The organism is Kineococcus sp. GCM10028916 (assembly GCF_042674865.1).
In the GTDB taxonomy this organism is placed as follows: Bacteria; Actinomycetota; Actinomycetes; order Actinomycetales; family Kineococcaceae; genus Kineococcus.
Genome location: NZ_JBHTFM010000020.1, coordinates 1 through 55,734 on the forward strand (window position 1 = coordinate 1; position 55,734 = coordinate 55,734).

Genomic DNA, 55,734 nt, shown 5'->3' on the forward strand with positions numbered 1-55,734 from the left:
CGTCCTTGTAGGAGACACCGGCCTCGTCGGCGGCCAGCACCACACGCCACTGCAGATCAGTCATGTCCAGATTCTCCCTCGATGCTCGGCGGCGGTGGTCCGGGTGACCAGGGCCGGGGGCGGCTCCCGCGGCGTCGCAGCGGTGGAGGCCCCGCACGGGCGCGCAGTCCGCACTCACCGGGTTCAAGCGGATCGGGCGTCGTCTTGTTCCTCGCGTCCGCCCCCTCCGGAGCGATACTCTGCAACCGGTTGACCAATCGAGCTCCGGGGACCCGGGGCGCCCAAGGAGGCATCGTGGCCGTCGGAGTGTCCACCTACGCGTACAGCCACCGCTGGAACCCGGCTGCACCGCAGCCGATCTCCCTCGTGGAGATGCTGCACGAGATCGCCGATCTGGGCGGGCAGGTGTTCCAGGTCTGCGACCACCCCGACCTCGAGGCCCTCACCCCCGAGCTCGCGGCCACGCTGCGCACGGCCGCCGCGGAACGCGGTCTGATCCTCGAGACGGGCACCCGCGGAACCGGGGTCGAGCACCTGCGCACGCACCTCGCGCACGCCCTCGCCCTGGGGGTGCGGACGGTCCGCTCGATGGTCTACTCCGAGCACGGCGGGGTGAGCGACCGACCCACCGCCGGCGAGACCGTGGACCGCCTGCGCGAGGTCGTCCCGGAGTACGCGGCCGCCGGCGTCACGCTGGGCCTGGAGACCTACGAGCAGATCCCGACCACCGACCTGCTCGCGATCGTCGACGAGGTCGACTCCCCGCACCTGGGCATCGTGCTCGACCCGGCCAACTGCGTCGCCAACCTCGAGCACCCCCGCGACGTCGTGCGCCGACTCGCCCCCCGCGTGGTCAACATCCACGTGAAGGACTTCACGTTCACGCGGCGTGACGGGTGGGCGGGCTTCACCCTGGCCAGCTGCCCCCTCGGCGAGGGACAGCTCGACTTCCGCGACCTGCTCGCCGTCGTCCAGCCCGACCCGGCCACGGTCCACCAGGTCCTCGAGCACTGGCTGGTGCCGCAGGGTGACGCCGAGACGACGCGTGCGGTCGAGGCCGACTGGACCGCCCGATCGCTGACGACGCTGGCGAGCTACCAGACGGGCGACTGATGCGCACAACCGGTTGACCAATCTGCACGACGGTGCGACAGTTTCCTCGAGCCGACCGGTCCGACCACGACGGCGACCACGACGGCGACCACGACGGCGACCACGACCACCACCCGTGCAAGGGAGCACGCCTTCCCATGGACACCAGCACCTCCCCCACCGCCGGTAGCACCGCGCTGCGCAAGGCCGCGGTCCGGCTCATCCCCTTCGTCGCGGTGATGTTCTTCATCAACTACCTCGACCGGACGGCGATCGGTTTTGCCGAGCCCAACGGCATGGGCGACGACCTCGGCCTCACCGCGGCCCAGTTCGGGTTCGCGTCGGGGATCTTCTTCCTCGGGTACATCTTCCTCGAGGTCCCCAGCAACCTGGCCCTGCACCGCTTCGGGGCCCGCAAGTGGCTGGCCCGCATCATGATCACCTGGGGCATCGTCGCGACGCTGTTCACCTGGGTGCAGAACACCGAACAGCTCTACGCCCTGCGGTTCCTCCTCGGCGTCACCGAGGCGGGGTTCTTCCCCGGCGCCATCCTGTTCCTCACCCTGTGGTTCCCGCGCGAGTACCGCCGCAAGGCGCTCGCGGGTTTCTACCTGGCGCAGCCGCTGACCACGGTCATCGGCGCCCCGCTCGCAGGTCTGCTCATGCAGCAGGGTCACGGCGTCCTCGGTCTCGAGGGCTGGCGCTTCATGTTCCTCTGCGTCGGCATCCCCGCGATCGTCATGGGCATCGCGTGCTGGTTCTACCTCACCGACAAGCCCGAGGACGCGAAGTGGCTGAGCGCGACCGAGCGCACCTGGCTGCGCCGTGAACTCGACGCCGAGCAGACCGAGAGCGAGAACCGCGGGCACGTCCCCGCGCGCCGCATCCTCAGGGAGGGCCGCGTCTGGGCGCTGGCCCTGGCCTACTTCGGTCTCATCTACGGCCTGTACTCGCTGGCGTTCTTCCTGCCCACGATCATCTCCGGGTTCCAGGAGCGCTTCGGCACGACGTTCTCGGTCTTCGAGAAGGGCCTCGTCAACGCGGTCCCCTACGTCCCCGCGGCGATCGCCCTGTTCCTGTGGTCGCGCCACATCGCGAAGAACGGCTTCAAGAGCTGGCACATCGCGCTGCCGACCCTGGTCGCCGGCCTGAGCGTCCCGGTCGCGCTGTACATGAACTCGCCGTACCTGACGATCCTCGTCATCGCCGTCACGGCCTGCGGGATCTTCATGGCGCTGCCGAACTTCTGGTCGCTGCCGCCGCAGTTCCTCACCGGTGCCGCCGCCGCCGCGGGCATCGCCTTCATCAACACCCTGGGCAACGTCGGCGGGTTCTCCGCCCCTTACGTCACCGGGTGGCTGAAGGACCTCACGGGTGACGAGAAGATCCCTCTCATGATCACCGGCGGCTTCCTCGTGCTGTCGGCCGTCATCCTCCTCGTCATGTCCCGGCGCAGCCGGGCCGCGCTCGAGGAACCCTCCCCCCAGACCACCACCGCCTGAGAAACCCGAGGAGTCGAACACCATGACCGCAACGACCGAAGCCCCCACTATCACCGTCGCCGTCGTCGGCGCGGGCGGCAAGATGGGCATGCGGGTCTCCCGCAACCTCATGAAGTCCGGCCACACCCTGCGCTACGCCGAGAACTCCTCGGCCGGCAAGGAACGCATGGCCGCCGAGGGGCGCACCGCCGTGTCCACCGAGGAGGCCGTCGACGGCGCCGACGTCGTCATCCTCGCCGTCCCCGACACCGTGCTCGGCGTCGTCTCGAAGTCCGTCGTCCCGGCCATGAAGCCGGGCTCGATCCTGCTCACCCTCGACCCGGCCGCCGCCTACGCCAACCTCCTCGCCCAGCGCGAGGACGTCCTCCAGGCCGTCGCCCACCCCTGCCACCCGTCGGTGTTCCTCGAGCGCACCCGGCCCGAGGAGTACGCCGACAACTTCGGCGGGGAAGGCGCGCTGCAGAACGTCGTCGCCGCGTTCGAGAGCGACGACCTCAGCAAGCGCGACATCGCCGAGGACGTCATCCGGATCATGTACGGCCCCGTCGACACCGTGCACTGGGTCACCGTGAAGCAGCTCGCCGTCCTCGAACCGACCCTGGTCGAGACCATCGCCTGCATGATCGGCGCCCTGCTCAAGGAAGCCCTGCACGAGACCGTCCACACCGTGGGCGTCCCCGAGGAGGCCGCCAAGGCGATGCTCTTCGGTCACGTCCAGATCGCGCTGACCAACAGCCTGCGCGGGTCGAACCCGTTCTCCGACGCGTGCCTCATCGCCATGGACTACGGCCGGGAGTCGATCGTCAAGGACGACTGGAAGAAGATCTTCCGCGACGAGGAACTCGACAGCGTCATCACCAAGATGCTGAAGCTGGAGAAGATCGAGCGCTGAGCCCGTCACGCACGGCGAACGCCGGAGGGCCGGGACGGGGTCGTCCCGGCCCTCCGGCGTCGAGGTGAACAGCGGTCCGGACGTCTGCCGGGAGGGTCACAACCCCTGCCCGGCGGGCTTCACCGCCCAGGCCGCCGCGTAGTCGTCCCGGTGCTGCAGGTCCGAGGCGGCCGGCCCGTCGAGCAGGACCGTCACGTGCGGGTGCAGTTGCAGCACGGACGCCGGGCAGGACGCCGAGACGGGCCCCTCCACCATCGCCGCGACGGCCGGGGCCTTGGCCTCGCCGGTGGCGATCAGGACGAGGTGCCGCGCCCGCCGGATCGTGCCCAGCCCCTGGGTGAGGCAGAGCGACGGGACCTCCTCGGCGTTCCCGCCGAAGAACCGGGCGTTGTCCGACCGGGTCCGGCGGGTGAGGGCCTTGACGCGGGTGAGGGAGTTCAACGACGAACCCGGCTCGTTGAAGGCGATGTGCCCGTTGCCGCCGAGGCCGAGGACCTGCAGGTCGACACCCCCGGCCGACACGATCGCCTCCTCGTAGTCCCGTCCGGCCCGGGCGAGGTCCTCCGCGTGGCCGTCGGGTCCGGTGACCGCGCCCGCGGGGAAGTCGACGTGGTCCTCGAGTTCGCGCCGGATCACCTCCCGGTAGCTCTCGGCGTGCCCCCGGGGCAACCCCACGTACTCGTCCAGGGTGAACGCGCGGGCCCGCCCGAAACTCACCTGGCCGGCCCGGTGCCGGTCGATGAGGGCCCGGTAGAGGGCCAGCGGCGACGATCCGGTGGCCAGACCCAGGACCGACCGGGGATCGTCCTCCAGGAGGCGGCAGACCGCGTCCGCGGCCAGCTCGGCCGCGTGCCGGGGGGTGGGGGTGATGACGACTTCCATCGCGCGGGACTCCTGGCGAGGTTTCGAGGTTCGAGACACGGTCCGGCGACAGGACGCCGAGGAGATCACCCCTTGACGGCTCCGCCGAGCATCCCGGCGATGAAGCGACGCTGCAGGAACAGGTACACCACGACGATCGGCAGGGCCACGATGGTGGCGGCCGCGGCGAGCAGGGACTGCTCGGTCGCGTGCTGTCCCTGGAAGAACGCCAGCCCGAGCGGTGCCGTGCGCAGCCCCTCCCCGGAGATCATGATGAGCGGCAGCAGGAACTCGTTCCACGTCCACATGCCGATGAGCAGACCCATCGTCATGACCGCCGGTCCCGCGCTGGGGACGAGGACGCGCCACAGCAGGGCCCGGTCGCCGGCACCGTCCATGCGTCCCGCCTCCAGGACGCTGTCGGGGAAGCTGAGGAAGTAGTTCCGCATCCAGAAGACGCCGAAGGCCAGTGACTGCGCGGTCTGGGGCAGCAGCAGGGCCCAGTAGGTGTCGGTCAGTCCCACGCCGCGGAGGTCGTAGTAGAGCGGGATGACGAAGGACTCCACCGGCAGCATCAGCCCGAGCAGCATGACGTAGAACAGGACCGTCCGGCCGGGGAAGCGCATGGTCGCGAACGCGTACCCCGCCAGCACCGACAACAGGATCGTCAACGCGACGACGCCCACGGTCACCAGCACGCTGTTCACCATGTAGTCGCCGAAGTGCCCGCGCCGCCAGGCCTCGCCGAAGTTCTCCAGCGCGAACCGCGACGGCAGCTGGAAACCGGAGCGGGACTCGTCGACGGGGGTGAAGGCGGAGATCAGGACCCCCACGAGGGGGACCACCGCGAAGAGCGCGAAGACGCCCAGGAGGACGTAGTTCACGCTCGTCTCGAAGCGGCTGATGCGCATGTCAGGACTCCCGCGGCTGCAGCTTGGAGATGAGGACCGTGACGAGCACGATCACCACGGCGAGGGTGATGCCGACCGCGCAGGCGGACCCCACCTGGTTGGTCTGGAAGGCCCGTTCGTAGGCGAGGTAGGACGGCACCGTGGTGGAGTCCCCCGGTCCGCCGCGCGTCGTCACGTAGATCAGGTCGAAGCTCTTCAGGGCCGCGACGACGGTCAGGGTGAGGGCGACGGTGATCTGGCCGCGCAGTCCCGGGAGCGTGATGGCGAAGAACTCCCGGAACAGCCCCGCCCCGTCGAGTCGGGCCGCCTCGAAGAGTTCCGGGTCGATCTGGCCGACCCCGGACAGGAAGAGCACCAGGCACAACCCGATGCCCACCCAGCTGCCGACGAACCCGACGGCCGGCAGCGCGGTGGAGAAGTCCCCCAGCCAGGCGCGGGTGACCAGGCCCAGGCCGACGAGTCGCAGCAGCCGGTTGAGCAGGCCGTCGGGGGCGTAGATCGCCAGCCACGACGTCGCCACGACCACCGACGCGATGACCTGCGGCAGGAAGAGGACCACGCGGAAGAAGCCCAGTCCCCGCAGCCGGGGCGCCCGGGACATCACCGCGGTGAGGAACAGGGCGACCACGACGGGGAGGACGGCGAAGAAGAGCACGAGCACGAGCGCGTGACCGAACGCCGCGCGCAGCGCCGGGTCGGTGACGATGTCCACGTAGTTCTGCGGGCCCACCCAGGTCGCCGCGGACAGGCCGTTCCAGTCGTAGAGGGAGTACCACGCCCCCTGCGCCAGCGGCACGACGATGAAGGCGACGAGGACGACGAGAGCGGGGGCCAGGTAGAGGAATGCCTTCCACTGCCGCTCCGGCCGGCTGGAGGTCACGACCGGGGTGCCCGGGGCCGGGGCCGCCTCCTGGTCCGGACGACTGCTCCGGGGGGACACCGCGGGCATCAGCGGTCCTGGAGGAAGGCCGAGTAGTCCTTCTGGAGCGACTCGGTGAACTCCTCCGGGGTGAACTGCCCGCCGGTCAACTGCTGGACCCCGGCCGTGAGGGTGTCGTAGAACGTCGGGGTGGCGTAGTCGAGGTACGGGACGAGCCCGTTCTGCTGGCTCACGTCGTTCCACTGCCCGGCGATGTCGCCCGCGAGGGTGCCGGTGGCGGCCTGGTACCCCTCGGGGAGGACGACGGGCAGGTTCCCCGTGTCGACCAGGACCTGGCTGGCGGCGGCGTTGGTGATGAACTCGATGTAGGCCGCGGCCGCGTTGGCGTTGGACGCCTTCGAGGTGATCGCCCAGGCGAGCCCGACACCACCCAGGGTCTCGGCCTTGTCGTCGACGCCGGAGAGCGCGACGAAACCGACGTTGTCGCCCATGGCCTCCTGCAGCGTCGCCTGCTGCCAGGTCCCCGTGAAGAGGAACGTCCCCTTGCCCTGCCCGAAGTCGGTGACGGCCTGGTCCTTGCCGACGCCGTTGTGGCCTTCCGGCAGGTACTTCTTCGTGGACCACTCGGAGAGCTTCGTCGCCGCCTGGACGGAGGTGTCGTCGGTCCAGGCGCCCCCGCTGCCGGACACGAGGTCGCTGGCGGCCTTCACCCCGGCGACGGCCGAGAGGGTCGCACCGAAGAGGTGGATCCCGGGGCTCTTGTCCGCGTCGCCGTACTGCATCGGCTGCAGACCGGCGGCCTGCAGCACCGGCAGGGCCGCCTCGAAGTCCGCGAAGGTGACGGGCGCGGTCAGACCGGCCTGCGACAGTTGTTCCTTGTTGTAGTACAGCCCGACGATCTCCCCGGTCTGCGAGACGCCGTAGAGGTTCCCGTCGCGCCAGGTGGCACCGTCGGAGGAGAACTTGTTCAGGCTGAGCAGGTCCTCGGGGTAGCGGGTCGTCCAGCCGTAGACCTCCGCCCACGCGTCGACCGGCTGCAGCAGACCGGCCTGCACGAACGCCCCCATGTCCGGGTAGCCCTGGTTGGCCTGGACCACGTCGGGCGCGTCGTCACCGGAGAGGGCGAGCTTCAGGGTCGTCTTGAGGTCGGCGAACGACCGCGACACGCGTTCGACCTTGATGTTCGGGTAGGCGGCCGCGAACTGGTCGTTGAGCTTGGTCTGGGCGTCGTCGATGCCACCGTCGGTGTTCTGGTCCCAGACGGTGAGGGTCACGTTCCCCAGGGACGCGGCGTCGGTGGTGACGGGTTCGGAACTGGTGGGGGCGGCGTCGGAACCGGAACCGCCGGGTGCGCACGCCGCGGCCACCAGGGCCGTGGCGCTCAGCGCGAGGGCGAGAACGCCTCGGCGAGGGAGGGGAAAGTCTCGGGTCGTGTCCACGGGGTCTCCTACGGGTGGGTCGGGAAGGTGGTCGCGAACTGCGTGCGTGGTGGTCTCAGGACGTGGTGGTCTCAGGACGGGGTGGCCGGCTGCCGGGCGGCCCAGTCGAGGACGGTGGTCCAGTCCCCCTCGGGGCGTCGCGAGGCGAGGAACTCCGCGACCTCCGCGGGGCGGGGAGCACTGGCGGAACCCCCGAGCGAGCGGACCGAGAGGGTCGCGACGAGGCCGGCGAACGCGACGCGGGTCCGCAGGTCCCAGCCGAGGACGGAACCGGTCATCAGTCCGGCGGTGAACACGTCACCGGCCCCCGTGGGGTCGACGGCCCGGACGGGCACGGCGGGCACGTGGACCCAGGACCCGACACCCGCGGAGCCGGCGTCCACGGCGGTGACACCCTCCGCGCCCCGGGTGATGACGACCGAGCGGACGTGGCGGGTGAGCACCTCCGCGGCCGCTTCGACGGAGTCGGTGCGGGTGTAGCTGAGGGCCTCGACCTCGTTGAGGACGAAGACGTCCACCTCCTCCGCGCGGTGCAGGACCTCTTCGGACCAGAGCCCGGAACCGTCCCAGCCGACGCCGCCGAAGACCGTCGTCCCGGCCCGGCGCAGGTCCGCGATCCAGCCGGGGACGCCGAAGGCGATCCCGGTGTGGGCCGCCTTCACCACGGGCAGCGGCCCGGGCCACTGCCGCGGCACCTCCGCGCCGTCCTCCAGGTAGGTGATGAAACCCCGGTCGTGCTCGTTGGTCACGGCCACGGTGACGGGGGTCCGGTACCTGGAGGTGCGCTGCAGCCACCGCAGGTCGAGTCCCGGTTCACGCGCCAGGAGGTCGTGCAGGTGCTCGCCCAGGACGTCGGTCCCCAGCACGGCGAGGATCCCGGTGCGCATGCCCAGCCGTGCGGTCGCGACCGCGCGGTTCGCGGTACCGCCGGCCACCAGCGCGAACCCGTCGGCGAAGACCTCCTCACCCGGACCGGGCAACGGAGTGCCCGAGAGGACCAGGTCGCAGAAGACGGTGCCGCCGAACACGACGTCGGTCTCGACGACCGGTCCGGGCGACGCGGGGACGGTGGGAGGCACGGACGCTCCTCAGCGTGCGGTGGGGCTAGGGCGAGGGGACGAGGGCGGTAGCGCCCACGATCCGCCGAGTATGAGCATCGTGCGCAGAGTCACGCAAGAGACCGCACCGGTCCTGGGGTTACAGCTCGGTAAATTCGGCCGTCTCTGCTCGACTCTGGTCAACTCCGCGCGAAAGTCCTACTCTGGACCGGTGATCTCCGCTGAGCGGCGCCGACGCATCCTCCACGCGGTGCACCACGAGGGCGCGACGACCGTGCGGGACCTCGCCGAGCGGATGGAGGTGAGCGAGTCCACGATCCGCCGTGACCTGCAGGTGCTCGACAAGGACGGCGAACTCGTCCGCACCTACGGCGGCGCCATCGCCCTCGAGGACCGGACCGCGGGCGAGGCTCTGCGGGCGGAGGTCCTGCGGCCCCAGCCGGCGACCGGCGACGCGTCCTTCGAGGGGGGCAGCGAGAACCGCGAACGCCCCTTCGACCTCGTCGCCACGACCGACCGCCCCCTGAAGGAACGCGTCGCCACCGCGGCCGCGGCCTCCATCGACGACGGCGACGTCGTCATCCTCGACATCGGGACGACGACCCCACTGGTGGCCGAACTCCTCCGGGGGCGCGATCTCACCGTCATCACCTCCAACCTCGCCGTCTTCGACGTCCTGCGCGACGACGACGCCGTCCGGCTCGTCCTGCTCGGCGGCGTCGTGCGGCGCAACTACCAGAGCCTCGTCGGCTCGGTGACCGGCCAGGTGCTGAGCCACCTCAACGCGGACACCGTCCTCCTGAGTTGCACGGGAGTGCGCAACAACGGTCGCGTGGTGGACAACATGGCGGTCGAGGAGCCGATCAAACGCGCCATGATCGAGGCCGCCGAGAAGGTCGTCCTCCTGGCCACCGAGACCAAGTTCCCGGGCACCGGCTCCCTGCGGCTGTGCTCCGTCAGCGAGGTCGACGTCCTCATCACGACCGAGGGCGCCGACCCCGCCCCCCTCCAACTCTGCCGCGACGCCGGCGGAAAGGTGATCATCACGTGAAGCTCTGCATCCTCGGCGGCGGCGGGTTCCGAACCCCCTACGTCTACCAGGCCCTCCTGCGCGACCAGGGAACCCCGCGGGTGGAGGAGGTGGCCCTGTACGACACCGACCAGGACCGCCTCGACGGCATGGTCCTCGTCCTGTCCCAGTTCGCCCGGGAGTTCCCCGACGCGCCTCGACTGGTGCCGACGACCTCCCTGGACCAGGCGCTGGCGGGGAGCGACTTCATCTTCGCCGCAGTGCGTGTGGGCGGTCTCGCCGCCCGCTGCTGCGACGAGCGGGTCGCGTTGGACCTGAACGTCATCGGTCAGGAGACGACCGGTCCGGGCGGGTTGGCCTACGCCCTGCGGACCGTCCCGTTCATGGTCGACATCGCGCACAAGGTCCGCGAACTGGCTCCGAACGCCTACTTCCTGAACTTCACGAACCCGGCCGGGATCATCACGGAGGCCATGCAGGGCGTCCTGGGTGACCGGGTCCTCGGGATCTGCGACACCCCGTCGGGTCTGGGACGTCGCGTGGCGGGTGTCCTCGGCCTGGACCACCGCCGCGTCCAGATGGACTACGTCGGCCTGAACCACCTCGGGTGGATGCGCCGGGTCCTGTACGACGGGGTGGACGTGCTCCCGACCCTGCTCGCCGACGACGAGAAGCTCTCGGTCCTCGAGGAGGGCATCGTCTTCGGGCCGGAGTGGCTGCGCACCATGGGCCTCATCCCGAACGAGTACCTCTACTACTACTACTTCAACCGTGACGCGGTGCGGGCGATCGTCGACTCGGGCACGACCCGCGGGGAGTTCCTGCTCGAGACCCAGGACGACTTCTACCGCGAGGTCCGGTCCAAGGGCGCCGACGCCGCGGCGTTCTGGCGCGAGACCGTGACCGCGCGCAGCGCCAGCTACATGGCCGAGGCCAAGGGCGGCGAGCAGGGGAAACCCGCGCACACCGACCAGGTCGAGACCGACCCCTCGCACCAGGGCTACGCCGGCGTCGCGCTGGGCGTGATGGCCGCCATCACCCGCAACGAGCGCGCGACGATGATCCTCAACGTCCGCAACCGGGGAACCATCGCCGGGATGCCCGACGACGCGGTCGTCGAGGTCCCGACCACGGTCGACGCCAACGGGGTCCACCCGCTGACCACGTCCGCCCCCTCCCTGCACCAGCTGGGCCTCATGCAGCAGGTGAAGGCCGTCGAACGGCACACCATCGCGGCCGCCCTGACCGGCGACCGGAACGAAGCGCTGCAGGCGTTCGCCCTGCACCCGCTCGTGGACTCGGTGACGGTCGGGCGCAAGCTCCTCGACGGCTACGTCGACCGCATCCCCGAGGTGGCCGCGGTCCTCGGGGCGCACTGACGACGAGCGTGCGGGCCACCCGCCGGGGTGGCCCGCACGCTCTGCCGACGGGGTGCCGGTCGGGTATGGTCAGGCTGTCCTCAGTCGCATCCGCTGAGGTGGTCCCCCGATCGGAGCCTCCGTGCCGTCGCTGTCCCGCCGCACCCTGCTCGCCGGCACGTCCGTCGCGGGTCTCTCCGCCCTCGCCGCCTGCGGCTCGTCCGACGACGCGGGCGCCTCCGCGAACAGCTCCGGGGCGGCGTCCTCGACCACCTCGATCGACACCCTCTTCGGCACCGTGGAGGTGCCCGCGAACCCGAAGAACGTCGTCGCGCTCGGCTGGGGCGACATGGAGACCGTGCTGGCCCTGGGGGGTCAGGTCGTCGGCACCTCCGATTGGCTGGCCTTCGGGGGTGACGGCGTCGGTCCCTGGGCGAAGGACCTGGTGAAGCAGACCCCCGAGGTGCTGGGCACCACCGAACTCAGCTACGAGGCCGTCGCCGCGCTGACCCCCGACGTCATCCTCAACACCCGGCAGAGCAACGCCCAGGCCCAGCAGGACGAGCTGAAGCAGATCGCCCCCACGGTCGGTCCGCCGCCCGGCCAGAAGGTCACGTACGGCACCTCCTGGCAGGACCAGGTGGAACTCGTCTCCGCCGCCCTCGGCACGAGCGACGCGGGCGCGAAGTTGATCGCCGACCTCGAGGCGAAGTTCAAGGACGTCGCGGCGGCGAACCCCGGGTTCGCGGGCAGGACCGTCTCGGTCGCCGCGTTCTTCTCCGGTGCCTTCGGCGCCTACGTCACCGGCGACAGCCGCGTCGACTTCATGACCGAACTCGGGTTCACCCAGAGCCCGACGGTGCAGGCGCTCTCCACCGACGCCAGCTTCTACGTCTCGCTCTCCGACGAGCAGCTCGACCAGCTCGAGGCCGACCTCGTCGTCGTGTTCCCCATCGGCGCCACGGCGGCGGAGATCACCGCGAACCCGGGGATCCAGAACCTGCAGGCCACCCGGGACGGGCGCATCGTGGTGTTCGACGACACCACCCAGGCCAACGCGTTCTCCAGCGGGACCACCCTGGGCCTCGGCTACGCCCTCGACCACGCGGTGCCGCTGTTCGCGCAGGCCATCGCCTGACGTCCACCCCCGCCCGGATCTCCGACGCGCTGCCGCCCACGTCAGCGCAGGATCGCGGTCTCGAACGCTGACCGGTTCGCCCGCACGTGGGCGGCGTCCCGGACGTAGAGCCGGTCGTGGCCGTCGGCGATGTGGGACGCGAACGCGGCGCTGCCTGCGGCGGCCTGCTCGTGCATGTACCGCACGAGCAGGTCGAGGTGTTCGAGCACGGCGTCGACGACGCCGGCCCGGTCCACCGCCGTCGCCCCGTAGGCGTCGCAGAACTCCGCCAGCCGGGAGGCCTGTTCCGCGGTACCGGGGCGGACGCCGTCGTGGCCGGGGTCCGAGAGCGGCACCCAGCGGTAGACGGCGACGCCGAGGTCGGTGCGTCGTGGACCCGGTCGTGCGGTGTCGAAGTCGATCAGCGCGGTGACGCGTTCCCCCTGCAGCACGCAGTTGTACGGGGCGAAGTCGCCGTGGCAGACGACCTCGACGGGGTCCTGCGCGGGGAACAGCCACCCGTCGCGCGGGAGTTCCGCGGCGAAGACCGCCGTCGCCCGGTGGTAGTCGCGCAGGAGTTCCGCGGCGCTGAGGAGGGCCGCCCGGGAGGCCGCCTCGTCACCGACCGGGTAGTTCGGGACGGTCCCCGGCAGGAAGTCGAGGAACTCGAAACCGTCGACGAGCCCGCGGACCCGGGGAACGGGGGCGAAGCCCTCGAGACGACGCAACAACTCGTGGACCCTCGGGGTGTGGGGGCCGGTGGGACGACGTACGGCGTCCCCCGTGCGGACCACCTCGTTGACCCCACCACCGGTGAGCACTTCCTCGTCCGACGCCACCGGAACCCCCTCTCGTTGCGCGCCAGCCTGCCGCTGCGGACGGGCGCGGTCCAGTGGGCTCAGAGGGGCAGCACGTACGTCGGCGAGCCGACCTCCACGACCGAACGGTCGACGACGGTCAGGTCGTCGTCCAGCGTGAGGTGCACGACGGCGTCGGAGTCCTGGGCCGCGACGTAGACGTGGTGGCCGATCACCAGGACGTGGCGGGGGTTCGCGGCGCCGATCGTCACGTCGCGCACGGCACGGGGGACACCGTCGACGACCTCGAACAAGGTGATGACGTCGGCGCGGCGGTTGGCGACGACGAGACCCCACGGCGCGAGCGCGATCTCGGAGGGGTACACGGGTTCGTCGACGGAGCCGACCAGCGCGGAGGTGCGGACGGGGTCGGACAACCGGCCGTCCTGCAGCGTGAACGAGGTGACGCTCGCGTCGAGTTCACCCGCGACGTGGACCCGGCCGGCGTCGACGACGGCGTGCCGCGGCCCGGTTCCCGGCGCCAGGTCGACGACCTGCACCGGGTCGGGCGAGGCGCCGTCCGGGCCGAGGGTGTGGACCCGGACCTCGTCGGTCCCGAGGTCGAGGACGGCGAACGCGTCCGGCGCCAGCAGTCGCGTGGAGTGCGGGTGCGACGCCTCCTGGCGTTCGCGGTCCGGCCCGGAACCGTTGCCGTGCAACGTCTTTCGCAGGCCGGTGACGACTCCCCCGGTCAGACCGAGGACCCCGACGCCCCCGCCGTAGTTCGCGACGAGCACGACGTCGGGCGTCACGGTCAGGTGGCAGGGCGAGGAACCGCCGCTGGGCTGTTCACCGAGCAGTTCCCAGCGGTCGCCGTCGTAGCGGCGGGTGGAGACGAAACCCTCGTCGACCTCGTGGGCCGCGTGCACGAGACCGGGCGCTCCGGTCGCGAGGAAGGAGGGTGAAGCGCAGTCCGCGACGTGGCCGGGACGGCCGAGCCGGCCGGAGGACGGGTCGCGCGGCACCAGCGTGATGCCCTGACCGCGGCCCCCGGTGGCGGAGGTGTAGGACCCGATGGCGAGGACCGTGGAACCGGTCGGCGATGACGTCACGGCCAGATCATGCCCCACACCGAGGACGGGGGTCGGGTCAACGGCGGGGTTCGGGCCGCCACACCACCAGGGCGTTGGAACGCTGTGACTCAGGGCGACGACCCATCGGGGTCGCGACGATGTCCCCGGCCATCCCGGCCGCGAAGATCCGCCGCGCCTGGGACCGCACGAGCGCCACCTCGGCCTCGAGCTCCTCGACCCGCTGACCGAGGGCCAGCACGTGGTTCTCCAGGTCCATGATGCGTTTGATGCCCGCGAGGTTCACGCCGTCCTCCTGGGACAGCCGTTGCACCTCGCGCAGTTGCGCGACGTCGCGGGCGGAGTAGCGCCGACCGCGGCCCCGCGCCCGGCTGGGCGAGACGAGGCCGAGGCGGTCGTACTGGCGCAGCGTCTGCGGGTGCATGCCCGCGAGTTCGGCCGCCACCGAGATCACGAACAACGCGGTGTCGTCGTCGTACACACTCCCTCTCCTCTCGTCTCGGCCCTCCCGACCCGTGATCCCGCTGGGTTTCCCAGCGGGATCACGGGTGGGACGGGGTGGGTCAGCTGCGGGCGCGGTCGGCGAGACCGGCCCGCGGGTCCTCGCCGGCGGTGGCCGCGGCGAACGCCTCGACGGCCTCGCGCACCGCCCCGTCGACACGTTGCGGCACGACGACGTCGAGGGTGACGAACAGGTCGCCCCGGTCGTCGTCCGTGCGTGACCGCTTGACGCCGCGGCCCTTGAGCCGCAACGACCGTCCCGACGGGGTTCCCGCCGGAACCTTCACCTTGACGGCCGCGCCGTCCAGGGTCGGAACCTCGACGGTCGCGCCCAGCACGGCCTCGTCGAAGGAGACCGGCAGGGTCATCCGCAGGTCGTCGCCGTCCCGCTTGAACACCGGGTGCGGTTCGACGTTCACGGCGACCAGCAGGTCGCCCGCCGTCCCGCCGGGGCCGGGCATCCCCTTGCCGCGCAGGCGGACCTTCTGCCCGTCCCGGACGCCCTGGGGCAACCGGACGTTGACGTTGCGGGCCGGGCCGCCGCGCGGGTCGGGGACCCGCAGCGACACGGTCTTGCCGTCGAGGGCGTCGCGGAAGGACACCCGGGCCGAGGCCTCGAGGTCCTGACCGCGCTGCGGCGGAGCCTGACCGCCCGGGAAACCCGCACCACCGCCCTGACCGAACAACCCCCCGAGCAGGTCCTCGAAACCACCCGCGGAACCCCCACCGGGGGTGCCGAAGCGCACCCCGCCGGGGGCACGCCCGCCGCCCTGGTTGAACAGGCCGCCGAGGAGGTCCTCGAACCCCGCGCCGCCACCGGCCGCGCCGGGCCCGGAACCCCCGGAGGAGAACCTGGCCCCGCCGCCGACCATCGCGCGGACACCGTCGTACTGCCGGCGCTGCTCGGGGTCGGAGAGGATCGCGTACGCCTCCCCGACCTCCTTGAACCTCGCCTCGGCGGCCGCGTCCCCCGGGTTGGCGTCCGGGTGCAGCGTCCGGGCCTTCTTGCGGTAGGCCTTCTTGATCTCTGCCGTGTCCGCGTCGTGGGCGACGCCGAGAACGGCGTAGAAGTCCTTCTCCGCCCAGTCCTGCATGCTCACGAACGTCCCCCCTCCTCAGACCTGGTCGAGTTCATCCCTGCGGGTCGGCCACCGCGACGCGGGCCGGACGCAGCACCCGTTCCGCGAACCGGTACCCCGGCTGGAGGATCTGGACGCACGTCGCGACCTCGTACTCGTCGGAGTGGCTGTGCATGAGCGCCTCGTGGACGGCCGGGTCGAACGGTTCCCCGGCCTCGCCGTAGCGCTCGAGGCCGAAACGCGTGAGCGTCGCCTCGAGCTTGTCGGCGATGGCGACGAACGGACCGGTGAGGTCGCCGTGCTGCCGCGCGAGGTGGACGTCGTCGAGGACCGGCAGCAGCGACTCGGCCACGCCCGCGAGCGCCGTGTTCTTGGCGACGTCGCGGTCGCGTTCGACGCGCTTGCGGTAGTTCGCGTACTCCGCGTTCAGCCGCTGGAGCTCGTCGAGCCGCTGGGCGGCGAGGCCCTGCGCCGCGTCGAGGTCGGCCTCGGCCGCGCCGTCGTTCGGGCCGCCCACGGTGGGCGCGGCCGGAGCGGGTCCGGCCGCGGGTGCGCCCCGGACCTCACCCGTCTCCGGGTCGAGCCTGCGGTTGTCGCGGACCACGACGGGTTCGTCCTGCGGGTGGTCCTCCGCCATCACTTGTCCTTCTCGTCGTCGACGACCTCGGCGTCCACCACGTCCTCGTCGTTGGAGGACGACGACCCCTGGGCGGAGGCGCCCGCGTCGGCGGAACCCTCGGACTGGGCGGCCGCGTACATCGCGGAGCCGAGTTCCTGCGAGGCCTGCGCGACGACGTCGGACTTGGCCTTGATCTCGGCCGCGTCGGTGCCGGCGAGGGCGGTCTTCAGTTCCGCCACAGCGGCTTCGACCTTCGCCTTGCCGTCCTCGGGGAGCTTGTCGGAGTTGTCCGCGACGAACTTCTCGGTCTGGTAGACGAGACCCTCGGCCTGGTTGCGGGCCTCGGCCTCCTCGCGGCGCTGCTTGTCCTCGTTCGCGTGCGCCTCGGCGTCCTTGACCATGCGGTCGATGTCCTCCTTCGACAGCGCGCTGCCGCCGGAGATGGTCATCGACTGCTCCTTGCCCGTGCCGCGGTCCTTCGCGTTCACGTGCACGATGCCGTTGGCGTCGATGTCGAAGGTGACCTCGACCTGCGGCACACCGCGCGGGGCGGGGGCGATGCCGGTCAGCTCGAACGTGCCGAGCGGCTTGTTGTCGCGGGCCAGTTCGCGCTCACCCTGGAACACCTGGATGAGGACCGAGGGCTGGTTGTCGTCGGCGGTGGTGAACACCTCGGAGCGCTTGGTCGGGATCGCGGTGTTGCGCTCGATGAGCTTGGTCATGATCCCGCCCTTGGTCTCGATGCCCAGGGAGAGCGGGGTGACGTCGATGAGCAGGACGTCCTTGCGCTCGCCCTTGAGGACACCGGCCTGCAGCGCGGCGCCGATGGCGACGACCTCGTCCGGGTTGACGCCCTTGTTGGGCTCCTTGCCGCCGAGCAGTTCCTTGACGGCGTTGGTCACGGCCGGCATGCGGGTGGAACCACCGACGAGCACGACGTGGTGGATGTCGGCGAGCTTGACGTCGGCGTCCTTGATGACGTCGTGGAACGGCTTCTTGGTGCGGTCCAGCAGGTCCTGGGTCATCTGCTCGAACTGGGCGCGGGTCAGCGTCTCGTCCAGGTGGACGGGGCCGTTCTCGCTCATCGAGAGGTACTGCAGGGAGATGCCGGTGCTGGTGGCCGTCGAGAGTTCCTTCTTGGCCTGCTCGGCGGACTCGCGCAGACGCTGCATCGCGATCTTGTCCTTGGACAGGTCGATGCCGTAGGCGCTGGAGACCTTCTTGAGCAGGTGGTCGACGACGCGCTGGTCCCAGTCGTCCCCACCGAGGTGGTTGTCACCGGAGGTGGCGCGGACCTGGATGGTGGAGAACCCGTCCTCGTCCTTGCCGACCTCGAGGAGGGAGACGTCGAAGGTGCCGCCACCGAGGTCGAAGACGAGGATGAGCTCGTCCTCCTTGCCCTTCTCGAGCCCGTAGGCGAGAGCGGCGGCGGTGGGCTCGTTGATGATGCGCAGGACGTTGAGGCCCGCGATCTCACCGGCCTCCTTGGTGGCCTGGCGCTGCGCGTCGTTGAAGTACGCGGGGACGGTGATGACGGCGTCGGTGACGGCCTCGCCGAGGTAGCTCTCCGCGTCGCGCTTGAGCTTCTGCAGCACGCGGGCGCTGATCTCCTGCGGGGTGTACTTCTTGTCGTCGATCGTGGTCGTCCAGTTGGTGCCGACCTCACGCTTGACCGAGCGGACGGTGCGGTCGATGTTGGTGACGGCCTGGCGCTTGGCGATCTCGCCGACCAGCACCTCACCGTTCTTGGCGAAGGCGACGACGGAGGGCGTGGTGCGCCCACCCTCGGCGTTCGCGATGACCGTCGGTTCGCCGCCCTCCAGGACGGAGACGACGGAGTTGGTGGTCCCGAGGTCGATGCCGACCGCACGTGCCATGGCTTGAGGCCCTCTTCCTGCGCTTGGTGAGTGTTGAGCGTTCTCCACTCAAGTTTGCCCAGCGCCCCGGATCTGTCAAGCCGGAACGTCGGCAACTTGAGTCTGATGGGCTCAACTCGCGAGGAGGGGGTCTTGTTCCCGACGGGGGAACCCGGGGGAACTCGGGAGGGGAGCCGTTCGCTCTCAGGACGTGGAACCCGTGCGCCGGCTGCCCCTGCACTTCGACGAGGCGTCGAGGGCCGGGATGACCCACGTGAACCTCTCCGCCGTCCGCGCCGACGGCCCCCACCTCTGGGTGGCGGGCGACGAGACCGCCACGGTCGAACGGCTGACGGCCGTCGTCGAGGACGGTCGGGTCCAGGGCTACGACCGTCAGGTCAGCGTTCCCCTGGCCGAGCTCGTCGACCTGCCCGGACCGCACGACGAGGAGGCCGACGTCGAGGGCCTGGCCCGCAGCGGTCCCTGGCTGTGGGCCGTCGGTTCGCACAGCCTGAAGCGCAAGCGGATCCGCGACCACGACCCCGACGACAAGGCCCGCCGGCGCCTCGGCCGGGTCGTGCGCGAACCCAACCGGTTCGTCCTCGTCCGGCTACCGATCGACCCGGCGACCGGCCTCCCCGCCCGCGAGGTCGACGTCGACGGCGAGACCCGCACCGCGGCCGTCCTCGGGGCCCACGACGACGACCTGAGCACCCACCTCGCCGACGACGACCTCATCGCCCCGTTCCTCGCGATCCCCTCGAAGGACAACGGCCTCGACGTCGAGGGCATCGCCGTCCACCACTCCCCCGACGGCGACCGGCTCTGGGTCGGTCTGCGCGGGCCGGTGCTGCGCGGCTGGGCGGTCCTGCTGGAACTGCGCCCCCGCACCCACCGCAGGAACCCGGGCCGCCTCGTCCTCGAGGAGTTCGCGGACGGCGCGACCTACCGGCTGCACCTGCTCGACCTGCGGGGCCTCGGCATCCGCGACCTCTGCCCGGACGGGGACGACCTGCTCGTGCTCAGCGGCCCCTCGATGGGTCTCTCGGGGCCGGTGCGCGTGCACCGCTGGGTCGGCGGGTGCGTCACCGAGGCCGCCGACGTCGTCCGGGCCGCGGAGCTCCCGGTGGTCCTGGACCTCCCGCACGGCCAGGGTGAGGACCACCCCGAGGGGATCACCCTCCTCCCCGCCGACGTCACCGGGACCGGCGGGCAACTGCTGGTCGTCCTCGACTCCCCCGCGCCGCAGCGACACACCCCCGACGGCGGGATGCTCGCCGACCTGTGGGACCTCACCTGAGGCTCAGCCCACCGACGCGACGAACGCTCCCCCCGCCAGCCGGAGCACCAGCGGCAGGGCGGCGACGACCACCCCGACGAGCAGCAGGACGGTGTCCGCGCGTCGCCAGGGAGCGGGCAGCGCCCAGCTGCGACGCAGCGCCGTGTCGCCGGCGAACCCCCGGGCGTCCATCGCGACGGACGTCCGTCCCGCCCGCCGCACCGCGTCGACGAGCAACCCGAACGCCGTCGAGGCCGACCACCGCAGGCGCGACAGCGGGCCCCGTCCGGGGCCGAACCCGCGGACCCGGCGGGCGGCGGCGATCTGCGCCCAGGACGCGGCGAGGGTGTCGAGCTGACCGAGGGCGGTCACGACGGCCACGACGACGCGTCCGGGTAGCCGGAGCCGCTGGGCGAGGTGGTCGCCGGCCTCGGCCGGGTCGATCCAGCCGAGCAGGAGCGCACCGGGGAGGACGAGCACGAGCAGGCGCAGGGACGCCGTCAACGCCGTCCACAGGGGTTCGGGGCTGCTGCCGGCGACGACCGTGGACCACCCGACGGAGACCGCGGCGACCAGCAGCGGCAACGACCGCACCAGGAACGCGCGCCGGTCACCGACGACGAGCGGGAGGCAGAGCAGTTGCACGGCAAGGGCTCCGGCCGCCTGCCACCACTCCTGGACGGCGAAGGCACCGACGGCGCAGAGCACCCCGACGGCCAGCAGCGGGAGGGGTCCGCAGTGCCGCACGAGAGGCCCGGGACCGGCGCTGCGACGTTGCGCGGCCGTCGGCGGGACCCCGTCGTCCACAGGTGCGGGGTGCAGTCCCACAACCTTGTCCACAGGTGTGTGCACAGTCCTGTGGACATCGCTGTGGAGGACTTCTCCGTCCTTCACGCCGCCGCCGCCCCGCGTGAGCTGCGACCGGCGACGAGGTGGACCCCGGCGCCCGGGGCGACGGCGTGGACCAGACCGGCGTCGTGCGTGCTGACGGCGACGGCGGCACCGTCCCGGGCCGCGCCCGCGAGCAGTCCCGCGACGACGGCCCAGGTACCCCGGTCCTGCCCGACGCTCGGTTCGTCGGCGAGCAGCAGCGCCGGGCCGGCGGCCAGGGCGGCCGCGAGCGCCAGTCGTCGTTGTTCGCCCCCGGAGAGCCGGAAGGGGTTGACGTCGGCGCGGTCGTGCAGGCCGAGGACGTCGAGCAGGGCGTCGGCCCGGGCGGTGTCCCGGCCGAGGACCCGGGGGGTCGCCCGGACCTCGGCCCGGACGTCGGTGGCGAGGAAGGAGTGCTCCGGGGACTGCGGGACCCACCCGGTCCGGGCGGCCAGGTCGCGCGAGCGCCAGGTGTGCGGTGCGGGACGTCCCGGGGGGGCGAACCCGCTCGCGGCGACGAGGTCGCCGGTGGGACGTTCGAGCCCGCCGAGAACGGCCAGCAGGCTGGACTTCCCCGACCCGCTGTCGCCGGTCAGGGGGGTCGTGACGCCGGCGCGGAGGGTGACGTCCACGTCGTGCAGCACGGCGACGGGTGGGGTCGGGCGCAGTCCACGGCGGCGGCGGACCAGTCCCAGCCCGTTGCCGCGCAGCACGTCTCCCACGACGTGCAGCTCCGGGCGGAGCAGCCCGGCCGGGAGGTCCAGCGGCTGCGGGGCGGGGGCCCCCGGCAGCCAGAGCCCGTCGGCCAGCAGGGCCGGGTCGGCGAGGACCCGGTCCGGGGGGCCGTCGGCACGGACCCGGCCGTCGCGGCCGAGGACGACGACGCGGTCGACGTGCGGGGCCCACCCGGCGAGGTCGTGGTCGACGACGACGAGCCCGCGGTCGCGGGCGGCCTCGAGCACCGCGGCGCGCACGGCCCGGGCGGTGGGGGCGTCGAGCATCGAGGTGGGTTCGTCCAGCAGCAGCACGGCGGGGTCGGCGGCCAGCGTCCCGGCGAGGGCGAGCCGTTGGCGTTCCCCGCCGGACAGCGTGACGACCTCGCGGTCGCGACCGGCGGTGTAGCGGGCGGCCGCGTGGGCGCGGGCCACCCGCTGCCAGATCAGCGACCGGTCCAAGCCGGCGTTCTCGGGCCCGAACGCGGTGTCCCGGCCGGCGAGCTCGGCGACGACGGCGTCGAGGGGGTCCTGGACCAGCAGCCCGACCTCCCCGGCGCGCGGGGCCTGACCATCGAGCAGGACCTCGCCGCTCGCGTCGACGTCGTCCTCGAGGAGTCCCGCGAGCGCCCGCAGGACGGTCGACTTCCCCGCCCCGCTGGGCCCCACGAGCAGGACCCGTTCCCCGTGCCGGAGGTCGAGGTCCACGTCGGCCACCACGGGTCGACGGGACCCCGCGGGGGTGACCGTCAGGCCGCGCAGGGTCAGGTCAGCCACGGTCGCGGGCGCGGCCGTGGTGCTCGCGGCCGGCGGCGAAGGCACCGAGCGCGCCGGAACGTGCCAGTCCCCGCACCAGCAGCCAGCCGCCGAAGCCGGCGACGACGGCGCCGGAGACGGCGAAGGTGCCCACGTAGAACAGGCGCCAGCCCAGGTCCCAGGTCCCGTCGTAGCGGTAGAACTGCTCGAAGAGCCCTTCCAGGACCCCGGCGAGGATCCCGCCGAGGACGGCGACGGGCGGTCCGAAGCGGCGCCAGGCGAACAGCGCGACGGCGATCTCGACCCCGACGCCCTGGATCGCGCCCGAGACCAGGGTCGTGATGCCCCAGTAGTTGCCGAGCAGCGCCTCGACGGTCGCGGCGACCATCTCGGCGAGCAGCGCGGCGCCCGGGCGGCGGACCACGAGGGCTGCGACGACGGCGGGCAGCAGCCAGACCCCGGCGACGAGGCCCTTGAGCGGCGGCAGCGCCGCGAACAGCGGTTCGATGGCGAGGTACAGCACGTCCCAGCCCCAGAAGACGACGCCGAACGCGACGCCGAGGACGGCGGCGGTGACGAGGTCGACGGTGCGCCAGTGCGCGGTCCCGCGCGAGCGGGTGAGGGTGGTGCTCATGGTGGTCCTCCTGTGGTCCAGGAGGGGGACCCGCCGCCACCGTGGCCGCGGGTCGAGGACGTCCCGACTCCCTACGCCGGTGTGACCCGGATCAGGTTCGAGGGTCTGCGGGAACCCGCACTCTCAGCGCCACCCGGCGCTCCCCTGTCGTTGTCCCACGACCCTACTACCCCCGCTCCCCACCCCCGCCCGTGATCTCGCCGGGATTCCCCGCGGGACCACGGGTGGGGTGCTGCGACGATGGCCGGGTGCTCCGGATGATGCGTGGACCCGACGGCGGCCCCTCCCGGGCGGTCCGGCTGATGACCCTGATCGTCGTGATCGCGGTCCTCGGGGCGAGCGCCGCCGCCCTCACGCCGGTCCTGGGCTGGCTCCTGGACCTGCTGTAGGGCAGGGTTCGGGCCATGAGTTCGATCGTCTGGAAGCTGGTCGGCCCCGGTGCCGGCATCATCGCGACGGCTGTCGCGAGCCGCGTCACGAAGAAGGCCTGGGTCGCGGTGACCAAGTCGCCGCCGCCGGACAACCCGGAGGACCCGGACGTCGCGTGGAAGGAGGCGCTGATCTGGGCGCTGGCCTCCGGCGCGATCATCGGCGTCACCCGCCTGATCGTGGAGCGCCAGGCCGCGGTCTGGTACCGCAAGAGCTTCGGTGAGCTGCCCCCGGGTCTCGGCCCGGGCGACGACGGAGCGGTGAAGGCCAACTCCTGACCTCCCGGGTGCGGTCACGTCACGCGCGTGCTGCGATGTGACCGCACCGGGAACGGGCCTGAGCGGATCTCCGATCCGTCACCTCCCCGGTGTTCTGGAGGAGGAACCGTGAGCGCTGCGGACAAGATCAAGAACGCCGCCCAGGACGTCGCCGGCAAGGCGAAGGAAGCGGCCGGCGGGGCGAAGGACGACGACGCCCTGCGCCACGAGGGTCAGAAGGACCAGGCCGCCGCCGACCTGAAGCAGCGCGGCGAGCACGTCAAGGACGCCTTCAAGGACTGATCCTCAGCCGAACAGTTCCACGAGCCGGTCCTGCCGGGTCTCGACGGTGTCGTCGACGACCCGCAGGGCCGGGTTCGCGTCGTGGTGGGCGATGATCTCGCGGGCCCCGTCCGCGAACGACGTCGTCGCCGCGAAACCCGGCACGAGACGCTTGAGCTTGGTGTTGTCGAAGACCACCGAGTGCGCCTTGTCCCCCAGCAGACCCGCACCCTGTTCCGGCGCCTCCCGCGCGATGACGTCGCTCGGCACGTGCACGATCCGGGGTTCGGGCACGCCCGCCGCGGTCGCCAGCCGGCGCGCGATCCCGTCCCAGGTGAGGACCTCGTCACCGGTGATGTGCACCGCGTCGCCGACGACGGCGGGTTCCCCGAGGAGCGGGACGAGACCTTTCGCGAGGTCGGTGTGGTGGGTCAGCACCCACGTCGACGTGCCGTCCCCGTGCACGACGACGGGCTTCCCGCGACGCATCCGGTCGATGGCCGTCCAGCCGTCGTCGAGCGGGATGGACGCCCGGTCGTAGGTGTGGCTGGGGCGCACGACGAACGCGGGGAAACCTTCCTCGCGGTAGGCCCGGGTCAGCAGTTCCTCGCAGGCGATCTTGTCGCGGGAGTACTGCCAGAACGGGTTGTGCAGCGGCGTCGACTCCGTGATCGGGAGGTGCGCGACGGGTTTCTGGTAGGCGCTCGCGCTGGAGATGAAGACGTACTGCCCGGTCTTGCCGCGGAACTGCTCGACGTCGGCGCGGACGTGGTCGGGGGTGAAGGCGACGAAGTCGACGACGACGTCGAACTCGCTGTCCCCCAGCACCTCCCGCACGGCCGCCGGATCGCGGACGTCGGCCGTGAGGACCTTCGCGTCGGCAGGAACCTCCCGCCGACCGCTGCCCCGGTTGAGGATCGTGAGGTCGATCCCGCGTTCGACGGCGAGCGTCGCGCACGCCGAACTGATGATCCCGGTACCGCCGATGAACAGCACGCGCAACGCCATGGGGGTTCTCTCTCCGTGTCTCGACTTCCTCGTCCGTCGGGGAGGTTACGCCTCCGGTCCGGCGCCGGCGTGTTTGAGTGGTCCTTCCACCTCGCTGCGCGTCCTCGCCGATGAGCCGAGGGGACGGGTCCCTCACGTCACCCTCTCGACCCCTTCGCCGCCGCGTTCCACCCATCCACGCCCCCGCCCGCTCCGAAGCGCTGCGTGGGCGAGGACGAAGAGGTGCGAGGCGTGGAGTTCCTGACACTCGAGCAGCACCCCCGGGCGGTGACGACGGCCCGTCACTGGGTCGTGGACGTCTGCGGGCGACGCGGTCTCGACACCCCCACGCAGGACGCGGTCGAACTCGTGACGGCCGAGATGGTCGGCAACGCCGTCCGGCACGGACGCGGCGGGATCGTCCTCACGGTCGACGCCTCGACCCCGTTCCTGTCGTTGCTGACGGGCGACACCCGGCCCGCGTCCGCACCGGTGCTCGCGGTGTCCGTGACCGACGCGGGCTCCTCCAGACCCCACCCCCGCGAGGCGGCCGACGACGCGACCTCCGGACGCGGCTTGGCCCTGGTCGACGCGTTGTCCCTGCGCTGGGGCGTGACCGCGGTGACGTCCCCGGGCGCCACCGGTGCGGGGAAGACGACGTGGGCCGTGCTCGCCACGGCGGGTGCGAAGCCGCGGGAGGACGACGTCCTCAACGGCGGGCAGGTTCCCTGAGCCCTCAGGACGGGTCGGCGGGTCAGGTCTTCGAGGCGTCGGCGCCCTGGGCCGGGACCGCACCAGCACCCGGAAGCGCCAGCAACCGCCGACTCTCGCGCAGCAGGTCGATCCAGAAGATGCCGTAGACGACGGTCGCGATCGCCACGCCGAAGAAGGTCACGACGACGACCGTCGGAGAGTCGAGTCGACGGAGGAGCAAGGCCTCCGCGGCGAGCACGAGGCCCAGGGGCAGCGCCGCCCACACGGCCAGGCGGCGGACACGAGGGCTGCGAGTCCGGTCTCCCCCGGGGTGGAGGCAGAACACGGCGAACTCCTGCGCCGCCCGAACAGCTTCCTCGTCCGGATGCCGCCTCCCCGCCTTCGCCCACTTCGTGACCTCGAGACGGCGGCGGAGGGGAACCGCCCGCCAGGCCGCGAGGACCGCACGCCTCTGCTGTCGTCGTACCGATCGAGGACCGCCGTTCACGTCCCCGAGTGTCCGACAGCTCGGCGGGCCCGTGGCCACTGCGCACACGAACGGGTGAGTCCGGGGACCTCGTGGCGCAGGAGGTGCGGGGCGCGAGGAGTCCCGAGCGTTCCCGCTGAGCCGACGACAGGACCGTCCTCCCACTGCGATCCGGGAGAACGACGAAGGCCCAGGTCGGCGCTCGCGTCGCGGACCTGGGCCTTCACGGTGGAGCGGGTGACGAGAATCGAACTCGCACTATCAGCTTGGGAAGCTGAAGTTCTACCATTGAACTACACCCGCGAACACGGTCACGAGGACCGGGCACAGCCATCGTAACGGACACCGGGAGGTGGTCCAACCGACGGTAGCGTGACGCCGTGCTGCTCTCCGACCGCGACATCCGCGCCCAGCTCGCCTCCGGCCGCGTGGTCCTCGAACCGTCCGAGCCCTCGATGGTCCAGCCGAGCAGCGTCGACGTGCGCCTGGACCGCTACTTCCGGCTCTTCGACAACCACAAGTACTCCGTCATCGATCCGGCGCAGGAGCAGCCCGACCTCACCCGTCTGGTCGAGGTCCCCGCGGAGGACCCGTTCATCCTGCACCCGGGCGAGTTCGTGCTCGGCTCGACGTACGAGGTCGTGTCGCTGCCCGACGACATCTCGGCCCGGCTGGAGGGCAAGAGCAGCCTCGGGCGGCTGGGACTGCTGACGCACTCCACGGCGGGCTTCATCGACGCGGGGTTCTCCGGGCACGTGACGCTGGAGCTCTCCAACGTCGCGACGCTGCCCATCACGTTGTGGCCGGGCATGAAGATCGGGCAGCTCTGCTTCTTCCAGCTGTCCTCCCCCGCCGAGACCCCGTACGGCAGCAGCAGCTCGGGCTCGCACTACCAGGGTCAGCGCGGTCCGACGCCGAGCCGGTCGGCGCAGAACTTCCACCGCACCCCGATCTGAGCGAGTCACAACTGCCACACTGGTCACACCCGACGACGCCGCGGTCGGATCTGCGACCGCACCCTGGAGAGCCCCGTGACCCGCACGCCGACCCACCGCTCCCGGACCGCACGGGCCCTGCCGGTCGCCCTGCTCGCGGCGCTCGCCCTGACCGCGGGACCGGCTCCGGCCACCGCGGCGCCCCCGGCCGGTTCCGAGACGCTCACCCCGCTGTGCTCCCCGGCTCCGCCGGTGCAGCACCCGGGCTGCGGCACGGCCCACCGGGGCGCCCCGCTGCCCAGCGGGATCCCCGACGAGGTCGTCCGCCTCGCCGGCGCGGACCGGTTCGCGACGGCCGTCGCGGTGGCCGAGCACGGGTTCCCCGAGGCCGACGTCGTCGTCCTCGTGAGCGGGGCGGACCGCCACCTCGTCGACGCGTTGTCCGCCGGGCCGCTGACTCGCAGCCTCGCGGCGCCGGTCCTGCTCGCCACCCGCGACGAGGTCCCCGCCGCCACGGCCGGCTACCTGCGCGAGCACGCGGTGCGTTCCGTCCTGCTCGTCGGGGGCGAGGACGCCCTGTCCGCCTCGACCCCGGACCGGTTGCGGGCGCTGGGGATCGACGACGTGCAGCGGATCGCCGGCGCCGACCGGTACGCGACCTCGCGAGCCGTCGCCGCGTTCATGCCCGCGGCGACGCACGCCTGGGCCGCCTCGGGCGAGGACGCGCACCTCGTCGACGCCCTCGCGGCGGCCGGCCCGGCGGCACGACTGGGCGAGGCCCTGGTCCTCGTCGACGACGCCGACCCGGTCCCCACCGGTGCGGCCCTGCGGGCGCGCGGCGCCACGTCGACGACCGTGGTCGGCGGACCCGGAGGCGTCCTCCCGGAGGCTCTCGCCACCCTGCCGACGCCGCACCGCGCCGCGGGTGCCGATCGCTTCGGGACGGCCGCCGCCGTGGCCGTCGAGTCGCTCCAGCGCGGTCTGCCCGCGCAGGACCTCCTGCTGGCGCCGGGCCTGAGCGGTCACCTCGTCGACGCCCTGGCCGCCGGCCCCCTGGGCCGCACGACCCTCCTGGTCGGCGACGACCAGTCCGCGCGCGACGTCGTCGAGGCCTGGTTCGAGACCCACGGCGCCGGGCGCACGACGGCCGTGGGAGCGGTCGAGATCGCGAGCTGACACCGTCACCGGGTCGAGGAGCTGAAGATCACGCGCTCGTTCGGCCCAAGGTTCGCGGTCGGGGGCTTCAGGAGCGGGCCGCACGAGCCGTTGACACTCAGGTGAAGCCCGTGGTGACGACGCACGGGGAAGCCGCCAGCAGCCACTGGCCCTCCCCGCCTGCAGACGCAGACGACCTGCCGGGGTCCGTCGCGCCCGTACGCGTCGGCCGCCAGGGGATCTACGACCGGGACCGTCAGCTCGTGGCCTACGAGCTGCTCTTCCGCAACCACGGTCGGGCGAGCGCCGAACTGGCCGAGGGGTCGGAGCAGGACCACGCCACGTCGCAGGTCATCAGCGCCACGTTCGGCGACTTCGGCGTCGAGCAGATCGCTGCGGACAAGCTGCTCTTCATCAACCTCACCCGCGGCTTCTTCACGGGTGAGCTCCCCATCCCCTGCTCCCCGCACCAGGTCGTCCTCGAACTCCTCGAGAACGTCGAGGTCGACGACGAGGTCATGGCCGGGTTGCGGCGGGTCAAGGACCAGGGCTACCGGATCGCCATCGACGACTTCATCGGCGAGGTCGGCCGACTGCCCGCCCTGGGCCTCGCCGACTTCGTGAAGATCGACATCGAGGCCGCCGGCGACACCTTCGACGACGTCCTGGCCCTCGCCCGCGAGCACGCCCCGACCGCCCTGGTCGTCGTCGAGCGCATCGAGGACGACGCGCTGTTCACCCGTTGCCGCGAGGCGGGTGTCGACCTGTTCCAGGGCTACGGCCTGCAGCGGCCGGTGACGCTGGAGGCCGTGAGCCTCACGCCGTCGCAGCTGGTGTGCCTCCGCCTGGTGCGGGCCCTCACCGGTGCGGAGGTCCCGATCCGCGAGATCGAGGAGCTCGTCGCCTCCGACCCGGCCCTGAGCCTGCGCGTGCTCAAGACCGTCATGTCGGCCGCCGTCGGTTCCAAGAGCGAGATCACCTCGCTGCGCCAGGCGATCGTCCTGCTCGGGCGCCAGCAGCTCTGCTCCTGGGTCGTGCTGATGCTCCTCGGCGGGGTCACCAGCGTCGACACCGAGGCCCTGACCATGGTGCTCGCCCGGGCCTCGGCCTGCGCACGGCTCTCCCCGGCCCACGAGGACCTCGCCTACACCGTGGGGCTGCTCTCCGGGGTCGCCGGCGTGCTGGGCATGCGCGACGACGAGCTCGTCGACACGACCGGCGTCTCCCGGACGGTGCGCAACGCTCTCGTCGAGCGTCGGGGGCCGGCCGGCTCGGCCCTGCGGGCCGTGCTCGCCTACGAGGACGACGAACCGTTCGTCATCGCCGACGCCGGACACGCCGTCTACGAGGTGTCCCGCGCCTACCTGGCAGCACTGAGTGGCGCCATGGTCACCGTGGGTTCAGTTCTCGAACGATCCTGACGCCGGACACGCGACCGGGATGCACTCCGACCTGCCCCCGTCCTACCCTCGTGGCGTGACGGAGCGCCGTGAGGAGACCCCCGCCGGGCCACCCCGGACCGACCCGGTCGGACCGGCCGACGAGGGCGAGGAACGAGCCCTCGAACTCGCACACCGCGTCTTCGAGCACGCCCGCAACGGCCGGGCCCGGGAACTGTGCGGGTACCTCGACCTCGGCATCCCCGTGAACTCGACCGACAGCGAGGGCAACTCCCTCGTCATGCTCGCCGCCTACCACGGGCACCCGCGCACCGTGATCGCGCTGCTCGAACGCGGCGCCGACCCCGACCGGGTGAACGCCCGCGGCCAGACCCCGCTGGCCGGTGCCGTCTTCAAGGGCGAACGTGACGTCGTCGCCGCCCTCGTGGCCGCCGACGCCGACCCCTACCTCGGAACGCCCAACGCCCTCGAGGCGGCGCGGTTCTTCGGCCGCGCGGACCTCCTAGAACTGCTCGAGGTGCCCGGCGAGGACTAGGACCTGGGTAGCCTGATCCGGTCGACGCGCCCGCGTCGTGCGATCGACGCAAGCGGAGGCCCTGCCGGTGGACGCCAGTTCCCCGCGTCGACCGCGCATCATGCGCCACCCGGCCCAGATCGTGGCGCTCGCCTTCGCGGCCGTCGCCTCGGTCGGCACGGTCCTGCTGCTGATCCCCGTCTCCCGGCGCGGTGAGGGCGGCGCGACGCTCGTCGAAGCGCTGTTCACCGCCATCAGCGCGCTCTGCGTGACCGGCCACGTCGTCGTCGACACCCGGGAGCACTGGTCGAACTTCGGGCTCGTCGTCATCCTCGCCCTCGCCCAGATCGGCGGGTTCGGCATCATGACGTCCGCCTCGCTGCTGGGCGTCTTCGCCTCGCGTCGCCTCGGGCTGCGCTCGCGCCTGCTGACGGCGACGGAGTCGCGCGGGCTGGACCTCGGCGACGTGCGGACGGTCCTGCTCGGCGTCGTGCGGGTCTCGGTGGCGCTGGAACTCCTGACCGCCGTCGTCCTCTCCGCCCGGTTGTTCCTCGGCTACGGGCGGCCCTTCTCCTCGGCGTTGTGGGAGGGGACGTTCCTGGCGATCTCGTCCTTCAACAACGCGGGGTTCGTGCTGCGCGGGAACAGCATGACCGACTTCGTGAGCGACCCGTGGATGTGCCTGCCGGTGGTCGTCGCCTCGTTCCTGGGCGGGCTCGGCTTCCCCGTCCTGCTCGAGCTCAGACGGCAGTTCCGGTTGCCGCGGCGCTGGTCGCTGCACACGAAGCTGACCCTCGCGACGACCGTCCCGCTGCTGGTCCTGGGGACGCTCTTCCTCACCGTGAACGAGTGGCGCAACCCCGCGACGCTGGGCCCGCTGGACTGGTGGGCCCGCCCGCTGGCCGGGCTGTTCCAGGCCTCGGCGACCCGCAGCTCGGGGTTCAACTCCGTCGACATCACCCAGCTGAACGGGGGTTCGTGGCTCGTCATGGACGTCCTGATGTTCATCGGCGGCGGGTCCGCGAGCACGGCGGGCGGCATCAAGGTCACGACGTTCGCGCTGCTCGCGGTGGCGGTGTACGCGGAGGCCCGCGGCGAGCCCACGGTCAGCATCTTCGCCCGTCGCGTCCCCGACCGGGTGGTGCGCCAGGCCCTCACCGTCGCCCTGGTCTCCGTCGCGGTGGTCGTCGTCGCGACCACCCTCCTGGTCGAGATGACCCGTGCGCCGCTGGACATGGTCGTCTTCGAGGTGGTGTCCGCGTTCGCCACCGTCGGGCTCTCGTCGGGGTTGCTGGTGCAGCTGCCCGACAGCGGGCAGGTCATCCTGGCGTTGTTGATGTTCATCGGCCGGCTCGGGCCGATCACCCTCGGCGCAGCCCTCGCGCTGCGCGAACGGACCCGCATGTACGAGTACCCCGAAGGGAGACCGATCATTGGCTAAGCGCTCGGCTCTGGCGAGTCCCCGTTCCGTCGTCGTCATCGGCCTCGGCCGGTTCGGACGGTCCCTCGCCCTGGAGCTCATGGAGGACGGTCAGGTCGACGTGCTCGGCATCGACAACGACCCGGCCCTCGTCGACGAGCTCGCGAGTTCGCTGACGCACGCCGTCGTCGCGGACTCCACCAAGGAGGAGGCGCTGCGGCAGTTGTCCGTGCAGGAGTTCGACCGGGCCGTCGTGGGCATCGGGACGAACCTCGAGGCGAGCATCCTCACCGTGTCGCTGCTGCTGCAGTTCGGGATCCGGAACGTGTGGGCGAAGGCGATCAGCGAGTCCCACGCCCGGATCCTCACGCAGCTCGGGGCCCACAAGGTGATCCGCCCCGAGCACGAGATGGGGTTGCGGGTCGCCCACCTGGTGCGCGGTCGGATGCTCGACTACATCGAGTTCGACGACGGCTTCGCGATGGTGAAGACGACCCCGCCCGCCCCGATCGTGGGCAAGAGCCTCGGGCAGGTGCGGCTGCGCAGCACCTACCGCGTGACGGTCGTCGCGCACCACTCCCCCGGCACGGGGTTCACGTACGCCACCCCGGAGACCGTCCTCGCCGCCGAGGACGTGATCATCGTCTCGGGGCAGATCCGTGACGTGGAGGCGTTCTCAGCCCTCTCCGGCTGAGTCGTCGGGGGTCTCCTCGTCGGGTCCCCGGCGCTCGACGCCGGGCAGCCGGCGCCGTTCGGGCTCGCCCCGTTCGACGCGCGTCAGGTCGATGAGACTGCGCCGGTCGTCCCGACGGCGTCGTTGGGCGTCCTCGTCGGTCTGCTCGACCGGCTGATCGTCACTCACCCGACAAGCTCACCACGCTGCGTGCTCGCGTGTCACCTCACCCGTCTCGTTCCCAGCTCGACGGCCCACCGAGAACGACATATAGTGTCCCTATGCAACTATGTGAGGACCTGGCCCAGCGCCTGCTCCTCGCCTGCGCGAACCTGACCCGCGCGGTGACCGCGGCCGCCGACGACACCCGCCTCTCCCTCACCCAGGCCCGGGTCCTCGGCAACCTCGACCGGCACGGCCCGCTGCGCGTCAGCCGCCTCGCCGAGCTCGAGCACTGCGCCCAGCCGAGCATGACCGGCCTCGTCGATCGCCTCGCCACCGCGGGCTTCGCGAGCCGCAGCACCGACCCCGACGACGCCCGAGCGGTGCTCGTCGCCGTGACCCCCGCCGGCCGCGACGAACTCGCGCGGCACCGGGTCCTGCTCCGCGAACCCCTCGTCCGCGCCGTCGGGGACCTCGGCCCCGACGACCTCACCGAACTCGCCCGCGTCACCGAACTCGTCGAGGGGCTCTCGGGGTCGGTCCGCGCAGGCGTCCACGCACCCCGCTGACACCACCTGGAAGGATTCCCGTGTCGTCCTCCGACACCGATGTGAAATCCGGACTGCTGAAGCAGCCCATCGCGGTCTGGGCCGTCGCCTTCGCCGCCGTCGTCTCGTTCATGGGCATCGGCCTCGTCGACCCGATCCTGCCGGCCATCGCCGGGCAACTCGGCGCCACCAAGGCCCAGACACTGCTGCTGTTCACGTCCTACCTGGGCATCACCGGCCTCGCGATGCTGCTCACCGGGTGGGTCTCCAGCCGGTTCGGGGCCAAGAAGACCCTCATGACCGGACTCGTCCTCATCGTCGTCTTCGCAGCTCTCGCAGGGTCTTCCGGTTCCATCGGCGAGATCGTCGGGTTCCGTGCGGGCTGGGGACTGGGGAACTCGCTGTTCATCGCGACCGCCCTGGCCACCATCGTCGGCGCCGCCAGCGGCGGGATGGCGAACGCGATCATCCTCTACGAGGCGGCGCTCGGGCTCGGCATCGCGACCGGCCCGCTGGTCGGTGGCCTGCTCGGTGAGGTGTCCTGGCGCGGACCGTTCTTCGGCACCGCCGTCCTGATGGCCATCGCCTTCGTCGCCATCGTCACCCTGCTGCCCGCCACCCCGAAACCCGCGGTCAAGGTGTCGATCACCGACCCGATCCGGGCGCTGGGCCACAAGGGCCTGCGGACGGTCGCGGCGATGGCGTTCCTCTACAACTTCGGGTTCTTCACCCTGCTCGCCTACACCCCGTTCGCCCTCGAGATCTCCTCACCGATCCGGCTGGGGCTGGTGTTCTTCGGGTGGGGCCTCTGCCTGGCGATCGCCTCGGTGGCCATCGCCCCGCGCTTGCAGCGGCGGTTCGGAACGGTCCCCGTGGTGACGGCGATGCTCGCGCTGTTCGCGGTCGTCCTGCTGCTCGAGGCCGTGTTCGTCCACGACAAGGCCGTCCTGGTGGTCGGGACGATCGTCGCCGGGCTCTTCCTCGGCGTGAACAACACCATCGTCACCGAGCTGGTCATGGAGGTCTCGCCCGTCCCGCGCTCGACGGCGTCGGCCGCCTACTCCTTCGTCCGGTTCATCGGCGGCGCCATCGCCGCCTGGGCCGCGGGTGAGCTCGGCGAGGTCTTCACCGACTGGTCCCCCTTCGTCCTCGGCGGCGTCGGCGTCCTCGTCGGGCTGGTCGTGCTGCAGAGCGGGCGTCGCCACCTCGTCGTCGTGCACGACGACCCCGCCCCGCACACCCCCGCCGAGGCCCAGGCCGTCACCGCCGGCGACGCCTGACGCTGGGTCGGGGGTTGGGACCGTTGACGCATCGGGTCAAGAGGTTCGGCCCGATGCGTCAACGGTCCCCGACCCGCGCAGCCGCCACACCTCACGCGCCCCAGCCGTCCCAGCGGAGCGGGTGGGGCGTGGTGGTGCGGCAAGATGGCCCCTCGTGGCTGAACTGGTGTTCTTCTCGGGAACGATGGACTGCGGGAAGTCGACGCTGGCGTTGCAGACCGATCACAACCACCGCGTCCAGGGACGTCGGGGACTGCTCTTCACGCGCTTCGACCGGGCGGGGACCGCGACGATCTCCAGCCGGATCGGTCTCGCGCGGCCGGCTCTCGAGGTCGGGGACACCACCGACCTGTGGGCCGAGGTGAGCCGCCGGCACGCCGAGGAGCCCCTCGACTACGTGGTGTGCGACGAGGCCCAGTTCTACGACCCGGAGCAGGTCGAGCAGCTCGCGCGCCTCGTCGACGACCTCGACATCGAGGTCTTCGCGTTCGGGATCACCGCCGACTTCCGCACCAGGCTCTTCCCCGGCTCGGCCCGCTTCATCGAGCTCGCCGACCGGGTGCAGGTCCCGCAGGTGGAAGCGCTGTGCTGGTGCGGGCGACGGGCCACCCACAACGCACGGACGGTCGACGGGGTCATGGTCGTGGCCGGTGAGCAGGTCGTCGTCGGCGACGTCGTCAACGGGGGTCACCCCGAGGGGACCCTCGACGTGGGCGACGTGGGAACCGTCGAGTACGAGGTCCTCTGCCGCCGCCACCACGGCCGACGTCAGACGAAGGCGCACCGTCCGGTGACGGTGGACGTGCGGGAGACCCAGCCTCAGCCCTCGTAGCCGAGCGCCGTGGCGTCGGGGACGTCGACGTCCCCGGCGGCCGCGGCGAACCGGGCGAACCCGTCGCGCACGACGGCCCGGTCCTCCGCGCCGAGACGCCCCAGGACCTCCTCGAACTCCGTGCGCCGCCGGTCCAGCACCTGCCCCACGAGCACGCGCGCCTTGTCCGTCGGCGCGACCAGGACCTCGCGGCGGGTGTCCGGGTTGTCCTCGCGGGTCACCCAGCCGGCCGTGACCAGCCGGTCGACGGCGCGGGTGAACGTCGAGGGGTGCACACCGATCGCCGCCGCGAGCGCGCCGCTGCGCAACGGCCCGCGGCTGCAGATGAGCACCAGCACGCGGTACTGCTGCAGCGTCAGGGACTCGAGGGCGTCGGCCAGCGAACGCACGCTGATGCTCACGACCGCCCGGGATCCCGCGAGCACGGCGTCGACGTCCTCGTCGACCAGCTGATCAGGTGACTGCACGCGTGGATGCTAGTAGTTCTGCACGTCCGCGCGAGGGGAGTTGGCCCAGCTGGTCCGTGGTCCACCGCGTGGACCGGGCCTGACCCCGTGCTCGTCCGCGTGCGGGGCTCGCGATCGCGACGCCGAGGCGGGATGATCGCCTCCGACCGAGAGGAGACCCTTGTGAACGAGCACGACATCCACGTCAAGATCAACGACCTCGTCGCCGAGGAGCACCGGTTGCGGCAGGCGCTGCAGTCCGGGGAGCTGACCGCCGCCGAGGAGCACGCGCAGCTGAAGGCCGCCGAGGAGGCCCTCGACCAGTGCTGGGACCTGCTGCGCCAGCGTGACGCCCGTCGTCACGCCGGGGAGAGCCCCGACGCGGCCGAGGCCCGGCCGGTCAGCGAGGTCGAGCACTACCAGCAGTGACTCGCGCGGAAACCCCTTGCCCGCGGGTGGGGGGTTTCCGCCACAGTGACCGGGTGGCCCAGCGACCGGTGGTTCTCGTGACGGGTGTCGGACGACGGGTGGGCATCGGGGCGGGGATCGCCGGGCGCCTCGCCGCAGACGGGTGGGACGTGGCGACCAGCCACTGGACCGCCTACGACGACCGGATGCCCTGGGGCCGCCAGGAGGGCGATCCCGACGAGGTCCACGCGGAGCTGCGCGCGCACGGCGCCACGACGGTGGCCGTCGAGGCCGACCTGAGCCGGCCCGAGGCTCCCGCGGAACTCTTCGACGCGGTCGAGTCCGCGCTGGGGCCGGTGACGGCGATCGTGATGGCGCACTGCGAATCGGTGGACTCCTCGATCCTCGACACCACCGTGGAGAGCTTCGACCGGCACGTCGCCGTGAACGCGCGCGCCGTGTGGTTGCTCGTCGCGGAGTTCGCCCGCCGCTACCGGGGAGAACCCGGCGCGGGCCGGATCGTGGCCCTCACCAGCGACCACACCGTGCACAACCTGCCCTACGGCGCGAGCAAGGGTGCGCTCGACCGGATCGTGCTCGCCGCCGCCCGGGAACTGCAGGAGCTGCGGATCACGGCGAACGTCGTGAACCCCGGACCCGTCGACACCGGCTGGATGGACGAGGCGTTGCGGGCGAGCGCCCTCGAGCGGAACCCGCTGGGCCGCAACGGCACCCCGCGGGACACCGCCAACCTCGTGTCGTTCCTGCTCTCCGAGCAGGGCGGGTGGATGAACGCGCAGCTGCTGTTCTCCGACGGCGGCTGGAAGGCCTGAGCGGACGGTCTAGCGTCGCGGCCGCAGGGTCATCGCCTCGTGGAACTCCTCCTCCGACAGGGGCGCTCCGGGCAGCCGGTGGGGGCGGTCGCGGGCGGGGGCGAGTCCGTCGAGCAGGACGCCCAGGGTCCGTCGCCAGTGCTCGGGGCTCACGGTGCCGCCGATCTGGGCCGCCGCCTGGACGGCGTGCAGCAGGGTGGCGACGTCGGTCCCCGCGACGTCTGGTCGCAGGACGCCGGCCTCGCGGCAGCGCGCGGTCAGCCGGTCGACCAGCGGTCCGAGCTCGGCGCGGGCGAGGGCGACCCCGACCTGGCCGTGCGCGGGTGAGAGGACCGCGTCGCGCAGGCCCCGGTCGGCGGCCATCCGGGAACTCGCCGCCTCCAGGTAGGTGACCAGACCGTCCCAGGGATCCTCTGCAGCACAGGCGGTCTCGGCGAGACCGACGAGTGCGCGGATGCGGTCCTCGAACAGCGCCTCGACCAGGGCGTCCTTGTCGGCGAAGCGCCGGTACACGGTGGCCACCCCGAGTCCCGCGTGGTGGGCGACGTCGTCGAGGGTGGCGGCGAGGCCCCGCTCGGCGAAGACCTCGACGGCCGCTTCGAGCGTCCGCCGGAGGTTGCGTTCGGCGTCGCGGCGCAACGGGCGCTGGAGCGTGTCGTCGGTGTCCACGGCCGCATCCTACGCCGAAGCGGAGATGACTTCTCCCTTTTCGCTGGTACCCTCGACGCGAAGCGGAGAAGTCGTCTCCGCTGAGTTGGAGGAACCCCAGGATGAGCAGTACCGAGCAGGGTCGCCACCTCGCGCGACCGGACGCGGCGACCGCGGACGGAGCGCGGACACCCCGTCCCCGCACGCCCGGCGACGGCGCGCACGTGGCCGCACCCGCGGCCCCCGGCAAGGCGCAGTGGGTCGTGCTGGCGGTCCTGTCGCTGGCCCAGCTGATGGTCGTCCTCGACGCGACCATCGTGAACATCGCGCTCCCGACCGCGCAGCAGGCCCTCGGGTTCTCCGACGAGAACCGCCAGTGGGTGGTGACCTCCTACGCGCTGGCGTTCGGCAGCCTCCTCCTGCTGGGCGGTCGGCTGTCCGACCTCGTCGGGCGCAAACCCATGTTCCTCGTCGGGCTCGTCGGGTTCGGGCTCGCCTCTGCCCTCGGCGGTGCCGCCCAGGGTTTCGGCCTGCTCATCGTGGCCCGCGCGCTGCAGGGTGCGTTCGGGGCGATGCTCGCCCCCGCCGCCCTGTCGCTGCTGACGACCACCTTCACCGACCCCGCCGCCCGCACCAAGGCGTTCGGCATCTTCGGCGGCGTCTCCGGCGCCGGCGGTGGCATCGGCCTGCTCCTCGGCGGGGTCCTCACCGAGCACCTGTCCTGGCGCTGGTGCCTCTACATCAACGTCGTCCTCGCCGTCGTCGCGGTGATCGCGGGCGCGCTGCTGCTCAAGCACGAGAAGTCCCCCGACCGTCCCGTGCTGGACTGGGCCGGAACGGTTCTCGCGATCCTGGGCCTCGTCGGGGCCGTCTACGGCCTGGCCGGTGCGGAGTCGAACGGCTGGGCCGCGCCGTCCACCTGGGGTTTCCTGACCGCCGGGGTCGTGCTGCTCGCCGTGTTCTGCTGGTGGCAGTCCCGCGCGGAACACCCGCTGCTGCCGTTGCGCGTCGTCCTCGACCGCGACCGCGGCGGGGCGCTCATCGGGATCGCCGTCGTCGGCGCGGGGATGTTCGGCATCTTCCTGTTCCTGACCTACTACATGACCTCGACGCTGGGGTACTCCCCGGTGCAGACCGGCCTCGGGTTCCTGCCGATGATCGCGGCGATCTCCGTCGCCGCCGGCGTCGTGGGTTCGGTGCTGATGCCGCGCTTCGGGCCGAAACCCCTGACCCCGACGGGGTTGCTCCTCGCCGCGCTCGGGATGGTCTGGCTGACCGGCATCGACGTGGACTCCGCCTACGCCTCGGCGATCCTGCCCGGGTTGCTGGTGACCGGGCTCGGTCTGGGTTTCGTGTTCGCCTCGGCCATGGCGACGGCGACCCTGGGCATCCAGGCCTCCGACGCGGGCGTCGGCTCGGCGATGGCCAACACGTCCCAGCAGATCGGCGGTTCGATCGGGACCGCCCTGCTGTCCGCCTTCGCCGGCAGCGCCGCGTCGAACTGGTTGAGCGAGAACGTCACCGGTGCCCCGACGGCGGCGGACGCGGCGCACGCCGCCGTCGCGAGCTACCACACGGCGTTCTGGTGGTCGGCGGGCTTCTTCGCCGTCGGTGCCGTCGTGACGGTGCTGCTGCTGCGCCGAGGTGCTCCCTCGATCGACCCCGACGCGGCACCGGTCATCGCCCACTGACCCCGTCGCTCAGAGCTCGACGGTCTCGTTCTCCCCGCCGGAGTACGGCTGACCGGTCACCTTGGCCTTGGCGAAGCTGACGAGCGAGGCGATGCGACCACCGGGCGTGTCCCAGTACTCGGCCGACTCCCCCGTGACGTGGAGGAGGACGACGTCCGCGTCGTCCTTCCCGTCGGGGAACCACGCCTCGACGACCGCGTTCCACAGGTCGGCCTTGCGGGCGGGGTCGACCACCAGCATGCCCTTCCCGGTCAGCGACACCCAGCTGCTGTCGGTGGCGACGGTGACGTTCACCAGGGGGTTGCGGGCCAACTGCTCGAACTTCCGGGACGTGCGCTCGGCGAAGAACCACAGGTCCCCGTCGAAGTCGACCTGCTGGACGGCCATGGGACGGCTGATCGGCCTCCCGTCCAGGTCGCTCGTGGTGAGGAAGGCGGTGCGGCTGCCCTTGAGCAGCTTCGCGACGGTGCTGACGTCCTGCGGGACGGACGGCTGATCGGACACGGTGGACCTCCAGGTCGAAGGCCCCCACCGTCCTCCACCGGCGCTCACCCCGCACGCCGAACGGCGCCCGCACCACCCCCACCGCGTTCGCCGGTGGTGGATCTCCTACCGGCAGAAAACCCTTCCCTCACAGCCGGGGCGGGCCGACGGTGGAGTCATCCACTCACCGAGGGAGGCACCGATGAGCACGACCACCCTGGCCGGCCCGTTCGACGACCAGTTGTCCCAACGCCTACTGTTCCAACGCATCGTGGTCCTGGGGCAGGAGGTCGACGACGCGATCGCGAACCGCGTCGCCGCGCAGCTCCTGCTGCTGTCGGCCGACGACCCGAAGAGCGACATCGCGCTGTACGTCAACTCCCCCGGGGGTTCGATCAGCGCCGGGCTCGCGATCTACGACACCATGCGGTTGATCCCCAACGACGTCTCGACGCTGGTGATGGGGATGGCCGCCAGCATGGGGCAGTTCCTGCTCTGCGCGGGGACCGCCGGCAAGCGCTACGCCCTGCCGCACGCGCGGGTCATGATGCACCAGCCCTCGGGTGGGATCGGCGGCACCGCGGCCGACATCGCGATCCAGGCGGAGAACCTCGCCCACACCAAGGCGACGATGCAGCGCCTCATCGCCGAGCACACCGGTCAGGACGTCGAGACGATCGAGCTCGACTCCCAGCGCGACCGGTGGTTCACCGCAGAGGAGGCCCGGCAGTACGGGATGGTCGACCACGTCGTCACGGGGGTCACCGACGTCCGGCTGGGCAGCGCCCGGAAGGTGGGGCTGTGACGTGGCTGCGCAGATGAGTTACCCGATCCCCTACGTCGTCGAGACCACCGCCCGCGGGGAACGCACCTCCGACGTGTTCAGCCGGTTGCTGTCGGACCGGATCGTGTTCCTGCACGGCGAGATCGACGACGGTGTCGCGAACGTCGTCATCGCCCAGCTGGTCCACCTCGCCTCGGAGTCGCCGACGGCGGAGATCAACCTCTACATCAACTCCCCCGGCGGTTCCGCGACGGCGTTGATGGCGATCTACGACACCGTGCAGTTCGTCCAGCCGGACGTGGCGACGTTCTGCGTCGGACAGGCTGCGTCGGCGGCCGCCGTGCTGCTGGCCGCGGGCGCCCCGGGGAAGCGCTCGGTGCTGGAGCACTCACGGGTCCTGCTGCACCAACCGTCGGGCGGCGCGCAGGGAACGGCCGCGGACCTGCAGATCCAGGCGAAGGAGGTGCTGCGGATCCGCTCGGAGATCGAGGAGGTCCTCGCGCGGCACACCGGTCACCCGGTCGAGCGGCTGCGCGCCGACCTCGACCGCGACCTCGTCCTGCCGGGCGCCGCGGCCGTCGCCTACGGCGTCGCCGACCGGGTGATCACCCCGTCCCCGGCGCTCCCCGCCTGAGAGCGGGTCGTCAGGCGACGAGGGAGAGGGAGACCGTGGGCGCGGCGGACGCGGGGGCGAAGGCCGTCGCGCTCGTCACGTCGGTGACGTAGGAACCGGTGCGCTGCAGCAGTTCCGCGAGCGGGAGTGCCAGCGCCGAGCAGATCGCGGCCAGCACCTCCGAGGAGGGTTCCTTGCGCCCCCGCTCGACCTCGGAGAGGTACGGCAGCGACACCCGGGCCCCGACCGCGACGTCGGAGAGCGTGCGGCGCTGCTCGAGGCGTTCGGTGCGCAGGACCGCGCCGATCGCGTGGCGCAGCAACGGATCCGGGCGGCGACGAACCCGGTCACGGGAGGCACGGGTCGGGACCAGGGTCAGCTTCGGCACGGGAACCTCCAGGCGAGGGAACCCTCGTGAAACTACGCCCGGAGTTGGGACCGCCGCGCTGCTGTCCGCTCAGGGCGGACAGCAGCGCGGCGGGTTCTGGGGGGCGTCAGCTACGCCCGTGGACCGTCGCCATCTCGACCTGCTCGTCGATGACGTCGGAGATGCGGGCCTGCACGGTGTCGAGCTCGCGGATGATCGCCGCGGTCTCGTTGATGCCGCTGGACACCGCGTTGCTCGAGGCCTGGATCCCGGCGATCTGCTGCGCGACGCGCTGGGTGGCGTCCGCCGTCTCTCGCGCCAGGTCCTTGACCTCGCTGGCGACGACGGCGAAACCGCGACCGAGTTCACCGGCACGGGCGGCCTCGATGGTCGCGTTGAGCGCGAGGAGGTTCGTCTGGTCGGCGATGGCCGAGATGATCTTGATGACCTCGCCGACCGCGGCCGAGGCCTGGGTCAGGGCGTCGACCTCGCCGGTCATGTTGGAGGCCTGCCCGACGGCGGCGTCGGCGACCCGGCCCGCGTCGGTGACGGCCTCGCGCAACCGGGAGACGGTGTCCAGCAGCGCCGCCGAGGACGCCGCGTCGTTCTCCGAACGGCGGAGGACGTCGAGGCGCTGGGACACCAGCTGCTGGACGTTGCGCAGCGCCGAGGCGCGGGACTCGGAGAGGTCGATGACGTCGGTGGTGAAGAAGTCCATCGTCCCCACGACCTGCCCCTCGGACACGATCGGGAAGCAGACCCCGGACTTCACCCCGGCGCGCTGCGCCGCGGGAGCCCGCACGCAGTCGGTCATCTCGGCGAGGTCGCGGACGAAGACGAGATCACGGGCCCGCCAGGCGCGACCGGACAGGCCGACCCCCTCGGCGAAGCTCGCGGACAAGGTGACCCGGCGGAACTCCTCGCCGGCCGAACCGGACTCGACCTGGAACTTGAGGGTGTTGCTGGCGGGGTCGAGCGCCCAGTAGGACCCGTAGGCCCAGCCGAAGGCCTCGCGCACCGTCTCCAGCGCCCGGCGCAGCGCGCCGTCCTGGTTGCGGGCGTCACCGACGCTGGACACGACGGTGGTGACGGCGGCGCGGTCGTTGAGGGTCTCCTGCAGGGTCGCGGTGTCGAGGGCGCGACGACGGGCGTGCGCGGCGACACGACCGATGGCCAACCACTTCTCGGACCGCCCGCCGAAGAACGGCAGCTGGTGGCGGGAGTAGTACTCGTGGATCGCGACGACCCGACCGCCCTCGACGACGGGGATCTGACCGCCGCTGCCGGCGCCGCCCGCGCGGGCGTCGCGCCAACGCTGGCACCTCAGCGACTCGGCGGAGTCGTCGCACTGCACGGGTTCACGGGTGGAGATCGCCTGACCGCCGCAGCCGTCCTGCGTGCCGACGGTGGTCCCGCGGGAGGCGGCGAGCGCCGGAGCGAGGTCACCGACCTCAGCGGCGAGGACGAACTTGCCGTCGGGGCCGGGCAGCCAGATCCCGCCGTAGCTGAGCTCGAGGGCCTGGACGAGGGCACGGACGCAGGCGAGCTGGGCGTCGAGCTCGGTGGTCACCCCGGAGTCGAGGCTGGACAGCACCGCCTCCAGCGCCTCGACGTCGCGGGGCATCGGACCGGTGAAGACCGCGCCGCCGGCCGAGGCCGAGCCCTTCTTGCGTCCGAACACGTCGGTCCCCCCGAGTCACGAAGCTTCTAGAAACACTGCTCCCCTCTCATCGGCGGGACCGTCGGAGGGCTTGAGGGGAGTCACCGGGACAGGTGTTCGCGCAGCGCCGCGAGCCCGCGGTGGGCGTTGCTGCGCACGGTGCCCGTGGTGACGTCGAGCAGGTCGGCGATCCGCTCGTCGGAGTAGTCCTCGAAGTGGCGCAGCACGAGGACCGTCCGCTGCTTGGTCGGCAGCTCGCGCAGCGCCTCGAGCAGCGCGTCCCGGTCGGCGATCTGGTTCGTCGAGTCCGCGAGACCGGCGTCGGGGAGGACCTCCGTCGCGTGCTCCCGGCGGGCGGCCCGCCGCCAGAACGACGTCGAGGCGTTGACGACCATGCGGTTGACGTAGGCGACCGGGTCGTCGGCCGCGCTGACCCGGCCCCACTTCAGCAGGGCCTTCGCCAGCACGTCCTGCACGACGTCCTCGGCCGTGTGCGGGTCGCGCAGCAACCCGCGCGCCAGGCGGACCAGCGCGGGGCCACGGGCCTCGACGAACTCCTCGAAGGTCAACCTGGCGACCTCCTGGTCACTGCGGGTGCTCACGATCATCGTGGCGCACCGCCCGCGTCCTGCAGCGTCGCGGCCTTGCCGAGGGCGGTCGTCGCGAGGTCGGCGGCCCGGGTGAGGGCGTCGCTGCTGGTGGACTGGTAGCTCTCGAGGTCGACCCGCACGACCAGTTGACCCTGGCGCGCAACGACGGCGGAACGCCACATCGGGTTGTTGCCGTACTGCTGGTACGCGGCCGTGCCGGCGACGACCTGGTCGGCCTGGACACCGGTCTGGTCCGCGAGCTGCCACGGCGCCGTCTCGTCGGTCTGCTGGGTGCACGCCTGCGCGTCGGCACCCACGGCGGCCATCCAGTCCTCGGCGGCCGCTCCGCGGAACAGCATGACCCGCACCGAGGCGTTCTCGGGGAAGGGTGAGACCACCGACGGCTCACCGCCCCAGCTGAGGCTTCGTGAGTCGACGACGCTCGCCGCTCCGTCGTAGGTCGCGGTCGTGCAGAAACCCGTGTCGGTCGAGGGGTTGGGACCTTCCAGGGGCTCCACCCCCGGCAGGACGGCCGTCACCTCCTGCGTCGTCGGCAGCAGCGCGTCGGGGATGGCCGTCACGGTGCTCGGCGACGGGGTCGCCGTCGCGATCGGGACGACGGTCGGCGGCGTACCGGGCCACTGCGAGAGGCCGATCGGCACCCCGAGGGCGAGGACCGCGACGACGCCGACCACGCCCTGCCGACGCCGTCTGATCGTGCGGGCACGCCCCCGCGCACCCGCCGCGAGCGCGTTCACGTCGACCCCGGTCTCCGCCGCCCCGGCGCGCTGCAGCGCGCGGACGACGTCCGCCTCGTCGACTCCCCTCCTGTGCTCGCTCATGCCGATCCCCTCCTCCGCGGGCCGGTCGTTCCGGCGTCACGTGCAACAGACGCGCTGCTCCACGTGTCCGTTGCACGGGAGCTCCAGGAGATCCACCCGGGTCCTGACCGTCCTGACGATCACCGTGACCCTCGGGGCGTGCAGCGCGGAGTCATCCGATTCCCCGCGGTGCAGCCGTCCAGCACCAGGAGCGTGAGCAACCCCACGACCACCGCACCGTTCCAGCCGAACGGGGTGTCCAACCCCTGCTGACCCGACGCCCGCCGGAGTGGCACCACCTCACCGGTGGCTCCCACCCCGACGCCGTCGTCCACGGACGAGGCGGCTCGACGAGCGGCGGCGTCGACGCGGTCATCGCCCGCCACGAGACGGACGGCTCGTGGCGGTTCGTCCCGCTGGAAGGACAGGGCGGCGACGGGAGGCGCTGGTCCACCTGCTCCTCCGCCCAGGACCCCGAGGTCCTACGAGAACCCCGTGACGGCGACACCGCGGTGGCCGTGAGCACTCACCCGGCGGCGCGCACGGCCAGACGTCCGTCCGCTGGTTCGTCCGGGTGACAGGACCTCGTCACACCAGTTGAACTCTCAAGCAACCAGTGGGGTACGTCGAACTGATGCACATGCGCAAACGACTGGGTGACCTGAAGATCGCCGGCAAGCTCGCTCTCGGCTTCGGGGCCGTCTGCCTCCTCCTGATCGCGGCGGTCGGCCTGGGCGTGCAGACCCTGCACACCTCGCAGGCCACCATCGCGGCGATGTCGGACGTCGTCGTCCCCGGCGTGCAGTACAGCGGGACCGTGAAGTACGCCTTCGCCCAGACGCGGTTGGACCTGACCTCCACCGCGCTGGCCTCCGACCCGGCCGCGCTGGGCACGGCGCAGTCGGCGCTGGCCTCCGACGACACCACGCTCGACACGGCGTGGAAGGGCTACCTCGACACCTCGCCCGTCTCCACCCAGGCCGACCGCGACTCCTTCGCCGCGGACCTGGCGGCGTTCCGCGAGGCCCGCAAGGACCTCGTGGCCGCCGCGACCGCCGGGAACCTCGACGCCTTCAAGGCGGCGCGCGACAGCGAGATCCTGCCCCTGACCACCCGGATCAACACCACGCTGGACCGCATCCAGAAGGCCGAGGTCGACAACGCCAAGACCACCTCGGCCCTGGGAGCCGCGCGCTACCGCCAGTCGTTCCTGCTCCTCGTCGGGCTCGGTGTGGTGGCGCTGCTGGTGGCCGCGGTCATCGCCGTCGTCGTGGCCCGCTCCATCACCCGCCCGCTGGCGCGGACGGCGGCCGTCGTCCGGGGGCTGGCCGAAGGTCGCCTGGACCAGCGCGTGGCTCACACCGCCGCCGACGAGATCGGCCAGCTCGCCCACGCCGTCGACACCACCATGGACAAGCTGACCGCGACCCTCACCGAGATCACCGCCACCGCCGACGTCCTGGCCGGCTCCAGCGAGGAGCTCTCCGCCGTGGCCACCCAGCTCTCCTCCGGCGCCGAGGAGTCCGCCGCCCAGACCCAGGTCGTCTCCGCGGCCGCCGAGGAGATCAGCGCCAACATCGGGACCGTCGCCGCCGCCGGGGAGCAGATGACCGCGGCCATCGGTGAGATCGCCACCTCCACCGCCGACGCCTCGACCACGGCGGCCTCCGCCGTCGGCGCCGTCGACGGTGCCGTCCAGACCCTGCACCGCCTCTCGACGTCCAGCCAGGAGATCGGCGACGTCGTCAAGCTCATCACCTCGATCGCCCAGCAGACCAACCTCCTCGCCCTCAACGCCACCATCGAAGCCGCCCGCGCCGGGGAGATGGGCAAGGGCTTCGCCGTCGTCGCCGGTGAGGTCAAGGAGCTGGCCCAGCAGACCGCGCGCGCCACCGAATCCATCACCGCTCGCGTCGCCACCACCCAGAACGACGTCGACCAGGTGGCCGGTGCCATCGGCCAGATCACCGAGGTCATCGCCCGCATCGACGCCCTGCAGTCCACCATCGCCGCCGCCGTCGAGGAACAGTCCGCCACCACGAACGAGATGGTCCGCAACGTCAGCGAGGTGTCCACCGGCAGTCAGGAGATCGCGCTGAACATCTCCGGTGTCGCAGCCGCTGCCGAGCAGACCACCAGTGGTGCCCGGCAGACCGCCACCACGGCCTCGGAGGTCTCCCGGGCCGCGACCCGCCTGAAGCAGCTCACCGGCGCCTTCACCCTCTGACCTCCCGGTCCTCGGACACCCGGGTCAGGCGCCCTGACCACCCGTCACCGGCAGGACCGCCCCGGAGACGAACGACGCCCGGTCGCTGAGCAGCCAGCAGGCCGCTTCGGCCATCTCCTCCGGCTGGGCGATGCGCCCCAACGGGATCGCCGCGGTCCCGGCCTCGATGATGCCGGGGCTCGCGACCTCCCAGTCCCGCACCATGTCCGTCAACGTCAGGCCGGGGGCGATGGCGTTCACCCGGATCCCGTCCGGACCGTAGGTCACCGCGGCGCTCGCGGTGAGGGAGTTCACGGCCCGCTTCGCCGTCCCGTACGCGGGCAGCATCGGGTTCGCGTGCAGCGCGCCGATGCTGGAGGTGTTGACGATGGCGCCGCCACCGCCGGCGCGCATGGCCCGGACCTGGGCGGCGACGGCGAAGAACACCCCCTTGTGGTTCAGCCGCTGGACCCGGTCGAAGTCCTCCTCGGAGAACTCCGCGATGCCCTGCGGGGGGACGTTCATCCCCGCGTTGTTGAAGGCCGCGTCGAGGCGGCCGTGCCGTTCGAGGACGACGTCGACGACCCGCTGCACGTCCGCGACGTCGCCGAGGTCGGCGGTCACGCTCGAGACGGTGGAGCCGTGCTCGCGCAGCTCCTCGACGAGGGCGGTCATGTCGCTGCGGGCGGCGAGGACGAGCGTCGCGCCCTCCCGGGCGAACAGCCGGGCCGCGGCGGCACCGATCCCCCGGCTCGCTCCGTTGATGAGGGTCACTTTGTCCTGCAACATCTTCTCGGTCATGTCCCCACCGTGCGCGGGCCGGACGGGGACAGCCAGGTACACCGCGTACCTGGCTGGGTCGGCGTCCGGGGCGCACCCTGGGGACGTGGACCGCAGAGCACTCGCCGACTTCCTGCGCAGCAGGCGGGAACGGATCGCCCCGCACGACGCCGGTTTCCCGGTGGGCCGTCGCCGGACCCCGGGCCTGCGCCGCGAGGAGGTCGCCGCGCTCGCGCACGTCTCGCCGGAGCACTACACCCGCCTGGAGCAGGCGCGGGGCTCCCGGCCCTCGCGGCAGGTGCTGACGGAACTGGCCCGGGCGTTGCGGTTGTCCGACGCCGAACGCGGGCACCTCTTCGACCTCGCCGGGGAACCGCTGGACCGTCCGGACGAGATCTCCACCGACGTCCCCCCGCACGTGCGGGAGCTCCTCGACCGGCTGCCTGGGACCGCCGTCCTGGTGTTCGACGCGCGGTTCGACGTCATCGCCTGGAACCCGCTGGCCGCCGCTCTGCTGGAGGACTTCTCGGCGGTCGCGCCGAAGGAGCGGAACCTGCTGCACCGCTACTTCCTGGACCTGGACCCCGCGACCCGGCACTACGGCCTGTCGCACGGTGAGGACTTCGCCCGCTACGCCGTGGCCCGGTTGCGCTCGGCCCTGGCCCGCTACCCCGGCGACCGCCGTCTGCGGGTCCTGTTGCGGGAGTTGCGGTCCGGCAGCCCGGAGTTCGTCGAACGCTGGGAACGCGACGACGAGGTCGTCGTCACCCGGCACCTCACCAAGGCGGTGGACCACCCCGTCGTGGGACGCCTCGACCTCGACTGCAGCGTCCTCCTGGTCCCCGACCGGGACCAGGAGGTCGTGCTCTTCACCGCGCCGCAGGGCTCCGCGGCCGCGGAGGCCCTGGAACTGCTCGGGGTGGTGGGGAACCAGTTCAGCGGGGCTCGTGCCGGGCGATGACGGAGAAGTCGTCGTCACCGTGACCGGCGCGCTGGGCCTCGAGCAGGGCCTGGGCCGCCGCCGTCAGCGCCGGCAGCGGCAGCGTCGAGGTGTCCAGCATCAGCCCGGCGTCCTTGAGCAGCAGGTCCGCGGAGAACTGCGTGTTCCCGAACTCCCCGCTGCGCAGGTTGTCCCCCTTCATCCCCGCGATGAGACCCAGCCCGGTGCCCTTGAGGGTCGTGAGGACCTGCTCGAGGTCCAGGCCGCCGGACGTGCCGAGCCGGACGGCCTCGACGAGGCCCTGGAAGGAGACCGCGAGCGCCAAGTTCGCCACGAGCTTGCCGGTCGCGGCGGCGGCCGCCTCGGGCAGCACCTGCAGGCGTTCAGGGTCGGCCCACAGCGACACGAAGGGGAGCGCCGCGTCCGCGTCCGGGCCGCCGACGAGGACGCCGAGGGACCGGTTCGCGGCCGGCCCCAGCGATCCGACGACCGGGGAGTGGACGTGCCGGACGCCACGCTCGTGCGCCCAGGCGGCGTGCTCGGCGGCGTCGGCGGGCGAGATCGTGGTGACGTCGATCCACAACGTCCCGGCGGCCAGGTCGAGCCCGTCGAGCACGACCTCGCGCACGGCGGCGGGCCCGAACAGGGCGGTGACCACGACCTCGGCCCCGGTCACGGCGTCCTGGGCGTCGCGCGTGGCGCTCGCCCCGGCGGTGACGAGGTGGCCGGCGAGGACGCGCCCCATGCGGCCGAGACCGAGGAAGGCGATCCGGCGGGGCTGATCGGTGGGCGGTTGCGTGGGCACGGCCGGATGCCACGGGCGGGCCTCCCCCGCGGCACCCCACGGTTCGCCGCGGTGCGTCGGCGAGCGACGGAGGCGGGAGACGATCAGGGACGATCGACGGACGTCGGACACCGGGCCACGTCCCTAGGCTGACCCGGTGAGCGCCCTCGTCACTCCCGTCGACCCGTGGGTCACCCGCTGGCGCTTCGCGCCGCGGGTGCGGGACGTGCTGGCCATCCTCATCTCGTTGTTCTTCGCGTTCGCCTGGTTCCACGCCGTCGTCGTCGGTCCGGAGCGCAGCCAGGCCGGCGGCCCGCCCGCGTTCGTCTCGCACGGGATCCCGTGGGGCTCGGTCACCCCGGTCCAGGTGGGCATGGCCGTCGTCGTCGTGGCGACGTGCCTGGCGCTGTGGTGGCGACGCAGCCACCCGGTCCTGCTGTGCATCGTGACCTTCGCCGTGGCGTTCCTCTTCGCCTTCGACGGTGCGCTCTTCCTCGCGCTCCTGACCCTGGCGGTCCGGCGCCGGGACCGGTTGCTCGTGCTGGCGGCGGTCGTGGCCGGGGTGGCGGTGACGTCCTCGAGCCTGCGGACCTCCGCCGACGGGTGGACGCTCGCGATCACCTGGTCGCTCATCGGGGTGTCCCTGGGCACGTTCGTCGGGGCGTTCGTGGGCGCCCGTCGTGATCTCGTCCGGTCGCTGCGCGAACGCGCCGAACGGGCCGAGCACGAACAGGTGCTGCGGGCCGAGCAGGCCCGGTTGGCCGAACGCACCCGGATCGCGCGGGAGATGCACGACGTCCTGGCGCACCGCATCTCGCTGGTGGCGCTGCACGCGGGCGGGTTGGAGGTACGTCCCGACGTCGGGCCGGACCAGGTCGAGTCGACGGCCGCGACGATCCGCGAGACGGCGCGCTCGGCCCTGGAGGACCTGCGCCGGGTCTTGGGTGTCCTGCGGGCTCCCGGGACGTCGTCGGCCGCGACGTCCGCAGCCGAACTCGCCCCGCAACCGACGCTGGTCGACGTCCGCCGGCTCGTCGAGTCGACCCGCGAGGCGGGGGTGGCAGCGGAGTTCCGCACCGACGTCCCCGTGCACGCCGACGTCCCGGCCGAACTCGGGCGCACCGTGTACCGGGTCGTGCAGGAGGGGCTGACGAACGTCCACAAGCACGCGCCGTCGGCGCAGACCGTGGTGACGATCTCCGGTGAGGTCGGCCGCGAGATGCTGGTGTCGGTGGTGAACGCGCGGCCCAACGGCCAGGCGACGGGCCTGCCCGGGGCCGGTTCCGGTCTCGTCGGGCTCTCGGAGCGGGTGGGGCTGGCGGACGGGACGATCACCTCCGGTCCGGAGCCCGGGGGCGGTTTCGCGGTGCGGGCCCGGTTGCCGTGGGCCGTCGCGGACGGCCGTCCCCGTCGGCCGGGATCCGCGGCCTGGACGCCGCCGGATGCGAGGATCGTCCGGACCCCGGCCGGGACCGGTCGGGCCGAGGAACCGTGAACGACGTGACCGAGCAGAGCAGAACGACGAGGAGAACCCGGTGAGCGGACCCGACGGGTCGCAGCAGAACGGCAGGCCCACCCGGGTGCTGCTGGTCGACGACGACGCCCTGGTGCGGGCGGGGCTGCGGATGATCCTGTCCAGCGCCACCGACATCGAGGTCGTGGGCGAGGCCGAGAACGGGGCCCAGGCCGTCGAGGGGGTCGCGGCGCACCGCCCGGACGTCGTGCTGATGGACGTGCGGATGCCCGTGATGGACGGGCTGACCGCGGCGAAGGCCATCACCGAACGCCCGCAGGCCCCGAGCGTCGTGATGCTCACGACGTTCGACCTCGACGAGTACGTGTTCCAGGCCCTGCAGGCCGGGGCGACGGGTTTCCTGCTGAAGGACACCCCGCCGCGCGAACTCGTCGCCGCGGTGCGGATCGTCGCCGCCGGTGAGGCGATGCTCTCCCCCACCGTGACCCGTCGCCTCGTCGGGCACTACGCCGCGGACGCCGTGAACCCCCGTCGCCGCGAGGCGACCGAACGGCTGACCCTGCTGACCGAACGCGAACGCGAGGTCCTCGCCTGCGTCGGTCAGGGGATGTCGAACGCCGAGGTCGGCAAGGAGCTGTTCATGAGCGAGGCGACCGTGAAGACCCACGTGTCGCGCCTGCTGACGAAGCTCGAGGCCCACAACCGGGTGCAGGTCGCGATCGTCGCCCACGACGCGGGCCTCCTGGACGTCTGACCACCCGTGATCCCGCTGGGGGAACCCAGCGGGATCACGGTCGAGGGTCAGCGACCGGCGGTGGCGAGGGTCTCGAACTCCTCGTCGGTGAGTTCGACGTCGGCCGCGGCGAGGTTCTCCTCGAGGTGGGCGACGGTCGAGGTCCCGGGGATCGGGACGATGACGGGCGAGCGCCGCAGCAACCAGGCGAGGGCGAGCTGCGAGGTGGACGCCTCGTGGTGCTGCTTCGCGATCTCGTCGAGCGGCCCGCCCGGTCGGGCGAGGGTCCCGGCGTCGACCGGGGCCCACGGGATGAAGGCGATCCCCTGCTCCTCGCAGAACTCGAGCAGGTCCTCGGCACGACGGTCGCCCAGGTTGTAGCGGTTCTGGACCGAGGCGATCGACAACCCGGCGGCCTGCGCGGCCTTCACCTCGTCCACGCCGACCTCGGACAACCCGACCTGCAGCGCGAGGCCCTCGTCGACGAAGGACTTGATCTCGCCGAACTGCTCCTCCGCCGGCACCTTCGCGTCGATGCGGTGCAACTGCCACAGGTCGATCCGCTCGACGCCGAGGCGGCGCAGCGACATGAGGAGGCACTGGCGCAGGTACTCGGGGCGACCGAGCGGCGGCCAGACGTCGGGGCCGGAACGGGTCAGACCGCCCTTGGTGGCGATGACGACGTCGCCGTACCCCGAACCGTCGTGGAGGGCCTCCTTGATGAGGTCCTCGGAGTAGTAGGGGCCGTAGGAGTCGGCGGTGTCGATGAAGGTGACGCCGAGTTCGACGGCCCGGCGCAGGACGCGGACGGCTTCGTCGTGGTCCTTCGGCGGACCCCAGACACCGGGGCCGGTGATGCGCATGGCGCCGTAACCGAGTCGGTGGACGGTCTTGCCGCCGAGGTCGATGGTTCCACTGGCGGAGACGGGCACTGGTCCTCCTGCGGGGAGTTCACGAGAGCTGGCCCCGGAACGGTAGGTCGCGCGCCCCGGCCCCGCATCCGGGAACCCCACCCGTGATCTTGCCGGGAAACCCAGCAAGATCACGGATGGGGAGGTGGGCGGTTCGAGGAGACCTCAGCGCAACAGCTCCGGCGTCCGGAACGGCACCCCGTGCACGTGGGTCGCGAGGAACGCGAACACCGTCTCGTACCAGAGCGCCGTGTGGCCCGGGGTGAGCACCCAGTGGTTCTCGTCGGGGAAGTAGAGGAACCGGTGCGGCAGCTCGGCCGGGTCGCCGCTCCACTGCTGGTTCAGCGTCCACCACAACCGCAGCCCCTCGCCGATGGGGACGCGGTAGTCCTTGTCGCCGTGGATGACGAGCATCGGCGTCACGATCTTCGCGGCGTGCGCGGCGGGGTCGTTGGCCGCCTGCATCTGCTGCGTCATCTCCCGCGACCAGTACCAGGCCGCGTCCGTGGTCGGCCCGAACTGGTCGAGCGCGAAGAGGCTGGCGTGGGTGACGATCGCGCGGAACCGGTCGGTGTGACCGGCGATCCAGTTCGCCATGTAGCCGCCGAAGGACCCGCCCATCGCGGCCGTACGGGCGGCGTCGAGGTCGGGACGCTCCAGCGCCGCGTCCGTCACCGCCATCAGGTCGGTGTAGGGCCGATCACCCCAGGCTCCCCACCCGCGGGCCAGGAACTCCGCGCCGTAGCCCGTCGACAACCCGGGGTCGGGCAGCAGGACCGCGTAGCCGCGGGCGACGGCCAGCCACGGGTTCCACCGCCACGACCACGCGTTCCACGACCCGAGCGGACCGCCGTGGATCCACAGCAGCAACGGCGCCGGTGCGGCGTCGCTGGCCCCGGCCGGGAGCGCGAGCCACGCCCGCAGCGGGCTGCCGTCGAGCGCGGTCGCGGTGACCTCGGTGAGCGACCCGGGCAGGTCGGGCACCGTGGTCGGCCCGCGGAGGACGACCGGTTCCTGACCGGCCACCCGCGCGTCGAGGCGCACGACCGCGGGTGGGGCGTCGACGGCGGAGCGCACCGCGAAGACGTGCGCGCCGTCGGGGGAGACCTGCAACGACCCGTAGGCGCCCGCGTCACCGCTCAGCCGGGTCCGGGACCCGTCGCTGAGCGCCACCCGGAACACCGGTGCGGCGCCGTGGTCGTCGACGGCGAGGAAGAGTTCGTCGGAGCCCGGCCCCCACTGCGGCGCGGCACCCCACACGTCCCAGTCGGCGACGACGTCGCGGGCCGGGGCCGAACCGTCGACGGGCACGACGACCAGCCGCAGGCGGGGCGGCAGCGTCGGCGTCGAGACGGACTCCGCGACCGCGGCGACCCAGCGACCGTCCGGGGACACCGACAGCGCACCGAACTCCCGTTCGGGGTCCTCGGCGACGACGCGGACGGAACCGTCGTCGGTGGCGATCGCCACGACGCGGACGTGCTGCGCACCGTGCCCGCTGAACACCGTCTCGGTGGTGAGGAGTTCCCGGCCGTCGGGGGTCAGCGCGGCCGAGGCCTCGTCGTAGCGGCGTCCCGGCGTCGGCGTGAGGTCCCGCCAACGACACGAAAACCGTTCTCCCGCAGCAGGTTCAGAGGGGACGTCGGCCACGAGGTAGCGCGGTTCGTCCGGTCCGAGGTCGCTGTCCCAGTACCGCACGGGGTAGCCCGCGTGCAGGATGGCGTTGACGCCGGCATCTTTGCGGGCCGTGCGCCGGGCGGCGTCCGACGTCGGACCCTCGGTCGCGTCGTCGGACCCCGGCAGCGTCGACGACGTGACCACCACGCGGTCCCCCCGGCGGGCGGTGAGCGGGGTCGCGACGCCTCCCGGGCGCGACCCGACGGCCCGGGCCTCTCCGCTGACCGGCAGGGCCCACAACGCCGCCGGGGCGTCGTCCTTCGACTCGGTGTCCGGATCCCGGCGTGCGGAGGTGAACAGCAACGTGCCGTCGGCGACGAACGCCGGTGACCCCTCCGCGGCGGAACCGCGGGTCAACCGGTGGGCCGGTCGCCCTCCCGTGGGATCGACCTCCCAGAGCGCCCCGCGCCACCGGGTGCGTTCACGGTCGAGCGTGGCGACCGTCGTCACCAGCCGCGAGCCGTCCGGGGAGAGGGTCAGCCCGCTGAGGCGGGGCAGGGCGAGGAAGGCGTCGAGGTCGGCGAAGGGTCCGGCGGCAGGACCGGTGACGGGATCGGTGGCACGGGGCACGACGACAGTCCTACTCCCCCGCCGGTCCGAACTGCCGGGCGGCTCCGACGGTGCGACAGTTCGCGCGTGACCATCACCACCACCGGCATCAGCCACCTCCGCCTCACCGTCCGCGACCTCGCCGCGTCGCGGCACTTCTACGACACCCTCTTCGGCTGGGACGTCGCGGTGGAGATGCCCGCGGACGCCGACGAGGCGACCCGCGAGCAGCTCTGGTTCCTCTTCGGCGGAATCATCTACAGCTCCCCGAGCGGGCTCTTCGGGTTGCGTCCCGTCGCCCCCGGGAGCGACGGGTTCTCCCCGGACCGGGTCGGACTGGACCACCTGTCGCTGTCGGTGGCCTCCCGGGCCGACCTCGACGCGGCGGTCGAGGTGCTCGACTCCCTCGGCGCGCCGCACGGTGAGGTGAAGGACATCGGGTCGATGTTCCTGCTGGAGTTCCGCGACCCCGACGGGATCGCGCTGGAGCTGGCGGCGCCGAAGGCCTGACCTCTGCCCCCTCCGGCGGTGTCGGAGGGGACGGACAGACTGTCCGGGTGGACGTGACGGCTGACCTGCGTGCTCTGGGCCGGGTGCCGGAGCTGGGACTCGTCGTCGTGCCCGGCGGTCTCGGGCTGGCCGCGGGTGGCCACCGCTGGGCCGTGGCCACCACCGAGCCCGCCGACCTGCTGCGCGCGTTGGAGGCGGAGTTCGCCCCCCGCTGGACGTGGTGGTCGGCGTCCGCCGCGCTGGGCCGGGTCGCTCCGGTGCACCTGGCCCGGTGCCACGACCTCGCCGCGGTGCACCGGCTCGCGTTCGGCGGCGCGCGCGAGGACGCGGGCGCCGTCTGGGCGGGCGCGCACGACCGTCCCGTTCCCCCACCACCCTCGCGGCGGCCCCTCGCCGCCCACGGCACCGGTCTCCTCGACCTCGACGGGGCGGGGGCCGACGACGAACCGGTCCGCGAGGACGGCCAGGTGTCGCCCACCTGGGCCGAGGGGTCGGCCTTCGACGTCGACCTGCCGCTGCGGCTGGAGCGGGCCGCGCGCTGGGCCGAGCTGGCGCTGGCCGTCGCGGCGGCGCAGTCCCGGGTCCTCGCCACCCGGCCCGACGGGCGGGTCACCCCGGGTGGGCCACCCCTGGCGGTCCAGACGGGGTTCGCGGAGTCGGCGGCGGCCGTGCTGGCCGTGGAACTGTCGCGGACCGGGTTGCCGCTGGACCGGAGCACCGCCGAGGCGATCGTCGCGGACGCCGTGGGTCCACGTCCCTCCTCCCCCGGTGACGAGCAGCGGTTGCGCGCCCTGCGCGACGCACCCGTCCGCGAACACCTCGGGGAGATCGACCTGCGCAACCCCGCCCAGGTGCTCTCGGGGCTGCGCAGTCTGGGCTTCGACGTCACCGACACCCGGGCCTGGCGGCTGGAACGGCTGCGTGACGCCCACCCGGGGATCGCGGCCCTCCTGTCGTGGCGCAAGGGCGAGCGGCTGGCGACGACGTACGGCTACCGCTGGCTGGACGAGCACGTCGGCCCGGACGGCCGGTTGCGGGGCGAGTGGTCCTCGGCCGACGCGGCGGCCGGGCGGATGACGGCACAGGCCGGTCTGCACAACCTGCCGGCGGAACTCCGCCCCGCCGTCGCGGCCGAGCGGGGACACGTCCTCGTCCGGGCGGACCTCGGGCAGGTGGAACCCCGGGTCCTCGCGGCCGTCTCGCACGACCCGGGCTTCGTCGCCGCGACGCAGGCCGACGACCTCTACGCCCCCGTCGCCGCCGCGCTCGCCGTGGACCGCCCCACGGCCAAGGTCGCCGTCCTGGCCGCGATGTACGGGCAGACCTCCGGGGCCGCGGGCGAGGCCCTGAAGCGGATGGACCGCGCCTACCCGAGCGCGCTGGGTTACCTGCGCGCGGCGGAGGAGGCCGGCCGCCAGGGGCAGGACGTCAGGACCT

59 protein-coding genes, 1 tRNA gene and 1 riboswitch (1 of these 61 only partly in view) are annotated in these 55,734 nt (G+C 72.3%); of the genes, 31 read left to right on the plus strand and 29 right to left on the minus strand.

Going from position 1 to position 55,734, the window contains the following annotated elements; genetic code table 11:
- Positions 1–294 precede the first annotated feature (294 nt).
- The 3 genes from ACFQ46_RS20565 (at position 295) to ACFQ46_RS20575 (ending at position 3,486) form a co-directional block, all read left to right on the plus strand.
- A complete protein-coding gene (locus ACFQ46_RS20565) occupies positions 295–1,113 on the plus strand; it encodes a sugar phosphate isomerase/epimerase family protein (RefSeq protein ID WP_380261577.1) in 819 nt (272 codons plus the stop codon).
- A 137-nt stretch (positions 1,114–1,250) separates the two neighbouring features.
- Positions 1,251–2,594: an MFS transporter gene (locus ACFQ46_RS20570; RefSeq protein ID WP_380160386.1), complete on the plus strand. Its 1,344-nt coding sequence runs from the start codon at positions 1,251–1,253 to the stop codon at positions 2,592–2,594.
- 22 nt (positions 2,595–2,616) lie between these two features.
- A complete protein-coding gene (locus ACFQ46_RS20575; RefSeq protein WP_380261579.1) occupies positions 2,617–3,486 on the plus strand; it encodes a phosphogluconate dehydrogenase C-terminal domain-containing protein in 870 nt (289 codons plus the stop codon).
- A 96-nt stretch (positions 3,487–3,582) separates the two neighbouring features.
- On the opposite strand, the gene nagB is transcribed toward ACFQ46_RS20575, so the two are convergent.
- The 5 genes from nagB to ACFQ46_RS20600 form a co-directional block, all read right to left on the minus strand.
- Positions 3,583–4,368 carry a glucosamine-6-phosphate deaminase gene (gene nagB, locus ACFQ46_RS20580; protein ID WP_380261581.1) on the minus strand — a complete coding sequence of 262 codons (786 nt, stop codon included), beginning with the start codon at positions 4,366–4,368 and terminating at the stop codon, positions 3,583–3,585.
- A 65-nt stretch (positions 4,369–4,433) separates the two neighbouring features.
- A complete protein-coding gene (locus ACFQ46_RS20585) occupies positions 4,434–5,258 on the minus strand; it encodes a carbohydrate ABC transporter permease (protein ID WP_380261583.1) in 825 nt (274 codons plus the stop codon).
- A 1-nt stretch (position 5,259) separates the two neighbouring features.
- Positions 5,260–6,207 carry a carbohydrate ABC transporter permease gene (locus ACFQ46_RS20590; RefSeq protein ID WP_380261585.1) on the minus strand — a complete coding sequence of 316 codons (948 nt, stop codon included), beginning with the start codon at positions 6,205–6,207 and terminating at the stop codon, positions 5,260–5,262.
- Positions 6,207–7,577 (minus strand): extracellular solute-binding protein, encoded by a 1,371-nt coding sequence (locus tag ACFQ46_RS20595; protein ID WP_380261587.1) that lies wholly within the window; start codon positions 7,575–7,577, stop codon positions 6,207–6,209. The genes ACFQ46_RS20590 and ACFQ46_RS20595 overlap by 1 nt, the downstream gene beginning before the upstream one ends.
- Positions 7,578–7,648: 71 nt before the next feature.
- A complete protein-coding gene (locus ACFQ46_RS20600; protein ID WP_380261589.1) occupies positions 7,649–8,656 on the minus strand; it encodes a carbohydrate kinase family protein in 1,008 nt (335 codons plus the stop codon).
- 190 nt (positions 8,657–8,846) lie between these two features.
- Between ACFQ46_RS20600 and ACFQ46_RS20605 the strand changes: the two genes are divergently transcribed.
- The 3 genes from ACFQ46_RS20605 to ACFQ46_RS20615 all read left to right on the plus strand — a co-directional run bounded on the left by ACFQ46_RS20605 (position 8,847) and on the right by ACFQ46_RS20615 (position 12,161).
- Positions 8,847–9,686 carry a DeoR/GlpR family DNA-binding transcription regulator gene (locus ACFQ46_RS20605; RefSeq protein WP_380261591.1) on the plus strand — a complete coding sequence of 280 codons (840 nt, stop codon included), beginning with the start codon at positions 8,847–8,849 and terminating at the stop codon, positions 9,684–9,686.
- The gene (locus ACFQ46_RS20610; protein ID WP_380261593.1) at positions 9,683–11,044 is read left to right on the plus strand and encodes a 6-phospho-beta-glucosidase; all 1,362 of its coding nucleotides are present in this window, start codon (positions 9,683–9,685) and stop codon (positions 11,042–11,044) included. The genes ACFQ46_RS20605 and ACFQ46_RS20610 overlap by 4 nt, the downstream gene beginning before the upstream one ends.
- Before the next feature lie 121 nt (positions 11,045–11,165).
- Positions 11,166–12,161: an iron-siderophore ABC transporter substrate-binding protein gene (locus tag ACFQ46_RS20615; protein ID WP_380261595.1), complete on the plus strand. Its 996-nt coding sequence runs from the start codon at positions 11,166–11,168 to the stop codon at positions 12,159–12,161.
- 41 nt (positions 12,162–12,202) lie between these two features.
- Here the strand turns inward: ACFQ46_RS20615 and ACFQ46_RS20620 are convergent, their stop codons facing one another.
- The 6 genes from ACFQ46_RS20620 to dnaK form a co-directional block, all read right to left on the minus strand.
- Positions 12,203–12,979 (minus strand): phosphotransferase, encoded by a 777-nt coding sequence (locus ACFQ46_RS20620; protein ID WP_380261597.1) that lies wholly within the window; start codon positions 12,977–12,979, stop codon positions 12,203–12,205.
- Positions 12,980–13,038: 59 nt separating this feature from the next.
- Positions 13,039–14,049, minus strand: a complete 1,011-nt coding sequence (locus ACFQ46_RS20625) for a beta-propeller fold lactonase family protein (protein WP_380261599.1) — start codon at positions 14,047–14,049, stop codon at positions 13,039–13,041.
- A 37-nt stretch (positions 14,050–14,086) separates the two neighbouring features.
- Complete coding sequence (locus tag ACFQ46_RS20630; protein WP_328293299.1) at positions 14,087–14,509, minus strand: heat shock protein transcriptional repressor HspR; 423 nt, start codon at positions 14,507–14,509, stop codon at positions 14,087–14,089.
- An 82-nt stretch (positions 14,510–14,591) separates the two neighbouring features.
- On the minus strand, positions 14,592–15,629 hold the full coding sequence (locus tag ACFQ46_RS20635; protein ID WP_380160372.1) for a DnaJ C-terminal domain-containing protein: 1,038 nt from the start codon (positions 15,627–15,629) through the stop codon (positions 14,592–14,594).
- Positions 15,630–15,660: 31 nt separating this feature from the next.
- The gene (grpE, locus tag ACFQ46_RS20640) at positions 15,661–16,245 is read right to left on the minus strand and encodes a nucleotide exchange factor GrpE (protein ID WP_380261601.1); all 585 of its coding nucleotides are present in this window, start codon (positions 16,243–16,245) and stop codon (positions 15,661–15,663) included.
- The gene (dnaK, locus tag ACFQ46_RS20645; RefSeq protein ID WP_328293301.1) at positions 16,245–18,104 is read right to left on the minus strand and encodes a molecular chaperone DnaK; all 1,860 of its coding nucleotides are present in this window, start codon (positions 18,102–18,104) and stop codon (positions 16,245–16,247) included. Before dnaK ends, grpE begins: the two co-directional genes overlap by 1 nt.
- A gap of 190 nt (positions 18,105–18,294) precedes the next feature.
- Between dnaK and ACFQ46_RS20650 the strand changes: the two genes are divergently transcribed.
- Positions 18,295–19,383: a DUF3616 domain-containing protein gene (locus ACFQ46_RS20650; RefSeq protein WP_380261604.1), complete on the plus strand. Its 1,089-nt coding sequence runs from the start codon at positions 18,295–18,297 to the stop codon at positions 19,381–19,383.
- 3 nt (positions 19,384–19,386) lie between these two features.
- Here the strand turns inward: ACFQ46_RS20650 and ACFQ46_RS20655 are convergent, their stop codons facing one another.
- From ACFQ46_RS20655 to ACFQ46_RS20665, 3 genes are all read right to left on the minus strand, one after another.
- Positions 19,387–20,169, minus strand: coding sequence for an energy-coupling factor transporter transmembrane component T family protein (locus ACFQ46_RS20655; protein WP_380261606.1), 783 nt, complete (start codon positions 20,167–20,169; stop codon positions 19,387–19,389).
- 83 nt (positions 20,170–20,252) lie between these two features.
- A complete protein-coding gene (locus ACFQ46_RS20660; protein WP_380261608.1) occupies positions 20,253–21,722 on the minus strand; it encodes an ATP-binding cassette domain-containing protein in 1,470 nt (489 codons plus the stop codon).
- Entirely contained in the window at positions 21,715–22,335 is a 621-nt protein-coding gene (locus ACFQ46_RS20665) for an ECF transporter S component (protein WP_380261610.1), read from the minus strand. Before ACFQ46_RS20665 ends, ACFQ46_RS20660 begins: the two co-directional genes overlap by 8 nt.
- Before the next feature lie 51 nt (positions 22,336–22,386).
- Positions 22,387–22,491: riboswitch (TPP riboswitch) on the minus strand.
- 101 nt (positions 22,492–22,592) lie between these two features.
- On the opposite strand from ACFQ46_RS20665, the gene ACFQ46_RS20670 reads away from it, so the two are divergent.
- The 3 genes from ACFQ46_RS20670 (at position 22,593) to ACFQ46_RS20680 (ending at position 23,324) form a co-directional block, all read left to right on the plus strand.
- On the plus strand, positions 22,593–22,724 hold the full coding sequence (locus tag ACFQ46_RS20670; protein ID WP_380261612.1) for a hypothetical protein: 132 nt from the start codon (positions 22,593–22,595) through the stop codon (positions 22,722–22,724).
- A gap of 15 nt (positions 22,725–22,739) precedes the next feature.
- Positions 22,740–23,042 carry a DUF4235 domain-containing protein gene (locus ACFQ46_RS20675; protein ID WP_380261614.1) on the plus strand — a complete coding sequence of 101 codons (303 nt, stop codon included), beginning with the start codon at positions 22,740–22,742 and terminating at the stop codon, positions 23,040–23,042.
- A 108-nt stretch (positions 23,043–23,150) separates the two neighbouring features.
- A complete protein-coding gene (locus tag ACFQ46_RS20680) occupies positions 23,151–23,324 on the plus strand; it encodes a CsbD family protein (RefSeq protein WP_380261616.1) in 174 nt (57 codons plus the stop codon).
- Between the two features lie 3 nt (positions 23,325–23,327).
- Here ACFQ46_RS20680 and ACFQ46_RS20685 read toward each other — a convergent pair whose 3' ends face one another.
- Positions 23,328–24,311: an NAD-dependent epimerase/dehydratase family protein gene (locus ACFQ46_RS20685; RefSeq protein WP_380261618.1), complete on the minus strand. Its 984-nt coding sequence runs from the start codon at positions 24,309–24,311 to the stop codon at positions 23,328–23,330.
- Positions 24,312–24,542: 231 nt separating this feature from the next.
- On the opposite strand from ACFQ46_RS20685, the gene ACFQ46_RS20690 reads away from it, so the two are divergent.
- A complete protein-coding gene (locus tag ACFQ46_RS20690; protein WP_380261619.1) occupies positions 24,543–25,022 on the plus strand; it encodes an ATP-binding protein in 480 nt (159 codons plus the stop codon).
- Between the two features lie 22 nt (positions 25,023–25,044).
- Here ACFQ46_RS20690 and ACFQ46_RS20695 read toward each other — a convergent pair whose 3' ends face one another.
- Both ACFQ46_RS20695 and ACFQ46_RS20700 read right to left on the minus strand, forming a co-directional pair.
- The gene (locus ACFQ46_RS20695; protein ID WP_380261620.1) at positions 25,045–25,329 is read right to left on the minus strand and encodes a hypothetical protein; all 285 of its coding nucleotides are present in this window, start codon (positions 25,327–25,329) and stop codon (positions 25,045–25,047) included.
- 370 nt (positions 25,330–25,699) lie between these two features.
- Positions 25,700–25,773 (minus strand) — tRNA-Gly (locus ACFQ46_RS20700).
- A 77-nt stretch (positions 25,774–25,850) separates the two neighbouring features.
- Between ACFQ46_RS20700 and dcd the strand changes: the two genes are divergently transcribed.
- From dcd to ACFQ46_RS20730, 6 genes are all read left to right on the plus strand, one after another.
- Positions 25,851–26,426 (plus strand): dCTP deaminase, encoded by a 576-nt coding sequence (dcd, locus tag ACFQ46_RS20705; RefSeq protein WP_380261621.1) that lies wholly within the window; start codon positions 25,851–25,853, stop codon positions 26,424–26,426.
- 75 nt (positions 26,427–26,501) lie between these two features.
- Positions 26,502–27,581, plus strand: coding sequence for a cell wall-binding repeat-containing protein (locus ACFQ46_RS20710; protein WP_380261622.1), 1,080 nt, complete (start codon positions 26,502–26,504; stop codon positions 27,579–27,581).
- 242 nt (positions 27,582–27,823) lie between these two features.
- Positions 27,824–28,981: an EAL and HDOD domain-containing protein gene (locus ACFQ46_RS20715; RefSeq protein WP_380261623.1), complete on the plus strand. Its 1,158-nt coding sequence runs from the start codon at positions 27,824–27,826 to the stop codon at positions 28,979–28,981.
- Between the two features lie 55 nt (positions 28,982–29,036).
- On the plus strand, positions 29,037–29,495 hold the full coding sequence (locus ACFQ46_RS20720; protein WP_380261624.1) for an ankyrin repeat domain-containing protein: 459 nt from the start codon (positions 29,037–29,039) through the stop codon (positions 29,493–29,495).
- A gap of 67 nt (positions 29,496–29,562) precedes the next feature.
- Positions 29,563–30,915, plus strand: a complete 1,353-nt coding sequence (locus tag ACFQ46_RS20725; RefSeq protein ID WP_380261626.1) for a TrkH family potassium uptake protein — start codon at positions 29,563–29,565, stop codon at positions 30,913–30,915.
- Positions 30,908–31,588: a potassium channel family protein gene (locus ACFQ46_RS20730; protein ID WP_380261628.1), complete on the plus strand. Its 681-nt coding sequence runs from the start codon at positions 30,908–30,910 to the stop codon at positions 31,586–31,588. Before ACFQ46_RS20725 ends, ACFQ46_RS20730 begins: the two co-directional genes overlap by 8 nt.
- On the opposite strand, the gene ACFQ46_RS20735 is transcribed toward ACFQ46_RS20730, so the two are convergent.
- Positions 31,571–31,756: a hypothetical protein gene (locus tag ACFQ46_RS20735; protein ID WP_380261630.1), complete on the minus strand. Its 186-nt coding sequence runs from the start codon at positions 31,754–31,756 to the stop codon at positions 31,571–31,573. The genes ACFQ46_RS20730 and ACFQ46_RS20735 overlap by 18 nt on opposite strands.
- A gap of 92 nt (positions 31,757–31,848) precedes the next feature.
- On the opposite strand from ACFQ46_RS20735, the gene ACFQ46_RS20740 reads away from it, so the two are divergent.
- The 3 genes from ACFQ46_RS20740 (at position 31,849) to ACFQ46_RS20750 (ending at position 34,389) form a co-directional block, all read left to right on the plus strand.
- Positions 31,849–32,298 (plus strand): MarR family winged helix-turn-helix transcriptional regulator, encoded by a 450-nt coding sequence (locus ACFQ46_RS20740; protein ID WP_380261632.1) that lies wholly within the window; start codon positions 31,849–31,851, stop codon positions 32,296–32,298.
- A 20-nt stretch (positions 32,299–32,318) separates the two neighbouring features.
- Positions 32,319–33,557, plus strand: coding sequence for an MFS transporter (locus ACFQ46_RS20745; protein WP_380261634.1), 1,239 nt, complete (start codon positions 32,319–32,321; stop codon positions 33,555–33,557).
- 154 nt (positions 33,558–33,711) lie between these two features.
- Positions 33,712–34,389, plus strand: a complete 678-nt coding sequence (locus ACFQ46_RS20750; RefSeq protein WP_380261636.1) for a thymidine kinase — start codon at positions 33,712–33,714, stop codon at positions 34,387–34,389.
- Here the strand turns inward: ACFQ46_RS20750 and ACFQ46_RS20755 are convergent.
- On the minus strand, positions 34,377–34,856 hold the full coding sequence (locus tag ACFQ46_RS20755; protein ID WP_380160341.1) for a MarR family winged helix-turn-helix transcriptional regulator: 480 nt from the start codon (positions 34,854–34,856) through the stop codon (positions 34,377–34,379). The two genes, ACFQ46_RS20750 and ACFQ46_RS20755, sit on opposite strands and share 13 nt — an antisense overlap.
- Positions 34,857–35,018: 162 nt before the next feature.
- Between ACFQ46_RS20755 and ACFQ46_RS20760 the strand changes: the two genes are divergently transcribed.
- A complete protein-coding gene (locus ACFQ46_RS20760) occupies positions 35,019–35,264 on the plus strand; it encodes a DUF2630 family protein (RefSeq protein WP_328293322.1) in 246 nt (81 codons plus the stop codon).
- Positions 35,265–35,317: 53 nt separating this feature from the next.
- Entirely contained in the window at positions 35,318–36,076 is a 759-nt protein-coding gene (locus ACFQ46_RS20765) for an SDR family oxidoreductase (protein ID WP_380261638.1), read from the plus strand.
- Positions 36,077–36,085: 9 nt separating this feature from the next.
- Here the strand turns inward: ACFQ46_RS20765 and ACFQ46_RS20770 are convergent, their stop codons facing one another.
- Positions 36,086–36,745, minus strand: a complete 660-nt coding sequence (locus tag ACFQ46_RS20770; protein WP_380261640.1) for a TetR/AcrR family transcriptional regulator — start codon at positions 36,743–36,745, stop codon at positions 36,086–36,088.
- Positions 36,746–36,846: 101 nt separating this feature from the next.
- Between ACFQ46_RS20770 and ACFQ46_RS20775 the strand changes: the two genes are divergently transcribed.
- Positions 36,847–38,415: an MFS transporter gene (locus tag ACFQ46_RS20775; RefSeq protein ID WP_380261642.1), complete on the plus strand. Its 1,569-nt coding sequence runs from the start codon at positions 36,847–36,849 to the stop codon at positions 38,413–38,415.
- Positions 38,416–38,424: 9 nt separating this feature from the next.
- Here ACFQ46_RS20775 and ACFQ46_RS20780 read toward each other — a convergent pair whose 3' ends face one another.
- Positions 38,425–38,919, minus strand: coding sequence for a pyridoxamine 5'-phosphate oxidase family protein (locus ACFQ46_RS20780; protein WP_380261644.1), 495 nt, complete (start codon positions 38,917–38,919; stop codon positions 38,425–38,427).
- A 181-nt stretch (positions 38,920–39,100) separates the two neighbouring features.
- Between ACFQ46_RS20780 and ACFQ46_RS20785 the strand changes: the two genes are divergently transcribed.
- Together ACFQ46_RS20785 and ACFQ46_RS20790 are read left to right on the plus strand one after the other, a co-directional pair.
- Complete coding sequence (locus ACFQ46_RS20785) at positions 39,101–39,703, plus strand: ClpP family protease (protein ID WP_380261646.1); 603 nt, start codon at positions 39,101–39,103, stop codon at positions 39,701–39,703.
- 13 nt (positions 39,704–39,716) lie between these two features.
- Positions 39,717–40,316: an ATP-dependent Clp protease proteolytic subunit gene (locus tag ACFQ46_RS20790; protein ID WP_380262015.1), complete on the plus strand. Its 600-nt coding sequence runs from the start codon at positions 39,717–39,719 to the stop codon at positions 40,314–40,316.
- Positions 40,317–40,326: 10 nt separating this feature from the next.
- Here ACFQ46_RS20790 and ACFQ46_RS20795 read toward each other — a convergent pair whose 3' ends face one another.
- From ACFQ46_RS20795 to ACFQ46_RS20810, 4 genes are all read right to left on the minus strand, one after another.
- Positions 40,327–40,683 carry a helix-turn-helix domain-containing protein gene (locus tag ACFQ46_RS20795; protein WP_380261648.1) on the minus strand — a complete coding sequence of 119 codons (357 nt, stop codon included), beginning with the start codon at positions 40,681–40,683 and terminating at the stop codon, positions 40,327–40,329.
- 106 nt (positions 40,684–40,789) lie between these two features.
- Positions 40,790–42,343, minus strand: a complete 1,554-nt coding sequence (locus ACFQ46_RS20800) for a methyl-accepting chemotaxis protein (RefSeq protein WP_380261650.1) — start codon at positions 42,341–42,343, stop codon at positions 40,790–40,792.
- An 80-nt stretch (positions 42,344–42,423) separates the two neighbouring features.
- Positions 42,424–42,924, minus strand: coding sequence for a SigE family RNA polymerase sigma factor (locus ACFQ46_RS20805; protein WP_380261652.1), 501 nt, complete (start codon positions 42,922–42,924; stop codon positions 42,424–42,426).
- A 2-nt stretch (positions 42,925–42,926) separates the two neighbouring features.
- Positions 42,927–43,754 (minus strand): hypothetical protein, encoded by an 828-nt coding sequence (locus ACFQ46_RS20810; protein WP_380261654.1) that lies wholly within the window; start codon positions 43,752–43,754, stop codon positions 42,927–42,929.
- 619 nt (positions 43,755–44,373) lie between these two features.
- Here ACFQ46_RS20810 and ACFQ46_RS20815 point away from each other — a divergent pair.
- Entirely contained in the window at positions 44,374–45,960 is a 1,587-nt protein-coding gene (locus ACFQ46_RS20815; RefSeq protein WP_380261656.1) for a methyl-accepting chemotaxis protein, read from the plus strand.
- A 24-nt stretch (positions 45,961–45,984) separates the two neighbouring features.
- Here the strand turns inward: ACFQ46_RS20815 and ACFQ46_RS20820 are convergent, their stop codons facing one another.
- Complete coding sequence (locus ACFQ46_RS20820) at positions 45,985–46,740, minus strand: SDR family NAD(P)-dependent oxidoreductase (protein WP_380261658.1); 756 nt, start codon at positions 46,738–46,740, stop codon at positions 45,985–45,987.
- An 85-nt stretch (positions 46,741–46,825) separates the two neighbouring features.
- Here ACFQ46_RS20820 and ACFQ46_RS20825 point away from each other — a divergent pair, with 85 nt between their 5' ends.
- The gene (locus ACFQ46_RS20825; RefSeq protein ID WP_380261660.1) at positions 46,826–47,680 is read left to right on the plus strand and encodes a helix-turn-helix transcriptional regulator; all 855 of its coding nucleotides are present in this window, start codon (positions 46,826–46,828) and stop codon (positions 47,678–47,680) included.
- Here the strand turns inward: ACFQ46_RS20825 and ACFQ46_RS20830 are convergent.
- Positions 47,655–48,404 carry an NAD(P)-dependent oxidoreductase gene (locus ACFQ46_RS20830; RefSeq protein WP_380262017.1) on the minus strand — a complete coding sequence of 250 codons (750 nt, stop codon included), beginning with the start codon at positions 48,402–48,404 and terminating at the stop codon, positions 47,655–47,657. The genes ACFQ46_RS20825 and ACFQ46_RS20830 overlap by 26 nt on opposite strands.
- A gap of 196 nt (positions 48,405–48,600) precedes the next feature.
- On the opposite strand from ACFQ46_RS20830, the gene ACFQ46_RS20835 reads away from it, so the two are divergent.
- Together ACFQ46_RS20835 and ACFQ46_RS20840 are read left to right on the plus strand one after the other, a co-directional pair.
- Positions 48,601–49,938: a sensor histidine kinase gene (locus tag ACFQ46_RS20835; RefSeq protein WP_380261662.1), complete on the plus strand. Its 1,338-nt coding sequence runs from the start codon at positions 48,601–48,603 to the stop codon at positions 49,936–49,938.
- Positions 49,939–49,978: 40 nt separating this feature from the next.
- Positions 49,979–50,671, plus strand: a complete 693-nt coding sequence (locus tag ACFQ46_RS20840; protein WP_380261664.1) for a response regulator — start codon at positions 49,979–49,981, stop codon at positions 50,669–50,671.
- A 47-nt stretch (positions 50,672–50,718) separates the two neighbouring features.
- Here the strand turns inward: ACFQ46_RS20840 and ACFQ46_RS20845 are convergent, their stop codons facing one another.
- A complete protein-coding gene (locus ACFQ46_RS20845; RefSeq protein WP_380261666.1) occupies positions 50,719–51,582 on the minus strand; it encodes an aldo/keto reductase in 864 nt (287 codons plus the stop codon).
- Between the two features lie 144 nt (positions 51,583–51,726).
- Positions 51,727–53,808, minus strand: coding sequence for a prolyl oligopeptidase family serine peptidase (locus tag ACFQ46_RS20850; protein WP_380261668.1), 2,082 nt, complete (start codon positions 53,806–53,808; stop codon positions 51,727–51,729).
- A gap of 66 nt (positions 53,809–53,874) precedes the next feature.
- Here ACFQ46_RS20850 and ACFQ46_RS20855 point away from each other — a divergent pair, with 66 nt between their 5' ends.
- Positions 53,875–54,297, plus strand: a complete 423-nt coding sequence (locus ACFQ46_RS20855) for a VOC family protein (RefSeq protein WP_380261670.1) — start codon at positions 53,875–53,877, stop codon at positions 54,295–54,297.
- 47 nt (positions 54,298–54,344) lie between these two features.
- Positions 54,345–55,734, plus strand: the 5' portion of a protein-coding gene (locus ACFQ46_RS20860; protein WP_380261672.1) for a DNA polymerase. It continues 350 nt past the right edge of the window; 1,390 of the gene's 1,740 nt are visible here — the first part of the coding sequence; the start codon lies at positions 54,345–54,347; its stop codon lies beyond the right edge, outside the window.

Bases quoted from the DNA above. Each gene is read 5' to 3' on its own strand.
- ACFQ46_RS20570 (WP_380160386.1), top strand. From the start codon at position 1,251: ATGGACACCAGCACCTCCCCCACCGCCGGTAGCACCGCGCTGCGCAAG.
- ACFQ46_RS20575 (WP_380261579.1), top strand. From the start codon at position 2,617: ATGACCGCAACGACCGAAGCCCCCACTATCACCGTCGCCGTCGTCGGC.
- nagB (WP_380261581.1), bottom strand. From the start codon at position 4,368: ATGGAAGTCGTCATCACCCCCACCCCCCGGCACGCGGCCGAGCTGGCC.
- ACFQ46_RS20585 (WP_380261583.1), bottom strand. From the start codon at position 5,258: ATGCGCATCAGCCGCTTCGAGACGAGCGTGAACTACGTCCTCCTGGGC.
- ACFQ46_RS20590 (WP_380261585.1), bottom strand. From the start codon at position 6,207: ATGCCCGCGGTGTCCCCCCGGAGCAGTCGTCCGGACCAGGAGGCGGCC.
- grpE (WP_380261601.1), bottom strand. From the start codon at position 16,245: ATGGCGGAGGACCACCCGCAGGACGAACCCGTCGTGGTCCGCGACAAC.
- dnaK (WP_328293301.1), bottom strand. From the start codon at position 18,104: ATGGCACGTGCGGTCGGCATCGACCTCGGGACCACCAACTCCGTCGTC.
- ACFQ46_RS20665 (WP_380261610.1), bottom strand. From the start codon at position 22,335: ATGAGCACCACCCTCACCCGCTCGCGCGGGACCGCGCACTGGCGCACC.
- ACFQ46_RS20670 (WP_380261612.1), top strand. From the start codon at position 22,593: ATGATGCGTGGACCCGACGGCGGCCCCTCCCGGGCGGTCCGGCTGATG.
- ACFQ46_RS20675 (WP_380261614.1), top strand. From the start codon at position 22,740: ATGAGTTCGATCGTCTGGAAGCTGGTCGGCCCCGGTGCCGGCATCATC.
- ACFQ46_RS20685 (WP_380261618.1), bottom strand. From the start codon at position 24,311: ATGGCGTTGCGCGTGCTGTTCATCGGCGGTACCGGGATCATCAGTTCG.
- ACFQ46_RS20740 (WP_380261632.1), top strand. From the start codon at position 31,849: ATGCAACTATGTGAGGACCTGGCCCAGCGCCTGCTCCTCGCCTGCGCG.
- ACFQ46_RS20775 (WP_380261642.1), top strand. From the start codon at position 36,847: ATGAGCAGTACCGAGCAGGGTCGCCACCTCGCGCGACCGGACGCGGCG.
- ACFQ46_RS20785 (WP_380261646.1), top strand. From the start codon at position 39,101: ATGAGCACGACCACCCTGGCCGGCCCGTTCGACGACCAGTTGTCCCAA.
- ACFQ46_RS20790 (WP_380262015.1), top strand. From the start codon at position 39,717: ATGAGTTACCCGATCCCCTACGTCGTCGAGACCACCGCCCGCGGGGAA.
- ACFQ46_RS20810 (WP_380261654.1), bottom strand. From the start codon at position 43,754: ATGAGCGAGCACAGGAGGGGAGTCGACGAGGCGGACGTCGTCCGCGCG.
- ACFQ46_RS20815 (WP_380261656.1), top strand. From the start codon at position 44,374: ATGCGCAAACGACTGGGTGACCTGAAGATCGCCGGCAAGCTCGCTCTC.
- ACFQ46_RS20820 (WP_380261658.1), bottom strand. From the start codon at position 46,740: ATGACCGAGAAGATGTTGCAGGACAAAGTGACCCTCATCAACGGAGCG.
- ACFQ46_RS20830 (WP_380262017.1), bottom strand. From the start codon at position 48,404: ATGGGGCGCGTCCTCGCCGGCCACCTCGTCACCGCCGGGGCGAGCGCC.